Annotated in this window: 43 protein-coding genes, 1 tRNA gene and 2 rRNA genes (1 of these 46 running past the window's edge); 29 read left to right on the top strand and 17 right to left on the bottom strand. The window is 66.6% G+C overall.

Annotated features, from left to right (window positions below; all coding sequences use genetic code 11):
* From J0I99_RS17445 to J0I99_RS17430, 4 genes are all read left to right on the top strand, one after another.
* Nucleotides 1–336, top strand: a 23S ribosomal RNA gene (locus J0I99_RS17445); the annotation flags it as partial.
* A 103-nt stretch (nucleotides 337–439) separates the two neighbouring features.
* A 5S ribosomal RNA gene (rrf, locus tag J0I99_RS17440) occupies nucleotides 440–555 on the top strand.
* A 154-nt stretch (nucleotides 556–709) separates the two neighbouring features.
* Nucleotides 710–2,665 carry a tetratricopeptide repeat protein gene (locus J0I99_RS17435; protein WP_291398793.1) on the top strand — a complete coding sequence of 652 codons (1,956 nt, stop codon included), beginning with the start codon at nucleotides 710–712 and terminating at the stop codon, nucleotides 2,663–2,665.
* Nucleotides 2,666–2,836: 171 nt separating this feature from the next.
* Nucleotides 2,837–3,793 (top strand): alpha/beta hydrolase, encoded by a 957-nt coding sequence (locus J0I99_RS17430; protein ID WP_291398792.1) that lies wholly within the window; start codon nucleotides 2,837–2,839, stop codon nucleotides 3,791–3,793.
* A gap of 16 nt (nucleotides 3,794–3,809) precedes the next feature.
* Here J0I99_RS17430 and J0I99_RS17425 read toward each other — a convergent pair whose 3' ends face one another.
* The 3 genes from J0I99_RS17425 to J0I99_RS17415 form a co-directional block, all read right to left on the bottom strand.
* Nucleotides 3,810–4,655: a hypothetical protein gene (locus J0I99_RS17425; protein WP_291398791.1), complete on the bottom strand. Its 846-nt coding sequence runs from the start codon at nucleotides 4,653–4,655 to the stop codon at nucleotides 3,810–3,812.
* Between the two features lie 198 nt (nucleotides 4,656–4,853).
* A complete protein-coding gene (bfr, locus tag J0I99_RS17420) occupies nucleotides 4,854–5,339 on the bottom strand; it encodes a bacterioferritin (protein WP_291394237.1) in 486 nt (161 codons plus the stop codon).
* Entirely contained in the window at nucleotides 5,305–5,598 is a 294-nt protein-coding gene (locus J0I99_RS17415) for a (2Fe-2S)-binding protein (protein ID WP_291398790.1), read from the bottom strand. Before J0I99_RS17415 ends, bfr begins: the two co-directional genes overlap by 35 nt.
* Before the next feature lie 169 nt (nucleotides 5,599–5,767).
* On the opposite strand from J0I99_RS17415, the gene J0I99_RS17410 reads away from it, so the two are divergent.
* Both J0I99_RS17410 and J0I99_RS17405 read left to right on the top strand, forming a co-directional pair.
* The gene (locus tag J0I99_RS17410) at nucleotides 5,768–6,613 is read left to right on the top strand and encodes an alpha/beta hydrolase (RefSeq protein WP_291398789.1); all 846 of its coding nucleotides are present in this window, start codon (nucleotides 5,768–5,770) and stop codon (nucleotides 6,611–6,613) included.
* Between the two features lie 4 nt (nucleotides 6,614–6,617).
* The gene (locus J0I99_RS17405) at nucleotides 6,618–7,880 is read left to right on the top strand and encodes an SEL1-like repeat protein (RefSeq protein ID WP_291398788.1); all 1,263 of its coding nucleotides are present in this window, start codon (nucleotides 6,618–6,620) and stop codon (nucleotides 7,878–7,880) included.
* A gap of 14 nt (nucleotides 7,881–7,894) precedes the next feature.
* On the opposite strand, the gene J0I99_RS17400 is transcribed toward J0I99_RS17405, so the two are convergent.
* From J0I99_RS17400 to J0I99_RS17390, 3 genes are all read right to left on the bottom strand, one after another.
* Nucleotides 7,895–8,581 carry a DUF599 domain-containing protein gene (locus J0I99_RS17400; RefSeq protein WP_291394233.1) on the bottom strand — a complete coding sequence of 229 codons (687 nt, stop codon included), beginning with the start codon at nucleotides 8,579–8,581 and terminating at the stop codon, nucleotides 7,895–7,897.
* Between the two features lie 60 nt (nucleotides 8,582–8,641).
* A complete protein-coding gene (locus tag J0I99_RS17395) occupies nucleotides 8,642–8,842 on the bottom strand; it encodes a hypothetical protein (protein WP_291398787.1) in 201 nt (66 codons plus the stop codon).
* Nucleotides 8,843–9,229: 387 nt separating this feature from the next.
* Nucleotides 9,230–10,273 carry an aldo/keto reductase gene (locus J0I99_RS17390; RefSeq protein ID WP_291398786.1) on the bottom strand — a complete coding sequence of 348 codons (1,044 nt, stop codon included), beginning with the start codon at nucleotides 10,271–10,273 and terminating at the stop codon, nucleotides 9,230–9,232.
* Between the two features lie 125 nt (nucleotides 10,274–10,398).
* Here J0I99_RS17390 and J0I99_RS17385 point away from each other — a divergent pair, with 125 nt between their 5' ends.
* Nucleotides 10,399–11,217 carry a hypothetical protein gene (locus J0I99_RS17385; RefSeq protein ID WP_291398785.1) on the top strand — a complete coding sequence of 273 codons (819 nt, stop codon included), beginning with the start codon at nucleotides 10,399–10,401 and terminating at the stop codon, nucleotides 11,215–11,217.
* A 137-nt stretch (nucleotides 11,218–11,354) separates the two neighbouring features.
* A tRNA-Met gene (locus tag J0I99_RS17380) sits at nucleotides 11,355–11,431 on the top strand.
* Nucleotides 11,432–11,502: 71 nt separating this feature from the next.
* Here the strand turns inward: J0I99_RS17380 and J0I99_RS17375 are convergent.
* Genes J0I99_RS17375 through J0I99_RS17365 form a run of 3 tightly spaced genes read right to left on the bottom strand, consistent with a single transcriptional unit; the run spans nucleotide 11,503 to nucleotide 14,482 of the window.
* Nucleotides 11,503–12,180, bottom strand: a complete 678-nt coding sequence (locus tag J0I99_RS17375; RefSeq protein ID WP_291398784.1) for a putative N-acetylmannosamine-6-phosphate 2-epimerase — start codon at nucleotides 12,178–12,180, stop codon at nucleotides 11,503–11,505.
* Nucleotides 12,177–13,739 (bottom strand): DUF4127 family protein, encoded by a 1,563-nt coding sequence (locus J0I99_RS17370; RefSeq protein WP_291398783.1) that lies wholly within the window; start codon nucleotides 13,737–13,739, stop codon nucleotides 12,177–12,179. The genes J0I99_RS17375 and J0I99_RS17370 overlap by 4 nt, the downstream gene beginning before the upstream one ends.
* On the bottom strand, nucleotides 13,736–14,482 hold the full coding sequence (locus J0I99_RS17365; RefSeq protein WP_291398782.1) for a GntR family transcriptional regulator: 747 nt from the start codon (nucleotides 14,480–14,482) through the stop codon (nucleotides 13,736–13,738). Before J0I99_RS17365 ends, J0I99_RS17370 begins: the two co-directional genes overlap by 4 nt.
* Nucleotides 14,483–14,658: 176 nt before the next feature.
* On the opposite strand from J0I99_RS17365, the gene J0I99_RS17360 reads away from it, so the two are divergent.
* From J0I99_RS17360 to J0I99_RS17345, 4 genes are read left to right on the top strand one after another with little or no spacing between them, the layout of a single operon-like run.
* On the top strand, nucleotides 14,659–15,918 hold the full coding sequence (locus J0I99_RS17360; protein ID WP_291390011.1) for an ABC transporter substrate-binding protein: 1,260 nt from the start codon (nucleotides 14,659–14,661) through the stop codon (nucleotides 15,916–15,918).
* A gap of 5 nt (nucleotides 15,919–15,923) precedes the next feature.
* The gene (locus tag J0I99_RS17355) at nucleotides 15,924–16,853 is read left to right on the top strand and encodes a carbohydrate ABC transporter permease (RefSeq protein WP_291398781.1); all 930 of its coding nucleotides are present in this window, start codon (nucleotides 15,924–15,926) and stop codon (nucleotides 16,851–16,853) included.
* Nucleotides 16,840–17,718: a carbohydrate ABC transporter permease gene (locus J0I99_RS17350; RefSeq protein WP_291398780.1), complete on the top strand. Its 879-nt coding sequence runs from the start codon at nucleotides 16,840–16,842 to the stop codon at nucleotides 17,716–17,718. Before J0I99_RS17355 ends, J0I99_RS17350 begins: the two co-directional genes overlap by 14 nt.
* The gene (locus J0I99_RS17345; RefSeq protein WP_291398779.1) at nucleotides 17,715–18,626 is read left to right on the top strand and encodes an ROK family protein; all 912 of its coding nucleotides are present in this window, start codon (nucleotides 17,715–17,717) and stop codon (nucleotides 18,624–18,626) included. Before J0I99_RS17350 ends, J0I99_RS17345 begins: the two co-directional genes overlap by 4 nt.
* 245 nt (nucleotides 18,627–18,871) lie before the next feature.
* On the opposite strand, the gene J0I99_RS17340 is transcribed toward J0I99_RS17345, so the two are convergent.
* Nucleotides 18,872–19,525, bottom strand: a complete 654-nt coding sequence (locus tag J0I99_RS17340) for a GntR family transcriptional regulator (protein ID WP_291391180.1) — start codon at nucleotides 19,523–19,525, stop codon at nucleotides 18,872–18,874.
* Between the two features lie 257 nt (nucleotides 19,526–19,782).
* On the opposite strand from J0I99_RS17340, the gene J0I99_RS17335 reads away from it, so the two are divergent.
* From J0I99_RS17335 to J0I99_RS17290, 10 genes are all read left to right on the top strand, one after another.
* Nucleotides 19,783–20,898: an ABC transporter ATP-binding protein gene (locus tag J0I99_RS17335; RefSeq protein WP_291398778.1), complete on the top strand. Its 1,116-nt coding sequence runs from the start codon at nucleotides 19,783–19,785 to the stop codon at nucleotides 20,896–20,898.
* A 39-nt stretch (nucleotides 20,899–20,937) separates the two neighbouring features.
* Nucleotides 20,938–22,194 (top strand): extracellular solute-binding protein, encoded by a 1,257-nt coding sequence (locus J0I99_RS17330; protein WP_291398777.1) that lies wholly within the window; start codon nucleotides 20,938–20,940, stop codon nucleotides 22,192–22,194.
* Between the two features lie 54 nt (nucleotides 22,195–22,248).
* A complete protein-coding gene (locus J0I99_RS17325; RefSeq protein WP_291398776.1) occupies nucleotides 22,249–23,184 on the top strand; it encodes a carbohydrate ABC transporter permease in 936 nt (311 codons plus the stop codon).
* Between the two features lie 7 nt (nucleotides 23,185–23,191).
* Nucleotides 23,192–24,079: a carbohydrate ABC transporter permease gene (locus J0I99_RS17320; RefSeq protein WP_291393708.1), complete on the top strand. Its 888-nt coding sequence runs from the start codon at nucleotides 23,192–23,194 to the stop codon at nucleotides 24,077–24,079.
* 42 nt (nucleotides 24,080–24,121) lie between these two features.
* Nucleotides 24,122–25,276 (top strand): enolase C-terminal domain-like protein, encoded by a 1,155-nt coding sequence (locus J0I99_RS17315; RefSeq protein ID WP_291398775.1) that lies wholly within the window; start codon nucleotides 24,122–24,124, stop codon nucleotides 25,274–25,276.
* Nucleotides 25,277–25,322: 46 nt separating this feature from the next.
* Entirely contained in the window at nucleotides 25,323–26,576 is a 1,254-nt protein-coding gene (locus J0I99_RS17310) for an extracellular solute-binding protein (protein ID WP_291393713.1), read from the top strand.
* Between the two features lie 208 nt (nucleotides 26,577–26,784).
* Nucleotides 26,785–27,738, top strand: a complete 954-nt coding sequence (locus tag J0I99_RS17305) for a carbohydrate ABC transporter permease (protein WP_291398774.1) — start codon at nucleotides 26,785–26,787, stop codon at nucleotides 27,736–27,738.
* A gap of 1 nt (nucleotide 27,739) precedes the next feature.
* The gene (locus J0I99_RS17300; protein ID WP_291393717.1) at nucleotides 27,740–28,585 is read left to right on the top strand and encodes a carbohydrate ABC transporter permease; all 846 of its coding nucleotides are present in this window, start codon (nucleotides 27,740–27,742) and stop codon (nucleotides 28,583–28,585) included.
* Between the two features lie 6 nt (nucleotides 28,586–28,591).
* Complete coding sequence (locus J0I99_RS17295; RefSeq protein ID WP_291393720.1) at nucleotides 28,592–29,668, top strand: ABC transporter ATP-binding protein; 1,077 nt, start codon at nucleotides 28,592–28,594, stop codon at nucleotides 29,666–29,668.
* Between the two features lie 6 nt (nucleotides 29,669–29,674).
* Nucleotides 29,675–31,576 carry a hypothetical protein gene (locus tag J0I99_RS17290; protein WP_291398773.1) on the top strand — a complete coding sequence of 634 codons (1,902 nt, stop codon included), beginning with the start codon at nucleotides 29,675–29,677 and terminating at the stop codon, nucleotides 31,574–31,576.
* Between the two features lie 127 nt (nucleotides 31,577–31,703).
* Here J0I99_RS17290 and J0I99_RS17285 read toward each other — a convergent pair whose 3' ends face one another.
* The 6 genes from J0I99_RS17285 to J0I99_RS17260 all read right to left on the bottom strand — a co-directional run bounded on the left by J0I99_RS17285 (nucleotide 31,704) and on the right by J0I99_RS17260 (nucleotide 36,930).
* The gene (locus J0I99_RS17285; RefSeq protein WP_291398772.1) at nucleotides 31,704–32,147 is read right to left on the bottom strand and encodes a MaoC/PaaZ C-terminal domain-containing protein; all 444 of its coding nucleotides are present in this window, start codon (nucleotides 32,145–32,147) and stop codon (nucleotides 31,704–31,706) included.
* Nucleotides 32,147–33,241, bottom strand: coding sequence for an extracellular solute-binding protein (locus J0I99_RS17280; protein ID WP_291398798.1), 1,095 nt, complete (start codon nucleotides 33,239–33,241; stop codon nucleotides 32,147–32,149). Before J0I99_RS17280 ends, J0I99_RS17285 begins: the two co-directional genes overlap by 1 nt.
* Before the next feature lie 17 nt (nucleotides 33,242–33,258).
* Nucleotides 33,259–34,407: a CaiB/BaiF CoA-transferase family protein gene (locus tag J0I99_RS17275; protein ID WP_291398771.1), complete on the bottom strand. Its 1,149-nt coding sequence runs from the start codon at nucleotides 34,405–34,407 to the stop codon at nucleotides 33,259–33,261.
* Nucleotides 34,404–34,961: a MaoC family dehydratase gene (locus J0I99_RS17270; protein ID WP_291392519.1), complete on the bottom strand. Its 558-nt coding sequence runs from the start codon at nucleotides 34,959–34,961 to the stop codon at nucleotides 34,404–34,406. The genes J0I99_RS17275 and J0I99_RS17270 overlap by 4 nt, the downstream gene beginning before the upstream one ends.
* Nucleotides 34,958–36,022, bottom strand: coding sequence for a Gfo/Idh/MocA family oxidoreductase (locus J0I99_RS17265; RefSeq protein ID WP_291398770.1), 1,065 nt, complete (start codon nucleotides 36,020–36,022; stop codon nucleotides 34,958–34,960). Before J0I99_RS17265 ends, J0I99_RS17270 begins: the two co-directional genes overlap by 4 nt.
* A gap of 83 nt (nucleotides 36,023–36,105) precedes the next feature.
* Nucleotides 36,106–36,930: an amidohydrolase gene (locus J0I99_RS17260; RefSeq protein WP_291398769.1), complete on the bottom strand. Its 825-nt coding sequence runs from the start codon at nucleotides 36,928–36,930 to the stop codon at nucleotides 36,106–36,108.
* A 279-nt stretch (nucleotides 36,931–37,209) separates the two neighbouring features.
* Here J0I99_RS17260 and J0I99_RS17255 point away from each other — a divergent pair, with 279 nt between their 5' ends.
* From J0I99_RS17255 to xth, 7 genes are all read left to right on the top strand, one after another.
* Nucleotides 37,210–39,087, top strand: a complete 1,878-nt coding sequence (locus tag J0I99_RS17255; protein ID WP_291398768.1) for an autotransporter assembly complex family protein — start codon at nucleotides 37,210–37,212, stop codon at nucleotides 39,085–39,087.
* Nucleotides 39,084–43,004: a translocation/assembly module TamB domain-containing protein gene (locus tag J0I99_RS17250; protein WP_291398767.1), complete on the top strand. Its 3,921-nt coding sequence runs from the start codon at nucleotides 39,084–39,086 to the stop codon at nucleotides 43,002–43,004. Before J0I99_RS17255 ends, J0I99_RS17250 begins: the two co-directional genes overlap by 4 nt.
* Nucleotides 43,005–43,090: 86 nt before the next feature.
* Nucleotides 43,091–45,562 (top strand): DNA ligase D, encoded by a 2,472-nt coding sequence (gene ligD / locus J0I99_RS17245; protein WP_291398797.1) that lies wholly within the window; start codon nucleotides 43,091–43,093, stop codon nucleotides 45,560–45,562.
* 9 nt (nucleotides 45,563–45,571) lie between these two features.
* On the top strand, nucleotides 45,572–46,474 hold the full coding sequence (locus J0I99_RS17240) for a Ku protein (protein WP_291398766.1): 903 nt from the start codon (nucleotides 45,572–45,574) through the stop codon (nucleotides 46,472–46,474).
* A gap of 182 nt (nucleotides 46,475–46,656) precedes the next feature.
* On the top strand, nucleotides 46,657–47,736 hold the full coding sequence (locus J0I99_RS17235; RefSeq protein WP_291398765.1) for a tetratricopeptide repeat protein: 1,080 nt from the start codon (nucleotides 46,657–46,659) through the stop codon (nucleotides 47,734–47,736).
* 184 nt (nucleotides 47,737–47,920) lie between these two features.
* A complete protein-coding gene (locus tag J0I99_RS17230) occupies nucleotides 47,921–48,562 on the top strand; it encodes an alpha/beta family hydrolase (protein ID WP_291398796.1) in 642 nt (213 codons plus the stop codon).
* A 4-nt stretch (nucleotides 48,563–48,566) separates the two neighbouring features.
* Nucleotides 48,567–49,340 carry an exodeoxyribonuclease III gene (xth, locus tag J0I99_RS17225; protein WP_291398764.1) on the top strand — a complete coding sequence of 258 codons (774 nt, stop codon included), beginning with the start codon at nucleotides 48,567–48,569 and terminating at the stop codon, nucleotides 49,338–49,340.
* Here xth and pip read toward each other — a convergent pair.
* Nucleotides 49,337–49,693, bottom strand: the 3' portion of a protein-coding gene (pip, locus tag J0I99_RS17220; RefSeq protein ID WP_291398763.1) for a prolyl aminopeptidase. Its footprint extends 588 nt past the window's final position; 357 of the gene's 945 nt are visible here — the last part of the coding sequence; its start codon lies beyond the right edge, outside the window — the gene reads right to left on this strand; its stop codon occupies nucleotides 49,337–49,339. The genes xth and pip overlap by 4 nt on opposite strands.

The raw sequence follows: 49,693 nt of genomic DNA, 5'->3' as shown, positions 1-49,693 counted from the left end.
TGTTCGCCATTTAAAGTGGTACGTGAGCTGGGTTCAGAACGTCGTGAGACAGTTCGGTCCCTATCTGCCGTGGGTGTAGGAATGTTGAGAAGAGCTGACCCTAGTACGAGAGGACCGGGTTGGACGAATCTCTGGTGGACCTGTTGTCGTGCCAACGGCATTGCAGGGTAGCTATATTCGGACGGGATAACTGCTGAAAGCATCTAAGCAGGAAGCCTCCTTCAAAACGAGCATTCCCTTGAGAGCCGTGGAAGACCACCACGTTGATAGGCCGGATGTGGAAGCGCAGCGATGTGTGAAGCTGACCGGTACTAATAGCTCGATTGTCTTGATCGTTCTCATTAGTCCATGCCCGCAAGCAATTGCGGCAAGGACGCTACGATCGGTACCCAGATCAAAGTTCAAAAAAGCCAGAATTCACCCGCATGTTTTTCGCCGATCCGGTGGTAATTGCGAGGGTCCCAGAACCCGATCCCATCCCGAACTCGAACGTTAAAACCCTTTGCGCCGATGGTACTAGGTCTTAAGGCCTGGGAGAGTAGGTCGCTGCCGGGTCTGCCAAAAACATGTGGTCTCATACGAAACCGAAACAACAAACCCCGCAGGCGCAAGCCGGCGGGGTTTTGCGTTTTGGACTTCGCGAACCCCCGGCTGGTGTCGGGCCGACGGTTCGGGCAAGACTTCGCCCGCAACAACCAGGGGACCGACCGTGACGACCGCCGCCGCCGCCTTCGAGCAAGCCTTCGCCGCCCACCAGCAGGGTCGTCTCGATGCGGCAGCGGCCGGCTACGAGGCAGTCATTGGCCTGGAGCCCGGGCATGGCGAAGCATTGCACATGCTGGGCGTGGTGCGCATGCAGCAGGGCGATCCGGTCGAGGGGGCCCGGCTGATCGGCCAGGCGGTCCGCCTGCGTCCCGACGATGCCCGCGCCCGCTCGAACCTGGCGTCGGCCCTGGTGGCCGCCTCCCGCTTCGACGAAGCGATCGAGGTGGCACGACGGGCCACCGAGCTGGCGCCCGCTTCGGTCGATGCATGGGGCAATCTCGGCACGGCGCTGAGCCGGCGCGACCGCTACCCCGAGGCCATCGAGCCGTTTCGACGGGCCCTCGCCCTGCAGCCGGGGCGAGCCGGGTTGCATAGCGGCCTCGGCCATGCGCTCGGCATGGTGGGTCGGTACGAGGAAGCCCTGGAGAGCCATCGCAAGGCGATCGAGCTGGCGCCCGGCAAGGCCGGCTATCGCAACAACATGGCGCTGACCCTGCGCAGCGCCGGTCTCACCGCGGAGGCAGAGGCCATGCTTCGTGCCATCGTCGAGGATGGCAATACCGACCCCGACTACTTCGCCGCGCTGGCCAGCCTGTTGCGCAAGCAGGGCAAGATCGTCGAGGCGATCTCGGCGATGGAACAGGCCAACGCGTCCGCGATGAATCCGGAACTGGCCGGTCGCCTTGCTTTCCTGCGCAACTATGTCGACAGCACCACGATCGAGAGCCAGCTTGAGCAGGCACGCCAGCATGCCCGGGCAGCGACGGCCGGCATCCAGCGGTTTGCGGCCGCTGACGCAGACCGCGATCCCTCCCGTCGGCTCAGGGTCGGTCTCGTCTCGAGCGATCTGCGCCAGCATGCCGTCGCCCTGTTCCTGCTGGGCGTGCTGCGCGAGCTCGATCCGGCGCAGGTCGAGCTCTTCGCCTATTCCGGCACGGATACCGGCGACCCGGTCAACCAGGCGTTCCAGGCCCTGATCCGCAACTGGCGCGGCACCAGTTCACTCACGGACCGGGAACTGGCGGAGCAGGTCCGGCGCGACCGGATCGACATCCTCATCGATCTGTCCGGCCCCACCGCGGGCGGACGCCTCAAGGCATTTGCCTACAAGCCGGCGCCGGTTGCTTTGATCTGGCTGGGCTATTCCGGAACGAGCGGGCACGAGGCGATCGACTATATCCTCGGCGACGCCATCGTGCTTCCCGACCGAGTTGTGCAGTCGGTCGAGCAGCCCTGGCGGCTGCCCGACGCCTATCTCTGCTTCAGCCCGACCCAGGCGCCGCCCCCGGTCGGCCCGCTGCCGGCACGCGCCAACGGCTACGTCACGTTCGGCTCGTTCAACAATCTCAACAAGCTCAGTTCCGCCACGCTGGACGCCTGGGCGGCGGTACTCGATGCCGTTCCGGACAGCAGGCTGCAGATCAAGGCGCACCAGGGGGTGGTCGGCCCGCAGCCGGCGATTGACGGGTTGGTGCAGCGCGGCGTGGCGGCGGATCGGATCGCGACGCTGGAGTGGGTGGATGGATGGTGCCGCCACCTGCCGCTGTACGACCGCTTCGATATCGGGCTCGATCCGTTCCCCTACAACGGGACGACCACGACGTGCGAGTCGCTGCTGATGGGCGTGCCGGTGGTGACGCTCAAGGGCGACCGGTTCATCTCGCGCGTCGGGGCGTCGCTGATGCACACCGTGGGGCTCGACGACTGGATCGCCGAAACCGTCGGGGACTATGTGGCCCTGGCCGTAAAGCGGGCCGCCGACCTCGAACAGCTGGCGCAGGTGCGCACCGGCCTGCGTACGCGGCTGCAGGCCTCGCCGCTTGGCGACACGCGACGCTTTGCCCGCAACTTCGAGGCGGCGCTGCGCCAGATGTGGATACGGCACTGCACCACTGCCTGAGAACCACAAGCCGGCGCGAGGCTTCCGTTCACCGATCCGCGATCAGCGCCGTTGGTCACAAAATCTTCAGGTTCGTCGGCGATCAGTCCGCCGTCTGCTAAACTGATGGACGGCACTCCCCGCATGACAAAGCCTCTCCACTCCGCCCTGCGGTTGGTCGCAATTTTGCTGATGATCGTCGCGAGCGCGCTCCCGGCCTTCGCGCAGGTGACGATCTTCTCCCCGTTCAACATCGCAGAGGCGATGGACCCGGGGGTCAAGAAGGCCGCCGACATCCCCTATGCCGATGGCCAGCGCAAGAAGCTCGACATCTACAGGCCCAAGCACATGTCCGGTCCGGCTCCGGTGGTGATGTTCATCTATGGCGGCAGCTGGCGGGCCGGAGACAAGTTCGAATACGAGTTCGCAGGCCGGGCGCTTGCCGCCTCGGGGTTCGTCACGGTCATCGCCGACTATCGGCTGTGGCCGGACGTCAAGTATCCCGATTTTCTCGAGGATTGCGCGCAGGCCATGCGCTGGATCCAGGACAATATCGCGAGCTACGGCGGCGATCCGAAGCGCTTCTTCGTCGCGGGCCACTCCGCCGGCGCCTACAACGCCATCATGCTCGGGCTCGATTCCTCGTTCCGCCGCGACTACGGCGTCACCATGCCGATCCGCGCCATTGCCGGGATCTCGGGGCCGTACAATTTCTACCCGTTCGAGTACGATCAGGTGCGCGACACGTTCGGCGCGGCGCCAAATCCGGAAGGCACGCAGCCGATCAACCTCGTGACTGCCGATGCGCCGCCGATCCTGCTGGCGAGCGGCACCACCGACCCGATCGTACGCATGCAGAACTCGCAGGACCTGGCGAGGAAGCTGCGCGAGAAGGGCGTATGGGTCACCGAGAAGTACTATGACGGCTTCGGCCACCTCGAGCCGGTCATCGCCCTGGGCGCCATGATGCGTTTCCGCATGCCGGTGCTGCACGACATCGTCGAGTTCTTCCAGACCTTCGGTGCCTTCCCGTCGGGCACCCCGCGCCCGGTGTTCACGCCCGATCCACCGGAAACGGAGATGACCGCGGTCATCCGGAAGATGGACGAAGTGCTGGCCCCCATCGATGGCGGGCGGCGGAACGAGTAGTCCCGACCGCCGCTAGCTACACGTTGACGCTCTGCATCCGGGCGGCGAAGGCCTCGCCGAAATCCGCCATGCCGTCGGCCACGATCCGGCCAACGGCATAGGCGGCGATGGCGTAGAACTTCTGCGCCGCCGGCGTCCTGAGAAAGCCGATGTAGCGGTCGAGTTCGTCGTCGCTGAGGTCGCGATAGGCGTAGGCCATCATGGCCCGTTGCGTCTTGCCGATATTGGTGAGCAGATCCGGCATCATCGCCTTCACCTGCGTATCGATCTCCTCCCACGGCACCGCGATCTGTCCGTGCTGGTGCGAGACCGACAGGCCGAGCAGCAATGCGCGCAGCGACTGGCCCACCATGGCGGCCGAGATCTCGGCCGAAACAAGCTCCATCAACTGGTCGATCTGGGTCGAGCGGATCACCGGGGCTGCGGCCAGGATGGCTTCGCCCCGCGAGATCGCCTGGGTTTGCGCGGCAGGGCCGAGCAGGGCGGCGCCGCGCTCAAGGCCCGTCATCCGCTGACCGAACCCGGAGCGGAAGAACGCCGCGAGCGTCTGCTGCTCGTCGAACGAAAACTTGCCTTCGAGCGCACGGGCCAGGCGTTCGTGGAGGGTGCGGGAATCGAAGACGGAGTTGGCGGTCGCTTCCCAGTGCTTGAGGAAGATCGCGTCGTTGGAGATCTCCTCGGTGCGCGCCGTGGCGGCGATGGTGGCCGCGAACTGGCTGAACACGACATCGAGCGCCGTGGCGCGCATCAGTTCGGCAACGGCGGTCTCTTCGCCCTGCGCGATGGCGGGACGGACCGCGGCGTCGGGCAGCGCGATCGGCACCGCTATCAGGGCCAGCACTGCCAGCGATCGGATCAGCATCGGCTGTCTCCCTTCCGGGCCGCCTCCAGCCTAGCGCAGGCCCGGTTGCGCCGCCACCACGCAAGTGGGTTGTGCGCCCAGCACCGCTGCGATCCAGGCCTTGGTGGGAGCGGGAGACCGGATGCCCCGGCACCGCCGGCTACCGGCCCGGCATTGCGGCGACGCGCGAAAGGTCCCGGGGACCTGCCGTTCGATCGCCTATTCGGCCTTGTCGGCGCTGTCCGAATTGAGCTGGCCGTACTTCTCGGCCCCGATCGTGTTGAGCAGCTGCAGCTGGCTCTCGAGGAAGTCGATGTGGCCCTCTTCGTCGGCCAGCAGCTCCTCGAACAGGTTCTTGGAGACGTAATCGCCGAGCGACTCGCAGAGCTCGCGCGAGGCCTTGTAGGCCTTGCGCGCGTCGTACTCGCCGGCAAGATCGCACTCGAGCACTTCCTTGATGGTCTGGCCGATGCGGAGCGGGGCGACCCGCTGCAGGTTGGGATGGCCTTCGAGGAAGATGATGCGCTCGATCAGCTTGTCGGCGTGATGCATCTCCTCGATCGACTCGGCGCGCTCCTTGGCGGCAAGCTTGGTGTAGCCCCAGTCCATCAGGATGCGGAAATGCACCCAGTACTGGTTCACGGCGCCGAGTTCCAGGAACAGCGCTTCGTTAAGCCGCTCGATGACCTGTGCTTCGCCCTTCATTCCGACCTCCCCGGCGCTTGCGACGCATGGCCGACAGCCGCGCATGAACCGGATGCGGCTCGGCAGGCGGCTTGTCGGACATCTTGAGATGGTACTCTTCGGTCACGGTCAGAATAATGTCCACCACATTCGGGACGCAGCCGGCGCATTTGCAGCGCTTGTTCAACTCGCGGTAGACCATGGCTGGCACGATGATCCGCCACGGATCCTCCTGCAGCAGGCCGCGGACAATCTGCTTGATGTCCCTGTCGGTGATCACGTTGCACTGGCAGACGAGCATGGGCAGGCGGAGGTTGTGTGGCAATCGTCGGCATGAAGCCTCGCGAATACCTGATTGTCAACGTCAGATATTGCCATGCCGACCTTCGGCGCGAAACCATTGCAGCCCCCTGCCGTATCTGAGCAGGTATCGCAAAGAGCTCTGTTTCATGTCCCTTTCTCTCGTCGGCCTGCTGAACGCCGTCACGCCCAAGTCCCCGCGCTCGCGCCGCATCGTTTCGGCCGCTCCGTTCGGCAACCGGGCCCGCCTGAAGCTCGATATGTATGCGCCCTCGCTCGGCGGCGGCCCGTGGCCGATGGTGGTGTTCTTCTACGGCGGCGCCTGGAACGAGGGTGACCGGCGCGACTATGCCTTTGTCGGCCGCTGGCTCGCGGCGCAGGGTTACGTGGTCGCCGTGCCGGACTACGGGATCATCCCCGAAGTCGAGTATCCAACCTTCCTCGAGGACTGCGCGGCGGCGGTGCGCTGGACCATGGCCAATGCGAAAGGCCACGGCGGCGATGCGGCCCGGCTGGGGGTGATGGGCCACTCCGCAGGAGCCTACAACGCGGTGATGATGGCACTCGAGCCCGGTTATGGCGTGGCGCGTGACATCCGCGCCGTCGTCGGGCTCTCGGGCCCCTACGACTTCTACCCCTTCGACGTGCCGATCAGCATCCGCACCTTCCGGGAAGCGACCGATCCGCTCTCGACCCAGCCGGTCAATCTGGTGACGCCCGAGGCCCCTCCGATGCTGCTTGCCAGCGGCGACGACGACACGGTGGTCGGGCCGCACAATACGGCCGGGCTCGCCAGCGCCCTGCGCCGCCATGCGGTCGCCGTCGAGGAGTTGCATTATCCCGGGTTCAGGCATCCTGCCACGCTGCTCGAGCTGGGCACGCCACTTGGCCGTCGCTCCTCGCTTGCCGGCCATGTGCTCGCCTTCCTCGATCGCTCCCTCGGGGCTGGCGCAGCGAGCCCGAACCGATATGATCGGGTAAGCGACGGGGAGTAGCGGCATGTGGTTGCGGTTCGGGGTGCTGGGCGCGGGTCTGTTCGCACTGGCGGCGCCGGCACTGGCGACGGAGACGTTCGACGCCTGCGCCGCCGCGGCGGCGAGCCAGTATGAGGCGGGCTACGAGGCAATCGGTCTCAACAGCGACGCCATGGATGCGGCGCATGCCATAGCAGTCTGTACCACCGCGCTCGCCGCCAGTCCCGATGCCGCGCCGCTCCAGGCCTGGCTCGGGCGCGCCTACGCGACGACCGGCGACGCCGCTACGGCGGCCACCTATCTCGAGCCGTCCGCCGTCGCCGGCAACGCGCTGGCGCAGACGCTGTTGGGCGACATGCTCATCGTCGGCGACGGCGTGCCGCAGGACATGGTGCGGGGCGCCGACCTGCTGAAGCTTGCCGCCGATGCCGGCTTCGCCCCGGCCGAGGATAGCCTCGGCCTCAGCTATGACTATGCCGAAGGGGTAGAGCAGAACCAGGTCGAGGCGGCGCGACTCTATCGACGGGCGGCCGAGAAGGGTGTGGCGCGTGCCATGGCCAACCTCGGCTCGATGTATGCCGAAGGGCTGGGGCTCGACCGCGACATCGTCGCGGCGGCGGCCTGGTATCAGCGCGCCGCCGACAAGGGCGATCCGCGCGCGCAGTTCAACCTGGGCGAGCTCTACGAAACGGGCGCACTCGGCGAGGTCGACCATGAGCGCGCGGCAACGCTTTTTCGTGCCGCTGCCGGGCAGGGCAATGCGATGGCCGCGAACGCGCTCGGCCATCTCACCCAGCATGGCTCGGTCACCACGCCCGATCCAGCGGCGGCGCTGGCGCTCTACCGGCAGGCCGCCGACCAGGGCTTGGCGCAGGCACAGCTCAACCTGGGGCTGCTGTACGAGGACGGGATCGGCGTCCCGCGGGACCTGGCGCTGGCCCGGCAGTACTACCGACAGGCCAGCGAGAGCGGCAACTCCGATGCCTCGGCCAGGCTCGGGCTCGTCTACCTGCGCTCAGGCGAAGCGGATTACGGCAAGGCGGTGCAGTTCACCCAGCGCGCCGCCGATGCCGGCAATCCGGTCGGCCTCGACACCCTCGGCCACCTCTTCGAACATGGCTATGGCGTCGCTCGGAACCCCGACAAGGCGCTGGACTCCTACCATCAGGCTGCCGATCTCGGCTATCGGCCCGCCGCCGACAACCTCGCCCGGCTCGAGGCCACGCTGAGCGCGCCGCTCGATGGCGCCGGGGTCAGGACCTACCCCAGGAGCAAGATCGCGAACTAGGGCCGGGTCCGGCCTCAGCCGCGCTCCTGCTCGCGCCGGCTCGCCAGGACCGCGACCGAAGCGGCGACCCGATGCGCACTCGAGAAGAACTCGCGGTGGATGAGGAAGGCGACGGTGACAAGGCTCGTGACGATCGACAGCCATTCGGTCGCGAACCAGAACACCATGGGCACGGCGAAGTAGTAGGCCCGGATGCCGTTGTTGAAGTTCTTGGCGGCCAGCGTGTTTAGATGCGCGATCGCGTCGATCTCGTCACGCGTCGTGTGCTGCGACTGTTCGATCGCGCCGAGCAGGATGCAGAAATGGTTGAACTGGCGCAGCGCCAGGGTGAACGAAAAGAAGCTGAGCACGAAGATGGCAAGCGTCACGAACAGGTGGATCTGCACGTCCTGCGTCGAGTAGCCGGCGTGGATGCCGACGATGTCGAGCGTCCCCATCAGCGCCGTCAGGTTGCCGAAGGCGGTGAACACCGCCAGCACCAGCAGCACCGAGGTCGAGGCGAGAAAGCTCACCGAGCCCATCAGGTTGCCGGCAAGGATCGCGTCCATTGGCGTCTCGCGGTTGACCGCGTTCGCCACCCAGCGTCGGCGCTGCATCGACATGATCACCGACAGCGAGGGACGCTGCTTCTCGAGCAGGGGCACGCCATAGTTGTAGGCGAACCAGCACACGAGTGGAAAAAGCGTGGCGACCAGGGTCATCGGACCGGAGCCCTCGGCGAATCGGATGCTCCCTTATAGCGCGACCCCGGTCCGGTTGCCCTAGAGGAAGGGCGGAGCGAGCAGCTCGGCGAACCGCATCGTCTCGGCCGGGTCGGTCTGCCGCGGACGCCGGTCGTCGGGCTCGGCCTTCTTCCGCGGGCCCGGGGTCAACCGCAGCTCCGGCCCGAAGAACGGCTTCTGCCGATCGTCACCCTCGGCGAAGTCTTCGCGTGGGCTGAGGATACCGATGAAATGAAGCATCTTGCATCTCCTCGAGTTGATCGACCCCGCCACCGACAGGGGGTGGCGGCGGGGTCGCATCGCGGCCGGGGAGGGAGGGAGGAGGAACCCCGGCGCATGTCGACAGAGTGCCAAACCCCATCGATCGGGTCGAGAATTGCGGTGCCATATTGGCGCGCCGAGGGGGAAGGGTATTTTGCCTGTGACGGTGGAGCTAGAATGCGGCGGGGCGTTCGCAAAAAGGCGGGAGTTTCACTCTCTAGCCTTGCCGAAACTCACGGAGTCATTCCCGCGAAAGCGGGAATCTCTGTTTTTGGTGCGTGAGGCGACATCGCAAACCGAGGTCCCCGCTTTCGCGGGGATGACCCGGTGGAGGTGGGCGCAAGGAGGGTGTCTCGTTCGACCCGCCTAGAGCGTCCGTGCGTAGCGCATGAAGATCTGCTGGATGCCCTCCAGCACTTCGGGGCTCAGCGTCACATCGGCCGCACCAATGTCGGCCTTGAGCTGCTCCATCGTCGTCGCGCCGATGATCACCGAGGTCATGAACGGCTTGGTCAGGCAGAAGGCGATGGCCATCTGGTTGACGTCGAGGCCGTGCTTTCTGGCGAGCTCGATATAGGCCCGGATCGCCGGCTCGGTGTACGGGTTGGAGCGGTAGTTGCCGCGGGGCTTGGACACATCGCCGCGCGATCCGGGAGGGATCGCCCCATCGAGGTACTTGCCGCTGATCGCGCCCGCCGCGAGCGGGGAGTAGGCGAGCAGGCCGACATCCTCGTGGTAGGCGAGTTCGGCGAGATCCAGGTCGTAGTAGCGGCGCAGGAAGTTGTACTCGTTCTGGATGGTCTGCACGCGCGGCAGCCCCAGTTCCATCGAGAGCTTCAGGTACTGCATGGTGCCCCAGGCCGTCTCGTTGGAGAGGCCGAAGTAGCGGATCTTGCCTTCCTTGACGAGCTCGCCCATCACCTGCAGCACCTCGAGCAGGTTGGGCAGCGCCGCGTCGCGATCCTGCTTGTAGGGGTCGTAGTCCCACGAGCCTTCCCAGTGATAGTGCCCGCGGCGCGGCCAGTGGATCTGGTACAGGTCGATCCAGTCGGTCCTCAGCCGCCGGAGGCTCCCCTCTACTGCCTCGCGCACGCTCGGCCCGTCGATGCCGCGACCGCCGCGAACCCACGGCCGGCCGCCGCCGGCGACCTTGCTGGCGAGCACGATCTGGTCGCGCCTGCCGGTCCTTGCGAACCAGCTGCCGATGATCTCCTCGGTCTTGCCGTAGGTCGAGGCATCGGGCGGCACGGCGTACATTTCGGCCGTGTCGAAGAAGTTGATGCCCTGCGTGATGGCATAGTCCATCTGCTCATGGCCTTCGGCTTCGGTGTTCTGTTTGCCCCAGGTCATCGTGCCCAGGCAGATCTCCGAAACCAGCACATCGGTGCGGCCGAGCTTGTTCATCTTCATTGGTGGTCTATCCCCTAGTGTGCGGCGCGTGACCGTATGGGGCTCACGACATTGAGACAATCCCCGAGGTTGCGCCGCGCGGGCCAATCGGTGAAATTGCGCGCTCAACACGGAAGGGACTATCGTTGCGCAAGCTGTTGCCGCTGCTCGTCATTGCCGGAGTGCTCGAGCTCCTGGCCCCAGCCGCAAGCCTGGCGCAGGATCAGCCCGACAAGGCCGCGATCGCCGCGATGGACCTCAAGGCACTGGGCGGTCTGGTCGGCGCGATCACCGCCAGCGTGGGGCAGGATACGCTGAAGCTGCAGCCAGCGGCGAAGGCTGGCGACTGCCTCGAGCTGACGCGCGCGGCCAACTCCCTGGCCCTCGGCTACCGGATGCTGGCCGATGCCGACGAGGCGCTCAGGAGCAAGCCTGCCAAGGAGGCGCTGCCGGTCAAGTCGATGGTGGTGCAGGCGAGGGTCATCACCTTCGCCTCGCGGGTCCGGGCCGAGGAGTGGCTGACCCGCCGCTGCGCTGCGTTCATTGTGCCAGCCGACAAGGCGGGCGATCCGCGCTACGGCAAGCCGGCAAAGGTGCAGACGGCCGAGTACACCCAGGCGGTGATCGAGGCGCGACAGGTGGCCGAGGCCAACCTTGCGGCGGCGGTGTCGGCCGGCATTTCGAGGAGCTGTCCGGCGACGTTCGCCGCACTCGACTCGATCCAGCTCCTCGTCCCCTACCTCGAGAAGCTGGTCAAGGACGTTGCCAAGCGCCCCGAGGCGCTGGGGCCGCGCGCCAGCCGGCGCGGCCTCGAGGTGGCGAAGCTGCAGCTGGTCAACGCCGGCAACAAGCTCTATCGCGAGATCGGCATCGGCTGCACCAGGACCTCCCCGCCGCCGAAGGCGACGGAGGGCGCCGCGCCGCCCGCGACCGATCCGGCTCCGGTTCCTGCCCCGGCCAACTGAGGCCGGCCACGCGGTCAAAAAACTGTCACGGCCCGCGCTTTTTGCCTTGAGGTCCGAGGGATCACCCCCTATATACGCCCTGCGCCGCGGTGATGGCCGCATGCAAAGGGCGCGATCAATCAAGGGATTGAATCTGACGCGGGGTGGAGCAGCCCGGTAGCTCGTCAGGCTCATAACCTGAAGGTCACAGGTTCAAATCCTGTCCCCGCAACCAATCCCGATTGACGAAAGCCCCGCGAAAGCGGGGCTTTTTGCTTTTTGCGGCGGTGGTTTGCTCCGGACCGGTCAGGCCGGGATCGCCGCGACCAGCCGGCTGGTGATGATGTCGGGGGCGGTGATGGCCGAGCCGCAGACCACGGCATGGGCGCCGGCGGCGAAGGAGGCGGCGACGTGCTCTGGCGTCCAGATGCCGCCTTCGACGATCACCGGCACATCGAGTTCGGCGAGCAGCCGTCGGACCAGGTCCAGCGGCGGGCGGGCGGCGCCTTCGGTCTGGGATGTATGCCCGACCATGGTGGTGGCGACGATGTCGGCGCCCTCGGTCACGGCCCGCTGCGCCTCGTCGAACGTGGCGATGTCGGCCATCACGAGGCGGCCGCGGCGATGCGCGGCAGCAGCGATCTGGGCGAAGCTCTCACCCGGGCGGGTGCCGGTGGTTGCCTGGATGGCGACGATGTCCGCCCCGGCGTCGGACAGCGCCTCCGCGTCGGCGATGCTGGTGGTGATGTAGTTGTCGAAGCCCTCGCGGCGATCCTTGGCGATGCCGATGATCGGCAGTTCGGTGCGACCGCGCAGCAGCCGGACGACGTCCGTGCCATCGACGCGAAAGCCGCCGGCGCCGCCCAGTTCGGCGGCCTCGGCCAGCAGCGCGAGAATCTCGGGCCGGCGCAGCGGGCTCCTGGGGTTCATGGCCTGGGAGGAGACGACGAGCTGCCGCTTCAGGCGGTCGAGGATCGGGCTCATGCGAGATCTCCCACGATGGTGAAGTCGATCTCGAAGCTGCGATGCCAGGGGAAGGTCACATTGGTGATGCCGAGGTCGAGCCGTCCGGTCAAACGCTTCAGCGACGCATCGAGGTCGTCGGCGACCGCAGCTTCGGCCCGCGCCTCCTCGCCCCGGTCGCGGAAGCTATAGACGCCGGCATTGTAGGGGTTCCGCGCCAGCGTCATGTAGGCATAGTCCTCGATCAGGCGATGCAGCAGCATGCGTTGCGCGGCTCCCGCATCCAGCGTTCCCGCCGCGCGCCCGATCTGGATCGCGGCGGCGGCGGCAACCACCGAGCCGAGCGCGTTGCCGGCGGTGTTCCAGCCGCCATAGGCGACGATGTCGAGCAGGATGCCGCGGCGGTGCAGTTCTTCCACCAGCAGCGGGTCGGCGCCGTTCGAATAGCGCAGGTCGGCCAGCGCCACGTCACGGCCGGCGGCGAGCAGGGTGGCGATGAGATCGGCGGTCTTGACGGCCTCGGCAGTATCCGCCACGTCGAAGGCGGAGCCCTTGGCGTCGTGCTGGCCGGAACGGTCGATCACCATGCCGCAATGGTCGCGCCGCTTCGGATCGGGCGCATGCACGACCAGCACCATGGCGCCCGGATCGTTCACGACGAGCGATCCGCTGGCGCGGATCTGGCGCTCCACGGCCTCGCGCATGGGGCTGTTTTCGTACTTGGCGATGCGCTCCATCCCCGGCGGATCGGCGCATTCGACGGTGAAGCGCGGGGTGACGCCGAAATGCGCGGCGAGCTGGCGGGCGACGAGGACCGCGGCGACCTCGTCGGCGCCCGGATACATCAGCACCTCGCCGGCGATCGGCAAGACCCTGGTCCACTGCCTGAGCCAGACCTGCTCCACCGAGCCGGCGGAGTGCTCGGCGGTGTCGTCGGCGGTGATCAGCAGCGGGTCGAGGACGCCTTCCGAGGCCAGTGCGATGGCCTCTAGGTTGACATGGTGGTTGCGCAGCCGCCGGCGCTCGAAATCGGCGACGATGTCGCCGGGCAGGTCGGCGCGGAGCGCGGCCAGCGCTTCGGCGTTGCCGCCGAACTCGCCGGCGCCGAGGGTCTCGAGCAGGTCGCGGTGGTGCAGGGCGCCGAGCTTGTGCAGCTCCATGCCGTGCTGCGCCCAGTAGTCCGGTTCTTCCTGCGGGTTGTAGGAGTTGGAGGCGCGCATCACCAGCGACACGGCGCAAAGCGGCAGGTCGGGGTGGTCGGCATGCAGCCGGCGCAGCACATCCAGCCGGGTCAGGGCGGTGAGCGTCGTATCGGCGGTCGTGCGGGCGGCGATCAGGCCGCCGTAGCAGAGCATGTCGAGCGAGGCGATGACTGCATCGGTCGACGCCGCCGTGTTCCCGAGCCAGCGCCCGAGCGCGTCGGCATCGCCCGGCCGGCGCAGGTTCGGCAGCAGCTCGGCCGGCGGCAGGACGAGCGTCGCGCCGGCAATGGCGGCGATGCCGGCCGGCAGCCCCATATTGACCGGGCGTTCATCGAGCGGAAGGAAGGCGAGGGAGAGGGCGCGCGGGGCGGACGTCAATTGGCGGTGTCTCTGGTCGTACGGTAGATGATGAAGTCATAGGAGTAGCGGTCGGCGCGATAGACGCTTTCGGCATATTCGATGCGCTGGTTCCGGGCATCGTAGGCGACGCGCTGGACCTTGAAGGCCGGCGAGAATTCGGGGACGCCGAGCAATTTGGCGAGCGGCGGATCGAGCACGGTGGCGTGGATCGACTGTTCCGCCTTCTCGACCTTCAGGTGATAGGTCTCGGTCAGCAGCTGGTAGAGCGAGCCCTCGATGGCGCGCGCGGCGAGCCCGGGCGCGATCTTGGCCGGGATATAGGTGTGCTCGATGCACATCGGCTCGCCGTCGGCGGTGCGGACGCGGAAGAGGTGCGCCACGTGCTCGCGCGGGCTGAGCGCCAGGCGCGCCCCGATCTCGGCACCCGCCGGGATTTCCTCCACCTGGGTTTCGAGCGAGCCGGGCACCAGGCCGCGGGCGCGCATGTCCTGGGTGAACGAGGTCAGCTCCACCGACTTCGCGATGCGCGGTTCCGACACGAACGTGCCGGCGCCCTGGGTGCGGTACACGCGGCCCTCGTAGCCGAGCTGGTCGAGCGCGCGTCGCACCGTCAGGCGCGTGACGCCGAAGCTCTCGGCGAGTTCGCGCTCGGTCGGCAGCTTCTCGTGCGGCTTCAGCTCGCCGTCGATGAGGCCAAGCAGGTAGGCCCGCAGCTGGGCGCCCTTGCCGCCGGCGCGACCGTTTCCGGTAGTCTGTGCCATGGGGGCTCCTCTTGCTCGTGCGCATTCAATCACAGCCGGCCCCCGGTTCGCAAGCTATGGTGTACTCCAATCCTGCACATGACGGTGTATTCTTGGTCAGATAAGGCGCCGTGTTGACGTGCTTCAAAAAATTGGGCTACACCATTTGACGGCATTGAGCCAAGGGAGATTTGCAGATGGAGCGGAAAGCTCAGGGCAGGGCGGCACGTGCCGCGATGGCAACCGCGTTCGGCGTGGTGATGACGTTCGGTGGAGCGCTTGCGGCTCAGGCGCAGGACAAGGCCGAGATTACCTTCTCGTACCTGTGGGGCGGTGCCGAAGGCGCAGCGCTCGAGCAGATCATCGCGGACTTCAATGCCAGCCAGGACAAGATCGTGGTCAAGGGCGTGTCGAGCCCGGACATGACCAAGCAGCTGGCCTCGATGTCGAGCGCCAAGGGTGCGTTCGACGTCTCCGACAACTTCGCGTCCAACATCGCGTCGTGGTCGAACCAGGGTATCCTCCTGCCGCTCGACGAGTTCGGCATCGATACCTCGGACTTCCCCGAGAGCATCATGAAGCAGCTGATCGTCGACGGCACGCTCTATTCGGTGCCGATCGCGACGCACAATTTCCAGCTCGTCTACAACAAGAAGCTGCTCGATGAAGCCGGCGTCACCCCGCCGACCTCGATGGCCGAGCTTGCCGACGCCATCAAGAAGCTGACCAAGGTCGACGCCGAAGGCAACGTCACCCAGCTCGGCCTCGGCCTCACCGACATCTCGGCCGGCCTCAAGACCCTCGGCTACGCCTTCGGCGGCGACTGGAACCGCGACGGAAAGCCGACCCCGACCGACCCGAACTTCGTCAAGGGCGTGCAGTTCTACTACGACAATGTGGTCGCGCCGGTGACCCCCGCGGCCTATAACAAGTTCGTCGCTGGCTTCGGCCCCTACATGTCGGACCAGGATTCGTTCAAGCAGGGCAAGATCGCCATGGTGTTCGAGGGCGAATGGCGCGCCAAGTTCAATACCGAAGCCGGTATGGACTGGGGCGTGGTGCCGGTTCCGGGCGAGACCCCCGAGCTCAACGGCTCGACCTGGGCAGACGTGTCGACGATCTTCATCCCGACCAACACCCAGAACAAGGAAGCCGCCGCCGAGTTCGTGAAGTACCTCATCAGCCCGTCGGCGATGGAGAAGTTCAGCCACGTGCTGGCCAACCTGCCGGGCCGCCTGTCGCTGGTCGACAGCGCCACCTACGATGACATCCCGAACTTCAAGGTCTGGCTCGACGCGCTGAAGAACCCCAACACCCACGGCCTGCCGCCGGCCCTCTACATGGCCGAGTACAATGCCGACCTCGCCTCGGCGTTCGACTCGGTGCTGCAGGGCAGCGCCACTCCGGAAGCGGCTCTGCAGGCTGTTGCCGACCGTACTGGCTCCTACCAGCAGTAAGCCCTGTGGCTGACACCCGTTCTTCAAAGAGCGAACCCAATGGCCGGGCCCTTTTCAAGGGCCTGGCCTTCGCCTCTCCGTTCATCATCGGCTTCCTGGTGCTCTATGCCTGGCCGATCCTCGCCTCGGGCTACTACAGCCTGACCGATTTCAGCCTGTTCAAGGCACCCCGCTGGGTCGGCCTCGCCAACTACGAGCGCATGATCGCGGACGCGAAATTCTGGAAGAGCCTCTACAATACGCTCTTCTTCACCTTTGTCGGCGTGCCGGTCGATATCGCCATCTCGATCTTCGGCGCCCACGTCCTCAACCAGAAGCTCAGGGGCCAGCCGCTCTGGCGCGCGCTGGTCTACCTGCCCTCGATCGTTCCCGCCGTGGCCGCCGGTTTCCTCTGGCGCTGGCTGCTCAACGCGCAGTACGGCTTCGTCAACGAGATCCTGCGCTGGTTCCATCTTCCGCAGCCCAACTGGCTGCTCGATGCGAGCTGGGGCGGCATCTCGGTCATCGTCCTCATGCTGTGGACGGTCGGCGGCACCATGCTGATCTACCTCGCGGCCCTCAAGAACGTGCCGCAGGAACTCTACGAGGCGGCCGAACTCGACGGCGCGGGGCCCCTCCGCCGCTTCTGGCACATCACCTGGCCGATGATCTCGCCGGTGACCCTGTTCCAGGTCATCGTGCTGCTGATCGCCTTCCTCCAGGTCTTCACCCAGCCCTTCGTGCTGTCCAAGGACCCAGGCCTCGGCACCCAGACCGCCACCGGACCGGGCGACTCGATGCTGAGCTACTCGATCTACCTGTTCCAGAACGGCTTCACCTTCCTCAAGATGGGCTACGCCTCGGCCATGGCCTGGGTGCTGCTGTTCGTCACCCTCGGCATAACCCTGCTGATCCTGTGGTCGGCCAAGAAGTGGGTGTTCTATGACAACCGCTGAACTCTCGGGGGCCACGCTCGGCGAGCGCGTGCCCGTCGGTGGCCGTTTCGGCTGGCTGATGACGATCTACCGCTACGCGCTCGTGATCCTGCTCGCGGCGGTGTTCGTCTTCCCGTTCGTCGTGATGCTGACGACGGCGTTCAAGGTTTCCGACGAAATCTTCATGGCGCCGCCGGAACTGTTGCCGCGCACCTGGACGCTGGAGCACTTCTATAATGCGCTGACGCAGATCCCGTTCTTCCGGTTTTTGACCAACACCATCGTCATCGCCGGCCTCAGCGTCCTCGGCACCGTGCTGGTCTCGCCGCTCGTCGCCTACTCGCTGGCCAAGCTCCGCTGGCGCGGCCGGAACCTGCTGTTCATCATGGTGCTCGCCACCATGATGCTGCCGCCGCAGGTGACGCTCATTCCCATCTACATGATGTGGAACAAGGTCGGCGCCACCGGCACCATCCTGCCGCTGATCATCCCGGCCTTCCTCGGCACGCCGTTCTTCATCTTCCTGATCCGGCAGTTCCTGCTGAGCGTGCCGGATGAGCTGATCGAGGCGGCCAAGGTCGACGGCGCGTCGGAATTCCGCATCTACTGGTCGATCGTGCTGCCTATTGCCCGCCCCGCCCTCATCACCTCGGCGGTGTTCCAGTTCGTCTGGGCGTGGACCGATTTCCTCTATCCGCTGATCTACCTCAACGACGAGGAGAGCTACACGCTGTCGATCGGGCTCTACTCCTTCCTCGGCCAGCATGGCGTGCAGTGGGGGCCACTGATGGCGGCCTGCGTCCTGTTCACGCTGCCGGCCTTCCTGATCTTCCTCGTGTTCCAGCGCTACTTCATCGGTGGCATCGCCACGGGCGCGCTGAAGTGAGCGAAGTCGCCCTCGCGGTCGATATCGGCGGCACCAAGATCCTCGTGGGCCTGGTCGCCGCCGACGGCACGATCCTCCGCAGCGAGCAGGCGGCGACGCCGGCGCGCGAAGGTCCGGATGCCATCATCGCGACCGTCGTGGCGCTGGCGGAAAAGCTGCGGCGGGCGGATGTCACCCGCTGCGGCGTCGGCACCGCCGGCGTCGTGGGCGAAGACGGCGAGATCACCTCCGCCACCGACCATCTGTCGCGCTGGGCCGGCACGCCGCTACGCCGGCGGCTGGCCGAAGCGCTCGGCCTGCCCGTCACGGTGCTCAACGACGTGCAGGCGGTCGGGCTTTGCGAGGCGCTGCTCGGCGCCGCCAGGGGGCACCGCTCGGCGCTGATGCTGGCGCTGGGAACCGGGGTCGGCGGCGCTATCGCCCGCAACGGCGTGGTCGAGCGCGGCGCACATGGCATTGCCGGCAGCGTCGGGCATCACCTGTCTCCGGTCCGGCGCGGCCGCCGCTGCCCCTGCGGCGGCGTCGACCATCTCGAGGCCTATGCCAGCGGGACGGCGATGCAGGAGGCGTATCGCGAGCGCACCGGCCATGCGCTCGGCCTACGCGAAATCGCGGTGCTGGCGCAGGCCGATGACGCGGACGCGAGGGCCGTCATCGCCGAGGCGGCCGAGGTGCTTGGCGCCGTCATCGGCAGCGCCAACAATGTCATCGATGCCGAGATCGTCGTGGTCGGCGGCGGCGTGCTCGCGCTCGGCGACATGCTGCTCGCGCCGGCCCGGGACGCCGCGAAGCGCGAAGCGCTCGGCGCCAGCAGGACGGTGCAGATCGTCCCGGCCCGCTATGGGCCGACGGCCTGCCTGATCGGCGCAGGTCTCGCGGCGCTGCAGTCGGGTCCGGCAGGGGGCTAGAGGCGCACAGGACCGGCGACCGTGGCCGGGGCCATGGCGGGCTGACAGGCTAGAGCATTTCATTGTCTGCCTGAAACGATGCCGCTTTCCCACCGGCTGTCATCCCTGCGAAAGCAGGGATCCAACTCTGAGCTGGCGCGGGCGGTGGCTTGGGTCCCTGCTTTCGCAGGGATGACAGCCTGTGTGTGGGGGCAGCGGAGTGCCTTACGGCGATGACTGCGGCTGAATTCGGCCCGTGAAACGCACTAGGCCGCGAAGGTGCGATGCGTGGACGCCCGGAAATGCGCCTCGAGCGCCGCCACCGCGCCCTCGACATCCCGCCGTTCTAGGCACTCGATCACCTTCAGGTGCTCCTCGATGGTCTGCAGCAGGGCGCCGCGGAAGCCGGGGCGGCGATGGACCTGCTGGGCCATGCGGATGTTCTCCTGCAGGCGCTGGTGCGTATCGAGGATGGCGCGGTTGCCGAGCGCCTCGACGATCTCGCGATGCATGCGGTTGTCGAGGGCGAGGAAGCGGATCTGCTGGTCCTCGAACGGACCGCCATCGGTGAGGTTGCGGCGGCATTCCTCGTGGCTCTGGCGCATGTTGGCGAGCCATTCCTCGGTGACGGTGTCGCCGAAGCTGCGCAGCGCAAATTCCTCGATCATGATGCGGAACTGGTAGTTTTCGCGGATGAAGGCGACCTCGGGATAGATGATCCGGATGCCGGTGCGCGGCTTGATCTCCACGAGGCCGAATTCCTCGAGCAGCACCAGCGTCTCGCGCAGCGGCGACAGCGACAGCCCGAGCAGGTCGCACAGTTCGTTCTGCGTCACCACCATGCCGGCCCGCAGCGTGCCGGACTGCATCGCCTCCCGGAAACGCCGGTAACCTTCATTGTCTTGGCGGACGTCGGACATCTTTACCTGTGAAGCAGTCGATTGGGAGTTTCGCACTTTAGTCTATCAATTCGTCGTTCGGAAATCTCAGCCGGTTCGGCACAAACACAGGATTCTCCGGGGCTTGGGTTGGGGACCTGCGAGTCCCTGATCGCGGTTGTCGGCGTCTCGTGGGTCTCTCGTACTTGACCTGAGATATCATTGCTGTCCATTAATATCTCAATGGGGAGGATTGCAATGCAGTCGCTGGGGCAACGCCACGCGACCGGGAGCCGTTAGTGGCTGCGGTCGAGCTCAGGAATGTCAGCAAGTCGTTCGGGTCGGTTAGCGTCATCGAGGGCGTGGACCTGACCATCGAGAAGGGCGAGTTCGTCGTCTTCGTCGGCGCCTCCGGCTCGGGCAAGTCGACGCTGCTGCGCATGATCGCCGGCCTCGAGACCGTCAGCGATGGCGATATCCTGATCGACGGCAAGGACGTGACCTTCGACGAGCCGTCCGAGCGCGGCATCGCCATGGTGTTCCAGAGCTACGCGCTCTACCCGCACATGAACGTCTACGACAACATCGCCTTCAACCTTCGCCTCGCCCGTTTCGACAAGGCCGAGATCGACAGGCGGGTGAAGGAAGCGGCGCGCATCCTGCGCCTCGAGCCGCTGCTTTCGCGCGCGCCGGCGCAGCTGTCGGGCGGGCAGCGGCAGCGCGTCGCCATCGGGCGCGCCATCGTGCGCAACCCCAAGGTGTTCCTGTTCGACGAGCCGCTCAGCAATCTCGATGCGGCGCTGCGGGTGCAGATGCGGCTCGAGATCGAGCGGCTGCACCGCGAACTCGGCACCACCATGATCTATGTCACGCACGACCAGGTCGAGGCGATGACGCTGGCCGACCGGATCGTCGCGCTCGACGGTGGCACGATCCAGCAGGTCGGCGCGCCGCTCGAGCTCTATGCGCGGCCCAGCAACCTGTTCGTTGCCGGCTTTATCGGCTCGCCGAGGATGAACCTGCTGCCGGGCAAGGTGCTGGGCGCCACCGATGGCCGCGCCACCGTCGGCTTCGATGCCAGTGCCGGCACCAGCATTGATGTGGCGGCGCGCCACGTTGCCGCCGGCGACGCGGTGACGCTTGGCGTGCGACCGGAAGCGCTTGAAGTGATGGCTTCCGGTGCGGGCGTGCCGGCCGGGATGGCCGCGCTGCCAGCGCGGATCGAGTCGGTCGAGCGCCTGGGCAACATCACCTACGCCTATCTCGATGGCGGCACGCCCGAGGTCATCACCGTGCAGGTGATGGGCGATGCGCCGCTCGAGCCGGGCCACGACGTCCAGGTCGGGATCCGGCCGGAGACGCTGCACGTGTTCGACGCCCGGGGCGCCGCATTGGGGCCCGGGGCGACTAACTAGCGCCGGGCGACACGCACCGGGGCATCAAGGAGGGAGAGTATGCATTTCAAGACTCTGGCCGCGCTCGGCGGTCTCGCGCTCGGCGCCATGGCCGGTCCGGCAATGGCGCAGGTGACGCTCAACGTGTGGTCCGACACGCCGCGTCTCGCCATGTTCGATCTCTACGACAAGACGCACGACAACGTGACGCTCAACGTCACCACCGTCGCGCCGGCCGATCTCATCGCCAAGATCCAGCTGGCGCTGCAGGCCAAGTCCGAGATCCCCGACGTGATCTTCATGTCCGATATCGGCTACACGGCGCAGCTTTCGACCCGGCGGTCGAACTACCTGATGGACCTGACCGACAAGGTGCCGCAGGCGCTGCAGGACGAGTTCTACCCCAACGGCAACTCGCCCTGCCACGTGAACGGCAAGCTCTTGTGCATGCGCAACGACCTCGCGCACATGATCGTCTGGTACGACAAGCCGGCGATGGAAGCCCTGGGCAAGGCCGTGCCGACGACCTGGGAAGAATTCCAGAAGCTCGGCGAGGAACTCGCGCCGCAGGGACTGAGCCTCGGCACGGGCGTCGAGGCCTTCCCGCTCTATGCCATGCTCGTCTCCGACGGCTGCGACATGGTGATGCCGGTCGAGGGCAAGGAAGATACGGTCAAGATCGACCTCACCACGGACAAGTGCCTCAAGCCCGCACGCATGGTCGATGCCATGCTCAAGAACGGCAGCCTGACCAAGGTCGGGCCGTTCGAGCCGGACTTCGTGGCGCTCGCCAAGGGCGGCAAGATCCCGCTGATGATCGGGCCGACCTGGTTCGGCGAATACGTGATCAAGCCGACCTACGAATGGCCGGCCGGCAAGCTCGCCGCGGCGCTGCCGCTCAAGTGGGACGACCAGAGCCAGCCGCTCACCTGGAGCTGGGGCGGCGGCACCTATGGCGCCTGGAAAGATACGGCGCATCCGGCCGAGGCGGTCGATCTCGTGACCTGGATGTCGACCGATGTCGCCAACCAGACCAACGCGGTGACGCTGCCGGGCCACCGGCCGTCGGCCGAAGCCTGGGGCGCTCGTCTCGCCAGTGACGCCTACTACGCCGATCCGAACGTGTTCCAGGTCGAGGCCGAGGCGGCGCAGTACAGCCATCCCGGCTATGTCAGCCTGCGCTTCTCGGTCAGCGACGCGATCGCCAAGGTGGTGGTGCAGCCGCTCGCCAGCGGCGGCACGGTCGAGGGGGCGCTGCCGGCGCTCCAGACCGAACTCACCAACCTCGCCAAGCTCAACGGCTACCAGGTCGAGTAAGCGACAACGGGTGCGGGGACCTTCCCCGCACCCACTCAACGCGACGGGGCGGCAATGAGCGCGACGACCATGGGAGCAGCGACGACGGCGACAGCCGCTGACCGCGCCAAGCGGGCCCGGCGCAAGGCGGTGCGCGATACGCGCATGAGCTACCTGCTGCTCGCGCCTTATCTCGTGCTGCTGGTCATGTTCGGCATCTTCCCGATTGCCTACGCCTTCGGCCTCAGCTTCTTCGACACCATCGAAATGGTGTTCTGGGGCTTCACCAACTACCAGTTCGTGTTCGACGATTTCCGCGTGCCGGCCAGCGTCGTCAATGTGCTGGCCTTCGTCGGCATCTGGGTGACGATGACGATGATCGGCGTCGCGGCCCTGTCGCTGATGCTCGACAGCATCAACCGCAAGACCGCCAACACGCTGCGCACGATCTATTTCCTGCCCGGAGCGGTGACGTCCTCGGCCATCGTGGTGCTGTGGCTGTTCGTGCTCGACCCCTCGGTCAGTCCCTTCCAGCCGGTGCTGCACACGCTGGGCTGGGCGACGCGCGCCGACGTGATCGCCAGCGTCGGGCTCGCCGGCATCTTCGCCATCATGGCCTATTTCTCGGCCTCGGGCGGCTGGATCGTGGTGTTCGGCGGGGCGCTGTCGAGCCTGCCCACCGAGGTCATGGAGGCGGCCCGCATCGATGGCGCCAACCGCTTCCAGCTCGCCACGCGCATCAAGCTGCCGATGATCTGGCGCTCGCTGGTGCTGATGGGAATCCTCAGCTTTGCCGGCGGCCTGCAGCTGTTCGTCGAGCCGCAGCTGATGGGGCTGGCCGGGCCGCAGTTCGCGCAGAACGACTGGTCGCTCAACCAGATGGCGTTCCAGTACGCCTTCCGGATGGGCGATTTCGGCGCCTCGGCGGCGCTCTCCACCCTGCTGGTGGGCGCCTCGATCGTCATCGCGCTGGTGATCGTGTTCGCCACCAGGTTCTACAAGATCGATTGAGGGCGAGATGAGCACCAGACAGGCCCCGATGCGCCTCAACCTCGGCCGGTTCGTCGTCTTCGCGATCCTCGCCTTCGCGGTGTGCTTCTACGGCATCCCGCTGCTCTGGCTGTTCCTTGCCGGCACGCGCTCCGAGGCGTCGCTGCTCACCGATCCGCCGTTCGCGCTGGGGACCTGGGAGGCGTTCAGCCGGACGTGGACCAACCTCACCACCTACAACAACTTCCAGATCATCACCTGGGCCACCAATTCGCTGATCTACTCCGTGGGTGGAGTGCTGCTGTCGCTGGTGGCCTCCATCCCCGGCGGCTACGCCCTGGCGCAGTCGGAGTTTCCGGGGCGGAAGCTGATCCTGACGCTGACGCTGATCGCGATGATCACGCCGAGCACGGCAGTCGTGCTGCCCATCTTCCTCGAGATGAACCTGCTGGGCCTGAACAACACCTATGCCGGCCTGATCCTCGCCTCGGGCTTCTTCCCGTTCGGCGTCTACCTCACCTACGTCTACTTCTCGACCTCGCTGCCCAAGGGCGTGATGGATTCGGCGCGGGTCGACGGGGCCAACCGGTTCGAGCTCTTCACCCGTATCGCGCTGCCGCTGGCGCGGCCGATCATCGCGCTGGTGGCGTTCTTCAGCTTCCTCGCGATCTGGTCGAACTACTTCCTCGCCTTCGTGCTGCTCAGCGACGACAAGCTCTACAACCTGCCGGTGGGGCTCACGGCGCTGGTCTCGGGATCGGGCGCGCTCAGCAATCTTCCGTCCAACGATGTGCCGATCAAGAAGCCCGAGGTGGTGCTGGCCGCCATTCTCGTCGTGCTGCCGGTGCTGCTGATCTTCATGGCCGCGCAGCGCTTCGTGCGCTCCGGCATGCTGTCGGGTGCGGAAAAGGGTTAGCGGCGCAATGGCCGCAAAAGTTCTGTTTCGAGGAGAATATGAATGAAGATTACGGGGTTCACGGGCTGGCTGGTGGAGGCAGAGCCCGGGCCGAAGTTCATCTGGCGCGACGGGCTGCCCGGCTCGCACGGCGACATCCCGCGCGGCTCCAGGCCGCACAACGCGATCATCCGGATGGAGACCGATGCCGGGCTCTTCGGCGCCATCGAAGTCAATCGCGGCGAGGCGGTGCTCGACCTGGTGCGCCGGCGCTACCACGAGTTCATCGGCGAGAATCCGTTGCTGACCGAGCGGCTTTGGCGGCTGATCTGGGAGATCGACCGGGTCGAGGAAATCCACATGCGCTCGCTCGGCATGCTCGACATCCTCGCCTGGGACGTGAAGTCCCAGCACGCCAGGATGCCGATCTACCAGATGCTGGGCGGCGACGATCGCGTCGTGCCGGCCTATGCCTCGACGGTCACCTGGCCGACGATGGACGAGTACGAGCGCTACATCAAGATGAGCCGCGACGTCGGCTTCAAGGCGTTCAAGCTGCACGCCTGGGGCGGGCCGGTGAAGCGCGACATCGAGCTGTGCAAGAACCTCAGGAAATGGGTCGGGCCCGATGCCGACCTGATGTTCGACGGCTCGGCCGGCTGGGACTACGTCAACGCGCTCGAGTTCGGCAAGGCCATCCAGGACCTGGGGTTCCTCTGGTACGAGGAGCCGATGCGCGAGTTCCATCTCGGCGCCTATACCAAGCTGTGCGAAAAGCTCGATATCCCGATTCTTGCCGCCGAAACCTCGGACGGCGTGCATGGCAACATGGCCACCTGGATCGAGGCCAGGGCGCTCGACATGACGCGCGTCTCGTCCTTCTACAAGGGCGGCTTCACCGGCTCGATGAAGGTGGCGCACCTCAGCGAAAGCCACGGCATGCGGGCTCAGGTGCACGGCATGGGGCTTGAGAACGCGCAGATCTGCGCCGCCATCTCGAACAACGACTACTACGAGCAGCTCGTGATGAACGAGGAGCAGATCAAGGGCCTCGACAAGCTGGGGCCGCTGTCGATCGTCGACGGCAACCTCACGGTCAGCGACGAACCGGGGCTCGGCTACCACTTCGACTTCAAGAAGCTCGACGAGACGGCGATCGGCAAGATCGAGGTCAGGGAGCGGATCAATCCGCCCGCGACCCTGGTGCCGTGGCACTGATGTTTCAGATCACGATGGTGAGCCATCAAACTGGGAGGAGACGTAGATGACGAGCAGGTTCGACCGACGTTCCGTATTGAAGATGGGCGGGGGCCTCCTGGCCGCCTCGGCCCTGCTGCCCAGGGCCGCGTTCGCGCAGTCGACGGCGATCAACTACTGGCACACGTTCACCAGCCAGTCGGAGTTCGCCGGCCTCGATGAGGTGATGAAGCTGTTCGCGGCCGCGCACCCCGAAGTGGCGGTGACGCAGGAGAACATCCCGAACCCCGAGTTCATGGCCAAGGTCACCGCTGCCGTCGTGTCGGGCAGCCGTCCGGACGTGACCATGGTCTCGTCCGAGCGCTTCGCCGACCTGCTGGCCATGGGGGCGCTCAACGACCTGACCGACAAGATCGCGGCCTGGGACCGGCGCAGCGACTTCGACGACGTGCGCTTCGCCTCGATTTCCAAGGACGGCAAGGTCTATGGCGTGCCGGCCTTCACGTTCGTCGACTGGATGTACTACCGCAAGGACTGGTTCGACGAGGCCGGGCTTGCCCCGCCGACCACCTATGCCGAGTTCCGTGACGCGGCGATCAAGCTGACCGATCCGGCCAAGGGCCGCTTCGGCTTCGGCATGCGCGGCGGCGCCGGCGGCCAGGCCTATGTCATCAACGTCATGGAAGGCTTCGGCGCCAAGCTGATGCACGAGGACGGCTCGATCAGCCTCGACCGCGACAAGGCGATCGAAGCGGTCGACTGGTGGTCCGGCCTGCTCGTCAAGGACGGCGTCGTGCCGCCGAGCGCACCCAACGACGGTTTCCGCCAGATCATGGAAGCCTTCCAGACCGGCCAGACGGCGATGCTGTGGCATCACACCGGCTCGTTCCAGGACAATGCCAAGCTGCTCAAGGCCGGCGTCGAGTTCGCCACGGCGGCCATTCCGGCCGGTCCGGTCAACCGCGTGTCGCGGCTCGGCTACGCCTACAATACCGCCACCAAGCCCGAGACGATCGACGCCAGCTGGGAGTGGATCAAGTTCTGGGGCGAGCCCGATGCGGCCGTCGCCTTCCTCGAGAAGACCGGCTACTTCCCGGCCTCGACCAAGGCGGCGCAGGACGAGCGCATCTCCGGCAACCCGCTCTACAAGCCAGCCGCCGACACCCTGGGCTTCGGCATCCCGTCGCCGAGCTTCCCCGGCTTTGCCGGCTGGTCGGAGAGCGTCGTGCTCCCCGCCTTCCAGCGCGTGCTGATCAAGGAAGCGACACCCGAGCAGGCAGTCGACGAAATGATCGACGGGCTGAACCAGGCCATCGCCTGATCCGGCGTACCGGCGGCCGGAACCATCCGGCCGCCGTCTTTCTCAGCCTCGGGCGTGAACGGAAGGTCGTTCCAACTCGGTGTCATCCCTGCGAAGGCAGGGATCCAAGCCGCAGCCCGCGCTGGTGGAGAGATGGATCCCTGCTTTCGCAGGGATGACAGCGGTGGAGGTAGAGCCACCGAGACCACCACGAATTAGGAGCAAACGCATGGCTGAGGCAAGGATCACCTACCCGCCGCCGCGTACGGCGTGGGACCGCTACAACCCCATCCGGCTGATCGGCGAAGTGAGCGAGACGCGGTACTGGATGTACCTGCTGCTGCTGCCGAGCGCGCTGCTGATCTGCGCCGTGGTGATCTATCCGACGCTCTACGGCATGCAGATGAGCTTTCGCGAGATGCGGCTCAACCGGCCGGACCTGGGCACCGACTGGGTCGGGCTGAAGCACTATGCCCGCATGCTGGCCGACCCGATCTTCTGGGTCTCGTTGCGCAATACCGCGGTGTGGGTGACCTCGGCCATCGCGCTCGAATTCCTCATCGGCCTTGTCGCCGCGCTGGCGCTCAACCGCAACCTGCCGGGCTCCAAGGTGCTGGCGGTGCTGATCCTGCTGCCCTATTTCCTGCCCAACGTGGTCGCCGGCCACATGTGGGCGCTGATGCTCGATCCGCGGCTCGGCGTGATCAACGACGTCCTCGTCCACCTCGGCTGGCTCGCAGGCTACAAGGCCTGGTTCGCCGATCCCTCGACCGCCATGGCGGCGGCGATCGTGGTCGAGGCCTGGCACAGCTTCCCGTTCTTCACGCTGTTGATTCTGGCGGGGCTCAAGGGCATCCCGATCGACCTGTACAAGGCGGCCGACATCGACGGGGCCGGGCCGTTCGCGCAACTGCGGCTGATCACCCTGCCCATGCTGCGCACGGTCATCGCCGCGGCGGTGATCCTGCGCGTCATCGGCCTCGTCAACTCGCCGGACCTCCTGCTGATCCTGACCAGCGGCGGGCCCGGCCGCTCCACCCAGGTGCTAAGCCTTTACGCCTTCCAGACCGCCTACAAGGACTTCAACTTCGGCTATGCCGGCGCGCTCTCGGTGGTGATGTTCATCCTGCTGATGGGGTTCGCCTGGGCCTATGTCCGGCTCTCCAAAGTGAACGAGGACTAGCATGGCCCAGACGCGCTCGCGCTCCAGGCTCCTCTGGGACATCGTCAGCTATGTCGTCTTGATCGGCCTCGCCATCGCCTGCATCGGGCCGATCGTCTGGACCTTCCTCACCTCGCTCAAATACGAGGCGGACATCGTCACCAAGACTATGCACTACATCCCGCCGCGCATCACCTTCGACAACTACGTCAAGCTGTGGAACCAGTCGGGCTATCCCGTGCTGGTGATCAACAGCCTGATCGTCACCTCGGTGACGGTGCTGATCTGCCTGCTCACCGGCACCATCGCCGCCTATGCGTTCAGCCGCTTCCAGTTCAGGGGCCGCACGCAGTTGATGCTGGGCTATCTCGTCGTCCGCATGTTCCCGGCCGTGCTGATGATCATCCCGTTGTTCATCGTCATGCGGCAGGTGGGCCTGCTCGATTCCACCTTCGGCCTCGCCGTCGCCTACACCAGCTTCCTGCTGCCGCTGTTCGTGTGGATGCTGAAGGGCTTCTTCGATGCGGCGCCCAAGGAGCTCGAAAGCGCGGCGCGCATCGACGGCACGACCCGGATCGGGGCCATGTTCATGGTGGTGATCCCGATCGCGCGCAACGGCCTGCTCGCCACCTGCGTGTTCGTCGCCATCGCGGCGTGGAACGAGTTCCTGTTCGCGCTGATGCTGACCACCAGCCAGGGCTCACGCACCTGGCCGGTCGGCCTGCAGCTGATGGTCGGCGAGTTCCAGCTGCCCTGGGGCATGCTGGCGGCCGGCGGCATGATTTCCATCCTTCCCGTCATCGTGCTGTTCGCCATCGTGCAGCGGGCGATGGTCGCCGGCCTCACCGCCGGCGCAGTCAAAGGTTAGGCGCCCATGGCCACGCTCTCGATCAACTCCATCCGCAAGAGCTTCGGCGCCGTCGAGGTGCTGAACAACATCGACATCCAGCTCGAGGATGGCGGCTTCCTGGTCCTGCTCGGACCGTCCGGCTGCGGCAAGTCCACGCTGCTGTCGATCATCGCCGGGCTCGAGACCAGTTCGGGCGGCGACATCGTGATCGGTGACCGCAACGTCAACGACGTGCATCCCAAGGATCGCAACATCGCCATGGTGTTCCAGAGCTATGCGCTCTACCCGACCATGTCGGTGCGCCGGAACATCGGCTTCGGGCTGGAGATGCGGAAGGTCGACGCGCGGGAGCGCGAGGCGGCCGTCGACCGTGCGGCCGACCTGTTGCAGATCGGGCACCTGCTCGATCGCAAGCCCGGCCAGCTCTCCGGCGGGCAGCGCCAGCGCGTCGCCATGGGCCGCGCCATCGTGCGCAATCCGGAATTGTTCCTGTTCGACGAGCCGCTCTCCAACCTCGATGCCAAGCTGCGCGTCGAGATGCGTACCGAGATCAAGCGGCTGCATGACCGGCTCGGCACCACCACCGTCTATGTCACGCACGACCAGGTCGAGGCGCTGACCCTCGGCACGCAGGTCGCCGTGATGAAAGCCGGGGTGATCCAGCAGCTCGCCGATCCCGAGACGATCTATACGAAGCCGGCCAACATGTTCGTCGCCGGCTTCATCGGTTCGCCGACGATGAACTTCCTGCGCGGCACGCTCGAGGCCGGCGCGGGCGGGCTGCAGCTTCGCCATGCCGGTGGGACGCTGGCGATGCCGGGGCTCGAGCAGGATGCTTCCACCCATCTGGGGCGCGAGGTCGTCGCCGGCATCCGGCCTGAATCGCTGCATGGCGGCGAGGCGGCGGCCGCGCTCACCGGCATCGTCGATGTGGTCGAGCCGACCGGCCCCGACACGATGGTGGTGGTCAAGGTCGGCGAGCAGCTCCTCACCGCGCGCCTCGGGCCCAAGCACCGCCCGAGGCCGGGCGAGACGCTGAGGCTCGGCGTCGATGCCGCCTCGATCAACCTGTTCGACCCCGAGACCGAAAACCGGATCTGACCCAGAATGCTGGAAACCGCCCCGCAACTGCCGCTCATCGAGGCGACCGACATCGCACCCATCCCCGAATGGGCCCTGCTGCAACGGCAGATCTTCGCCGTGCTCGACAAGGCGGCGATCGAGTTCGCCGACCGCTATACCCGCGCCGACGGCACGCTCATCTGGCGCGACCGCTGGCCGGGCATGGATGGTTCGGACGACCCCTATGAGGGGTTCATGAACATGCCGCTGTTCTACGCGCTGGGCGGCAGCGAAGAGGTCTACCGGCGCTCGCGCACCATCTGGGACGGCATCACCTGGCAGTGGACCGAATACGGGCAGATCCACCGCGAGTACGACGCCTATTACGACTGGATGCACCACGGCGAGAGCAACCTGTTCTTCTACTTCTTCGGCCTCGCCGATCCATCCGTGCCCAAGGACCGGCAACGGGCCCGGCGCTTCGCCGGCTTCTACAATGGCGAGGACAGGGAAGCACTGAACTGGGACGCCGAGCGCAAGCTGATCCGCTCGCCGATCACCGGCAGCCGCGGTCCGCGCCACCACCAGACCGCCGAGGACTGGTCGACGCATCGCGAGATTCTCGACAACTACCTGCCGCCGTTCGAGGACCTGCCCGGCATCGACCGCTACGGCATGCAGACGCCATGGTCGGACGATGCGGTCTACGCCGAGATCCTGAAGCGCATCAACGAGCGGCAGTCGCGTGGGGACGTGCCGCTCAACCTCGGCGCGACCTCGCTGATGACGCATGCCTATGCCTATACCGGCGACGAGAAATACCGCGCCTGGGTGCTCGATTACCTCGCGGCATGGGAAGACCGCACCCGAAAGAACAATGGAATTCTACCGGACAATGTCGGTCTTTCGGGGGATGTTGGCCAGTATAATGACGGGAAGTGGTGGGGAGGCTATTACGGCTGGCGCTGGCCGCACGGCTCGTTCTCGCTGCTCGAGCCGCTGTCGATCGCCGGCATGAATGCGGCCCTGCTCACCGGCGAGATGAGGCATCTCGACCTCCTCCGTTCCCAGCTCGACATGCTCTGGGGACTCAGGAAAACCGAGGCAGGCCAGGAGCTTGTCCCCAACCGGCACTATGACGAAGGCTGGCGCGACTACCGCCACCCGCACCCGATGTTCGGCGTCTACCTGTGGAATGTCTCCATGGAAGAGGAGGACGCGCAGCGCGCCGAGCGCGGCTGGGCCTCCGACATCTTCGATACGGTGAACCCGGCCTATTCGAGCTACGGCCAGAACACGGCCGGCGGCCACATGGGCTTCAACGGCAACACCGCGCAGTGGTTCAGCTTCATGCGGGGGCGCGATCCCGGCTATCCGGTGGCGCTGCTCACGGCCAACCTCAAGACGATCAGCGAGCAGATCGCCAACTACCGTCGCGACGAAAACGACCCCGAGACGATGGACCATTACCGGGAGTCGATGACCATCCACATGTGGCAGCAACTCACCCCGATGATCATCGAGGGGCTGACGCAGCTGACCCTGGGCGGGCCGATGCACGTCTATCACGGCGGGTTGCAGCTGGCGCGATTCCGCTATTTCGACGCCATCGCACGGCGCCCGGGATTGCCGCCGGGCGTCGCCGCGCTGGTGGACGGGCTTACGCACGATGGCGCGACGCTGACGCTGGTGAACACCGACGCCTCGGCTGCGGCCGAGGTGGTGATCCAGGGCGGCGTGTTCGGCGAGCACGACATCACGTCGGTGACGCTGGGCGAGGGTGCGCCGCTGCCGACCAGCGGGCGCTGGCTGACCGTGCGGCTGGCCCCCGGCGCAACGGCGCGTCTGACGCTGCGCATGCAGCGCTTCGTCCGCCCCCCGAGCTATGACACGCCGTGGGTGCGTGCCGCCGACGGTCCGGCGCCGTTGCTTGGGCGGGACCTTTAGCGGGCTTTGCTGCCCCTCACCCTGACCCTCTCCCCAAAGGGGCGAGGGGACGCACTTTGCGCGGGCAGCGCCACATCGCCCCCTCGCCCCTTTGGGGAGAGGGCTGGGGTGAGGGGCGCCAAGCCCACTACCCCCGCCGCTGCGCCAGGTAGATGTGCTGGCAGGCCAGCACCGTCTCGCCGCGCTGGTTGATCACCCGCACCTCCTCGGTGACGCGGCCATACTTGGGCCGCTTGGGATCATCATCCAATGCGCCGATGGTCAGCTCGGTGTGGATCGTGTCGCCGATGAACAGCGGCTTGGGGAAGCGCAGGCGCTCATAGCCATAGGTGAAGGCGAGCGGGTTGATCTCGGTGGCGGTGAGTCCGATGCCGATGGCGAAGGTCATCGTCCCATGCGCGATGCGCTGGCCGAACTCCGAGCCCTTCATGAACTCGGCGTCCATGTGGTGCGGGAAGAAGTCCCCGGTGTGGCCGGCATGGACGACGAAGTCGGTCTCTGTGATGGTGCGGCCCGTGGTCCTGCGGACCTCGCCGACGACGTAGTCCTCGAAGTGGCGCGGCCGCTCCATCAGAAGCTCTCCCGGAACATGCGGTCGATATCGGCAAGGATGGCTGCAGCCGGCTCGCGGTTGATCATGCCGGCGTTGAGGCGTTTGCTGGCCGCGTCCTGGAAGGCCATGTAGCCATGGTGGCGCGGGCGGACGTGAGCGCCTTCGAGGGTTTTTCGCGTGTCGCGATAGAAGTTGCCGGCGGCGGCGTTGACGGCATCATCCTCCCAGGCGGCGGCATGGCCGGGCTGGCCGCCGGATAGGGCATAGAGCGACTTCTGCACCTCGGCCGAGGCAACCCAATAGGCGTAGTCGATTGCGGCCTCACGGTGCTGCGAGAAGGCCGAAACCGCAATGCCGGTCCCGCCGAGGGCCGAACCTTTCGCGCCCGGCAGCGGGATATTGGCGAAGGTGAGCTGATGCGGGCGAAAGCCGGCCACGGCATAGCTGACATAGCCATAGCCCAATGGCATCAGCGCGACCTTGGCGTCATTGCGCGCCATCGCCTCCGACGCCGCGATCGGGTCCATGGCGAAGTTCGAAGGCTCGATATGGGCCGCAACCTCGGCGATCATCTCGATGGCGCGGATGCCTGCTGCCGCATCGACCAGCGGGCCGTTCTCGACCGAGCAGGGATGTCCCATGTTCGCGGTGAGGGTGAAGAAGCTCATCATCGAGTGTGGGGCGAGCAGGGGGAGGGTGACGTGACCTGCCCTGGCGAGGGCAACGACCCCGTCCCAGTCCTTCGGCGCCTCGACGAGGTCGGCGCGAAACGCCATCACCTGCGTTGCCGCATCGATGGGAAGGGCCCATTGGTGGCCGGCATAGGTGTAGCTGGGGTAGGAGCGGCCGACCGAGCCCCTGGCCAGCGCCTCGCGCTCGGCTTCGCGGCCCGGCACGTCGAGCGGCGCCAGGCAGCCTTCCGAGACCACCTGGCCGACATGTGGGTGGTCGATGACGATCAGGTCGTACTGGCGGGCCAGTTCCTCCACCGGGAAGGATTCGAAATCCTGCAGGCTGCGCTTGTCCCACTCGATCAGGACGCCGGTCTTCTCCGCCCAGGCCTTCGCCGTTGCCACCATCGGGTCGTAGCCACGCGGATGGCTCCAGGTCATGCCCTTGAGGCTGGTGGTCACAGCTCGAACTCCTTGCGGATGGCGGCGCTCTGTTCGCCGATCTGCGGGGCGGCGCGGTGGGTCCTGTTACGCTTGCCATCGATGCGCAGCGGCGAGCGGGTGGTGAGGATGGAGACCCCGTCGTCCCGGGTGACGGTCTGCAGCATGTCGAGCGCCCTGAAGCCCTCGCTCTCGAGCAGCTCCGGCCATTCCAGCACCTTGGCGCACCAGATGTCGGCCGGCTCGAGGATGGCCAGCCATTCGGCGACGGTGCGCGTCGCAAGCCGCTCGGCGATGATCCGCTTGATTGCATCGCGTTCCGTGAACCAGCTCTTGGGGTCGGCCGCGTACGGGGCCAGCGCCGGCAGCTCCAGCAGGTCGCAAAGCTTGCCCAGCGGCGTCATGGCGAGCGCCAGCCAGCCGTCCGCCGTGGCGTACACGCCATAGGGCGCCGAGAGATAGGCGTGGGCGGAGCGGAACTCCGAACGCCTTGGCTTCCGCCGTCCGTCGTTGAGATGCGTGGTCAGCACCTCGAACTGGAAGTCGATGAGCGCTTCGAGCAGGCTGGTCTCGACATGAGCGCCCTTGCCGGTGCGGCCCTTCTGGACGAGGGCGGCGAGAATGCCCTGCGCCACCGCGGCGCCGGCCAGCATGTCGGCGATGGCGAGCCCGAAGGGCACCGGCCCCTGGTCTTCGTCGCCGTTGAGCCACATCACCCCGGAGCGGGCCTGCGCCAGCAGGTCCTGGCCCGGGCGCTGTACCCACGGGCCGTCCTCGCCATAACCCGTTATGGAGGCATAGACGATGCCGGGGTTGATGGCCTTCACGCTGTCGTAGTCGAGCCCCAGCCGCTCGATCACGCCGGGGCGGAAGTTCTGCAGCATCACGTCGGCCTTGCCGAGGAGCTTCTTCAGTGCCCCGATGTCGGCCGGGTCCTTGAGGTCGAGCGCGAGGCTCTCCTTGGAGCGATTGATGGCGTGGAAGATCGTCGAGTCCCCGCCGATCTCGGTGTCGCTGAGATAGAGCCGGCGGCTCAAATCACCGCCGTCGGGCCGCTCGATCTTGATGACGCGGGCGCCCAGGTCCTGCAGGCGCAGCGAGGCATAGGGGCCACTGAGGAACTGGCAGAGGTCGACAACCAGGATGCCGTCCAGCGGGAGGGTCATTTCTCGGTGATCTTCTCGGTCTTGCCTTCGAACGCGGTCGGGTCGCGGTATTTCACCGTCTGCAGGTGCTCGCAGTAGAGTACCAGTTCGCCCTCGCCCTTGAACACTTCGTAGCTGGCGCGGATCAGGCCCAGCTCCTTGTATTTCGGGCGTTTTTCCATGTTGGTACGGATGGTGTAGATGGTGTCGCCGATGAAGGTCGGCTTGATGAAGCGCAGCTTGTCGTAGCCGTAGCTGAAGGCATTGACGCAGTTGGTGGCGACCAGCCCGAGCCCGGCCGAAAACACGAACGCGCCGGCGACGAGGCGACGGCCGAACTGGCCCTCGGTGGTGGCGAAGATCTCGTCGGCGACATAGGGGTGCATGTCGGTGACCAGCGCATTGAACTGCATGCTCTCCCCCTCCGAAATGGTGCGGCGGAGCGAGCGGATGCGATGCCCGACCTCGAAGTCCTCGTAGAACCAGTTCTCGGCATTCCACACCGGCAGGCGCGCATGCTCGACTGGCATGGTGGCCGGGTTGGTCGAATGGATGCCGACGGTCGGCGTGCTCATGGATGCGCCTTGATTGGGGTGGCGGGCTGTGCCGCGGATTCGAATGCAGCCTCGGCGAGCGCCATCGTGTGCCAGGCATCCTCGACCGAGGTGGCGAGCGCGCTGTCCTCGCCGGCGGCGTAGCGCTGCAGGTTGCTCATCGTGCCGATGAAGGCGTGCGGGAACCACTTTCCCTCGAGCGGCACCTGCGTCCAGTCTTCCCCTTTGCGGGTGATCCAGAGTTCGTCGGGCTCCCCTTCAGGATAGTTCAGCAGCAATCCGAGCTTCACCATCGCCGCCCCTTCGGTGCCCTCGAACCGGAAGCTCGCATCCTGGAAGCGGCGGCCGAAATCGTGGTTGTGGTTGATCGAGAAGGTGACGCGCTGGTCGGGCGCGAAATCGAAGATCGCCGAGGTGCGGGTCTGGGCCAGGTCGGTCGAGGGATGACCCAGTGTGCGGGCGTGGACGCCGCTCGGGTTGCCCAAGATGGCGCGGATGGTGTCGAGATAGTGGATCGAGTGCACGGCGATCTCGACGCGCGGCATGCCCTTCAAGAACGGGAACAGGTGCCAGGGCGTGACCAGGTTGAGATGCACCTCGACGTCGACCAGTCGCCCAAGCCAGCCGCGTTCGACCGCATCGGCGACGGCCAGCATCATGGGCGAGAAGCGGAGCTGGAAGTTCACCGCCGCGGTGAGCCGCTTCTTCCGGCAGAGCTCGAGGATCGCGGTGGCCTCCGCGAGGTCCCGGCCCATCGGCTTCTGCAGCAGCACCGCCGCCCCGTCCGGGAGCCGGGGCAGAACGTCGAGATGGGCGCCGGGGGGCAGGGCAAGGTCATAGACGGCGCCCCGCGTGGCAATGGCCTCGTCGAGGGTTGCGAAGGCGTGCGTGCCCCACCTCGCCGCGACGGTTCGGGCACGTTCCGCATCGAGATCGAACACACCCGCGACCGGCAGACCGGCGAGCCGATAGGCGGGCAGGTGGGCGTCGTTGACGATGCCGCCGGCCCCGATGATGACGATCGGCTCTGGCAGGGACGGCCGGGGCCAGCTCTGGCGCAGCGCCGTGACGTCGATGCTCAAAGCTGCCTCCTCGACTGCCTTAGGCGGTTATTCTTATATGAATTCTTCTTTCACATATAGATCACGAACGCAACGCCGCTGGATCAGATGCGGTAGAGGCGCTCGGCATTGCGGTGAAACAGCCTGGCCTGCTCGTCAGCGCTGGCGCCGCCGACGATCTGCCTGAGCGCGGTGACCCAGCGGGTGAGGTCGGCGGTCAGCGTCAGGACGGGATAGTCGGAGCCGAACACGACGCGGTCCCAGCCGAAACTGTCGATGATGTGCTCGACGAAGGGGCGCAGGTCGTCGACCGTCCAGTCCGGGCCGGCATAGGCGACGATGCCGGAGACCTTGGCCGCAACGTTGGGCAGCGCCGCGAGCCTTCTGATATCGTCGCGCCAGGGGTCGAGCGCCTTGCCGGCCACATCCGGGACGCCGCAGTGATCCAGGATGAACTGGGTGTCGGGACATCTGGCGACGAGGTCGTGGCCAATGCGGAGCTGATTGGCGCGCACGCAGAGATCGAAGGCGAGGTTGTGCCGGCCGAGTAGGCGCAGGTTCTGCGCAAACATCGTCGACTGGCTCAACTCGTCGGGCGAGGTGTGGAGGATGCGGCGGAAGGCCTTCACGCCCGGGATGGCGGCGATGCGCTCGAGATAGGCGGGGAAGTCCGGGCTCTCGGGACGGCAGGCGGCGATGGCGCCGACGATCCTGGGATGTGCGCCGAGCACGAAGCGCGTCTCGGCCTCCATGTCCTCCTCGGCGACGTCGACCTCCATGTGGAGCGCCGATTCGACGCCGAGCCTTTCGGCCTCCGCGAAATAGGCGTCGGCATGCCAATCCCGGTTGAGGGGGCCGGCATCGGCGAGCCAGGGGTAGCGGAAGCGGTCCATGTAGACCAGGTGCAGGTGGGTATCGACGATGCGCATGTTGTCCCCTCAATCTTAACCTGTAGCCGACCATAGTGAGATGCTGCAGAAGCGGCCATTACGCGTTCGTCGACAGCCAGTTAGGCTGGTTCGTGAACGGAGCGCCCTATTGTCGCCGCATAGTCGCCGCCCTTTGCCGGTTGGTTTGTGCAGTGCGACGAACGGGTGCGGCGGGTCGGCCGTCCTGACCATCGAGCAGACGCCCCGGCCACGGGCGGATGGGCAGGCGGCAGCCGAGCAGGGGTAGCGGGACTGTCAGTGCGGCGGCTAGGTTCAGCTTTGGCCATTCTCGGTCTCCTGCTCCTTTCGGGCTCGGGGGCATCGGCGTTCGAGCTCTTCGGCTTCAAGCTGTTCGAGGACCAGAGCGAGATCGACGCCGATGCGGTGATCGGCGATCCCCAATCCTATTCGGCCACACTCGAGACCTCGGCGACCGGCGACATCGAGTCGGCGATCCGCAACGCCTCGGCCTTGCTGAAGGATCAGGCGACGCCGGCATCTGGCGCGGCGGGGCTGATCGCCAAGGCGCGCAGCGACTACCGGCGCATCCTCGCCGCGCTCTACAACCAGGGCTACTTCGGCGGCACGATCAGCATCCTCGTCGGCGGCAAGGAGGCGGCGAACCTGCCCCCGGATACGTCGCTGCCCGATCCGGTGGCGGTGGTGCTCAGGGTCAACCCCGGCCCGCTGTTCCGCTTCGGCAGCGTGCGCCTTGCACCGGCAGCGCCCCCGGCTTCGGACGAGGGCGACCGGGTCGATACGCCCGACAGCGTCGGTTTCGGGGCCGGGCTCGTCGCCAGGGCGACGGTGATCAACAAGGCCGAGCAACTGGCGCTCGAGGCCTGGCGTCAGCAGGGCTATGCCGAGGCGGCGGTGGCAAGGAGCGATGTCGTCGCCGATCACGCCACGAATACCGTGGATGTGACCATCACTATCGCGCCGGGACGGCGCGCCACCGTCGGCGAAGTCAGTGTCAGCGGCACCGCGCGCATGGACCCCGAGTTCGTGGCCCGGATGACCGATCTGCACGCGGGCGACGAGTACGATCCCGACGACATCAAGCGGGCCGAAAAGCGCCTGGCGCGGCTCGATGTGTTCCGCGCTATGCGGGTCGAGGCCGCCGGCGCCATCGGCAGCGACGGCGTGCTGCCGTTCGACGTGGTGGTCGAGGAGCAGCCGGAGCGGCGCTTCGGCATCGGCGCGACCTATTCGACCATCGACGGGCTGGGGCTCGAAGGTTTCCACCTGTGGCGCAACCTGTTCGGGCGGGCGGAGCGGCTGCGGCTCGACGCCAAGGTCGCGGGGATCAACTGGCCGGTGAACTCGTCCGAGTTCGACTACGCGTTCGGCGGGACTTTCACCAAGCCGGGCTTTCTCAATCCGGACAATGATCTCGTCGCGGCGATCGCGGCGGAACGCACGGTGCTGCCAGCCTATACCGAAACCTCGGCCTCGGCCCGGGTGGGGATGACGCAGTACCTCAACGACCAGCTGACGCTGGACGGCTCGCTCTATTACGAGCGCTCGCTGTTCGAGGACGACTACGGTGAGCGCAACTTCTCGCTGGCGGGCCTGACCGGCGGGCTGATCTGGGACGCGCGCGACGACGCGACCGATCCGGCCGCAGGCTTCTATGTCAACGTGACGGCCGAGCCGTTCTACGAGTTCTACTATGGCAATGCCGCGTTCCGGACGACGGCCGAAGTGCGCGGGTACCTCAGGCTGCTGGGCGACGACAAGCTGGTGCTCGCCGGGCGCGCCAAGGTCGGCGCGCTGGTCGGGCCGCCGATCGACGAGACGCCGCCCGACCGGCTGTTCTTTGCCGGCGGCGGCGGATCGGTGCGCGGCTATGCGTACAGAGGCATCGGAGTCGAGCAGCCGGACGGCACCGTCACCGGCGGGCGCTACCTCGTCGAGGGCTCGCTCGAGGCCCGCTACAGGGTCACCAGCGACATCGGCGTCGTCGCGTTCATCGATGGCGGCTATGTGGCGGCGGACACCTTCCCCGGCCTCGACCAGTTGCGGGTCGGGGTGGGGGCGGGCCTGCGCTACTATACCGGGCTCGGACCGCTCAGGCTCGACGTCGCCGTGCCGCTCAACAAGCGCAGGGGCGACCCCGACTACGGCATCTACCTCGGCATAGGACAGGCATTTTGAGACGGTTGCTCGGCATCCTGATGATGATCGGCCTCGGCCTGATGGCCGCGATCCCGCTCGTCGCGCAGGACCGGCAGCAGATGACGCCGGAACAGCAGAAGGACTGGTTCGTCGGCTTCGTCGAGGGCCAGCTGTCGACGCCGGAACGGCAGATCCGCATCTCGAACATCGACGGCGTGCTGTCCTCGACCGCGTCGATCCGCGAAGTGACGATCTCGGACAAGGAGGGCGTCTGGCTCAGGATCAACAATGCGGCGATCGACTGGGACCAGGGCGCCCTGTTCGGCGGGCGGTTGCTGGTCCGCTCGCTGACGGCCGAGAGCATCGAGTACGTCCGCAACGCCCTCCCCAGCGGCGATCCGAAGCTGCCGGCGCCGGAAGCTGCGCCCTTGGCGATCCCCGAATTCCCGGTGGCGATCCAGCTCGACAAGCTGAGCGTGCCGAGGGTGACGTTCGGCGAGAGCGTGTTCGGGCTCGGCTCGGCAATCTCGGTTGATGGCAGCCTGCGGCTCGAAGCCGGCTCACTCGACACGGCGCTCAATATCGTCCGGCTCGACGGGCCGGGCGGCAAGCTCGACGTGGCCGTGGCCTACAAGAAGGCGGAGAACAGCGTCGACATCGGGGTGACTCTCACCGAGCCGCCGAACGGCATCCTTGCCAACCTGCTCAACATCGAGGGCAGGCCCGAGGTGGCGCTGGCACTGAAGGGGTCCGGGCCGGTCAACGATCTCAGGACCACGATGACGCTCGATGCCGGCGGCAAGCGCGCGCTGGAAGGCGTGGCGACGCTGGCGCAAGCGGCCGAGGGGCTGCAGATCCAGGCTGATCTGGGTGGTCCGATCGCCGGCCTGATGTCGCCAGCCTACCGGCCGTTCTTCGGCGCCAGCACTTCCCTCAGTGCCACGGCGCTGGTGCGATCGGCCGGCGGGGTGGATATTTCGGTGCTGAAGCTCACGGGCGGACAGCTTTCGCTGGATGGTTCCGCAGCGACCACGGCGGACGGGTTCCTCAGCAAGCTGCAACTGTCGGCAGCCATTGCCGATCCGGCCGGCGCGGCGGTGCTGCTGCCGGTACCTGGGGCGGCGACCTCGATCGGCGCGGCGATGCTGAAGGTCGAGTACGGCACGACCAACGGCGACGGCTGGACGGCCAACCTCGTGGCGCGGGACTTCGTCAACGGCGGGCTCAAGGCGTCCGAAGTCACGCTCAAGGGCAGCGGCGTCGCGGCCAATCTCGAGGATCCGGCGACGCGGCGCGTGACCTTCAACGCCGATGGCGCGGTGAGCGGGATCGTGTCCGACGACAAGGACGTCCAGGCGGCGCTGGGCAGCAGCGCGGGGCTCGGCCTCGCGGGGTTATGGAAGGCCGGCGAGCCGGTGCAGCTGGCCGAGTTCAAGCTGGTCGGCAAGGCGCTGACGCTGGCGCTGAACGGCACGGTCGACAACTACAGGTTCGACGGCAAGGTCGGCATCGAGACCAGTTCGATCGCGCCGTTCTCGGGCATTGCCGGGCGCGAACTCGATGGCGCGCTGAAGCTGGATGCGACCGGGACGATCAGCCCGCTGATCGGCGGGTTCAACCTCAGTCTCGACGGCACGGCTGACGGCCTCGCGCTGTCCGAACCGGCGCTCGACCGGTTGCTCGCGGGCACGGTCAAGCTCGGTGGGCGCGTTGCGCGCACCGAGAAGGGGCTCGAGGCCGAAGGCTTCAGGCTCGGCAACGATCGCGTGCAGATTGCGGCGGACGGGACGTTCGCGACCGGCGCGGCGGATTTCCGCTTCACCGCCGACCTGGGCGACCTGGCGCTGGTCTCCGACCAGGCCAAGGGGACGCTGTCGCTCGTCGGTACAGCCAAGGGGCAGGGCGCCATCGTGCTCGACGTCGCCGCCAAGGTTCCGAACGGCCGGCTCGCCGGCAAGGTTCTCAACAACGCCGCGTTCGGCTTCACCGGCACGCTGGCCGAGAACGGCACGCTCAGCGGCGCCCTCAATGGCGACGCTTTCCTCGACAAGTTCCGGGTGACGCTGGCGGGCGATGTCGCCACCGATGCGGATACCCGCCGGCTGAGCGGGCTGCGCTTCACTGCCGGCCCGACCGAGATCACCGGCGACCTGGTGCAGGACGCCAAGGGGCTGCTGACGGGCAAGCTCAACCTCGCCTCGACCGACATTTCCACCGCCGCGGCGCTGCTGCTGGTCGATGCCACGGGCAGCGCCAATGCGGCGATCACGCTCACGCCCGCGGGCGGCAAGCAGAATGCCGAGGTCACCGGTTCGGTTCGCAATGTCCGCTTTGCCGAGGTGCGGGCCGCCTCGGCCGACATCAAGGCTCAAGTGACCGACCTCTTCGGCGACCTCGCCATCGACGGCACGGTCGATGGCCGCACCATCACCGCCGGCGAACTCTCGATCGCGACGCTCACCGGCACCGCCACCCAGCGCGGCCGGCAGACGGTGTTCGACCTCAATGCCAATGCCTCGGGTTTCGGGCTATCGTCGCTGCAGGTGGCGGCGCGCGGCAACATTGCCGGGCAAGTGGTGACGCTCGAAAGCGCCAGTGCCGACGGCGGCAACGGGCTGCGTGTCACGGCGAGCGGGCGCGTACCGCTCAGTGGGTCGGGCCTCAACGTCTCGGTGCGGGGTTCGGCCCCGCTCGCCTTTGCCAACCAGTTCGTCGCCGATCGCGGCGGGCAGTTCAGCGGCACCGCCAACCTCGATGCAAGCGTCAGCGGCAGCCTCGCGAGCCCGCAATTCTCGGGCACCGTCTCGACCAGTGGTTCGGGCTATATCGACCCAGCGCTGAACCTCAGGCTCGTCAATATCACCGGCCGCGCCAGCCTCGGCGGCGAGACGGTGCGGATCGAGAGCCTCTCCGCCGCGCTCGCGACGGGCGGCTCGATCTCGGCCACGGGTTCGGTCGGGCTCGGCGCCGGCACTCCCGTCGATGTCGCGCTGCGGCTCAACTCGGCGCGCTACGCCGACGGCACGCTGTTCGTCGCCACCGCTTCGGGCGATCTCGCGCTGCGTGGCCGCCTCGATCGCAACCCGGTGCTTTCGGGGAAAGTGATGATCGAGAAGGCCGACATCACCATCCCCGACAGTTTCGGCGGCGCGGTTGCGCTGGTCGATGTGCGCAACATCAACACACCCGCGCCGGTCAAGGCGACGCTGAAGCGCGCGGCGGTGACGCCGTCGGGCGCGCCAATGCCGCAGCGGCGGCCCTCCGTGGTGCAGCTCGACGTCAATGTGGATGCGCCCAACCAGATCTTCGTGCGCGGGCGCGGGCTCGATGCGGAAGTAGGCGGCTCCGTGCGGTTGACGGGATCGATCAACGATATCCAGCCGGTCGGTGGCTTCCAGCTCAATCGCGGGCGACTGGCGATCCTCGGGCAGCGGGTCACGTTCGAGGAGGGCAGTGTGACGCTGGTCGGCAATCTCGACCCTTTCCTCGATTTCACGGCGCGTACCGAAGGCGACGGCATCACGGTGTTCGTCAAGGTCACGGGCCGCGTATCGGATCTCGCTGTCACGTTCACCTCGAACCCGCCATTGCCGCAGGACGAGGTGTTGTCGCGGCTGCTGTTCAAGCGCTCGATGGGCGAGCTGACGCCGATCCAGCTGGCCAAGCTCGCGGGTGCTGCGGCCGAACTCGCCGGCGGCGGCAGTTCGCTGGTCGACTCGCTCCGGGCGCGGGTGGGGCTCGACGAGCTCGACATCGTCACCAACGAGGAAGGCGGCCTCGCCGTGCAGGCGGGGACCTACCTGCAGGACAACATCTATCTCGGTGTGCAGGCCGGGGCCGACGGCAACTCGCGGGTGACGGTGAACCTCGATATCACCAAGGACCTCAAGGCCAAGGTGTCGACCGGAACGGACGGGGAGTCGAGCGTCGGCGTGTTCTACGAAAGCGATTACTGAACGGATCAACAGGGTCCGTTCATCTGCGTGGCAAGGCAGCGGCCAAATCGGGGTTGCCGCCGCATTCGGTGGACCCTAGCGTTTCGATCATGGCCGACAAGCTCAGCAGTTACCGCCGGAAGCGCGACTTCTCCAGGACATCTGAGCCCGCGGGCGCGACCGGCGCCGGTGGCGGAACGCGCTTCGTGGTGCACAAGCACTCGGCCACCGCCGACCACTATGACCTCAGGCTCGAGCACGGCGGCGTGCTGCTCAGCTGGGCCGTCCCCAAGGGCCCCTCGCTCAATCCCGCCGACAAGCGGCTCGCCGTGCACACCGAGGATCATCCACTCGAATATGTCGACTTCGAGGGCGTGATCCCCGAGGGCGAGTATGGCGGCGGGCCGATGATCGTCTGGGATACCGGCGATTGGGCCCCGATGGAGGACGTCGACGCCGGCCTCAGGAAGGGCGGCTTCAAGTTCCGGCTGTGGGGCGAAAAGCTGAAGGGCGGCTGGATGTTGACCCGGCTCAAGGGCCGCCCCGGCGACGAGGGCAAGGACAACTGGCTGCTGTTCAAGGAGCACGACCAGGCGGTCGACACCGAGACCGATATCCTCACCGCCCGTCCGGAGAGCGTGAAATCCGGGCTGACAACGGAGCAACTGCTCGAAGCGAACAAGCCCAAGCCCGTGGTGGCATTGAAGCCGGGCAAGCTCGCGGGGGCGGTGAAGGCCCCGCCGCCGGGCCAGATCGAGCCGCAGCTCGCGACCGCGGCGCAGAAGCCGCCCGCGGAGACGAAGGCGGCAAGCTGGGTGCACGAGATCAAGTTCGACGGCTACCGCACCATCGCCCATGTCATCGACGGCAAGGTGCAGCTCATCACCCGCAGCGGCATCGACTGGACCAGGCGCTATGGCGACCTGCCCCGGGAGTTCGCCGAGCTGCCGGTCAAGCAGGCGATCATCGACGGCGAGATCGTGGTGCTGGACGACAAGGGGATATCGCGCTTCGCCGCGCTGCAGGATGCACTGTCGGAGGGGGCGGGGAGCAAGCTCCACTTTTACGCCTTCGACCTGCTCTACCTGGACGGCTACGACCTGCGGGGAGTCGAGCTGGTCGAGCGCAAGCGAATGCTGGCGCAGGTGCTGGGCGGGCATGTCAGTGGCCGCTCGGCGATCCAGTTCAGCGACCATGTCGAGGGTGACGGCGAGGCCCTCTACGAACGGGCATCGGAACTGGGGCTGGAGGGCATCGTCTCGAAGCGGGCCAACGCCGGATATCAATCCGGGCGCACCACGACCTGGATGAAGATCAAGGCGCTCAATACCGGCGACTTCATCATAGCCGGTTATACCGTGTCGGACCGGGCCGAAGGTCTGGCTTCGCTGGCGCTGGCGGAATGGATCGGCGACGAGCTGCAATATCGCGGCAAGGTCGGCACCGGCTTCGGCTCCGCCATGCTCGGGCAGCTGCTGCGGCGGCTGGAGCCGCTGCAGGACCCGACGCTGAAGCTCGACGGCGCGCCGAAAGACATCATCTGGGTGCAGCCGGTGTTGCGTTGCCACGTGCATTTCGCCAACCGCACCACCGACGGCATGCTGCGGCACGCGGTGTTCAAGGGCCTCCACGGCGAGGCCGAACTCACCGCCTCGGCGGCGCCGCGCAAGCGGCTCATCACCGATGCCGACCTCGCCTCGATCTCGATCACCAACCCGACGCGGCGGCTGCTCGGCAAGAGCGGGCCGACCAAGCTCGATATCGCCGTCTACTACGCCGCGGTGGGCGACTTCATGCTGCCGCACCTGTTCAACCGGCCGGTGTCGCTGTTCCGCTGCCCGACCGGGCTGGTGAAGGACTGCTTCTTTCAGCGCCATGCCTTCAAGGGCATGCCGCCCTCGATCAACGTGTTCGAGACGCAGAACTCCGACGAGGAGGACAAGACCTACCTCACGGTCGAGGACGCCAAGGGCTATCTCGCGCTGGCGCAGTTCGGCGTGATCGAGTTTCACGCCTGGGGCTGCCACCTCACCCATCTCGAAAAGCCCGACCGGGTGACCTTCGACCTCGATCCCGGCGAGGGGATCGAATGGCGCGAGGTGGTGGAAGCTGCGGTGCATTTGAAGGCCGAGCTCGAGGCGCTCGGGCTCGTGCCCTTCGTCAAGACCTCGGGCGGCAAGGGCATCCACCTCGTCGTGCCGATCAAGCCGAAACTCACCTGGAAGCAGGTGCACGCGGCGACCGGTGACATCGCCGCAGCGCTGGCGAAGACCGCGCCCGATACTTTCGTGACGGTTATCGGCGCCGCCAACCGCAAGCGGCGCATCCTTATCGACATCCATCGAAATGCGCGTTCCGCGACGGCGGTATCACCCTATTCGCTGCGTGCCCGGACCGGCATGCCGGCCTCGACGCCGCTCGACTGGCGGGACCTCGAGAGCATCGACGCTCCAGTCGATCTGAACTATTCTACCCTTCCGGGATTGTTAACCACGACAGGCGATCCGTGGGCCGAGATTAACGAGTTCGCTCGTGATCTGCCTGCACTGTCGAAGGCTGGACGAAGTACGCGCGCGTAGGAGGCGAGGGTGGCACCGAGAGCAAGTTGGAAGGGCTATATCAAGCTGAGCCTGGTGAGCTGCCCGGTGAAGATGTTTCCGGCAACGACGACGTCCGAGCGCATCACTTTCAACCAGCTGCACAAGGACACGCACAACCGGATCAACATGAAGCCGGTGGACCCCGAGCTGGGGCTCGTGGAGCGTTCCGATCTCGTCAAGGGCTACGAATACGAGGACAAGCAGTACGTCATCATCGAGGACAGTGACCTCGAGGCGGTGCGGATCGAGTCCAGCCACACCATGAACATCGAGGCCTTCGTCGACGAGGACGAGGTCGACGTCATCTACCAGGATGCGCCGTACTACCTCGCGCCCGACGGTGCGATGGCCGAGGAGACCTTCATCGTCCTGCGCGAGGCGATGCGCCGTTCGGGCAAGCTCGCCGTGGCGCGCTTGGTGATGTCGAGCCGGGAGCGGGTGATCACCATCGGCGCGCGCGAGACGGGTATGTTCGTCACGACGCTGCGCAACCCCAATGAGGTGCGCGGCACGGCCGAATATTTCGGCAACATCCCGGTCGGCAAGCCCGACGAGGAAATGCTGCAACTCGCCGAAAAGCTGATCGAGCAGAAGGTCAAGAAGTTCGATCCAAAGGACTACGAGGATCGCTACGAGGCCGCGCTGATGGCGATGATCCGCGAGAAGCTCAAGGGCCACAAGCCGATCATCGCGCAGGCGCCGGAGCGCGGCAACGTCGTCAACCTCATGGATGCGCTGAAGGCGAGCCTGAGCCAGAGCAAGCCCGCCGCGCCGAGCAAGGCCAAGGCAGAGCCGGCTGCGAAGCCCGCGGCGAAGAAGCCGACGCTGAAGGAAGCGGTGGAGGCTTCGAAGGCGGTCGCGGGGAAGACGGCGGCTCGGAAGAAGGCTTAGGCTCTCAATCTGCTGCGCGTGACTGCCCCTCACCCCGGCCCTCTCCCCATAGGGGAGAGGTGGCGATCGGCGCACCGGCTGTGCCAAACGCGTCCCCTCGCCCCTCTGGGGAGAGGGCTAGGGTGAGGGGCGCCAAGCGAGCGGGCCTAGCGGATCAACTCGCCAATCTGTAGAATCGCCTGATGCGGAAAGCGGACAGCACCATCGGTATCGTGGGGGCGCTCAGTGCGTTTCCACGACGGCTGGCGGCGCGCGCCCTCGCCGCCAAGGGCAGCCGGCTCAGGCGCGGCAATACGCGCCACACCAGCACGATCGTCCTGGGCCGGACGCTGCTCGACAAGCTCTCAGACGCCGAGATCGAGGCCAAGGTCGATGCGCTGCGCGATGCAGGGGCAACGCTCACCAGTGAAAACGGCTTCCTGCGCCTCCTCGGCCTGCTGTCGGCGCCTGAGCAATCGAACCTCGGCCGGCAATCGCTGCTCGACCAGTCGCGGCTCGATGTGCGCGCCTTTGATCTCATGGCGCTGTTCGACGCATTCGAGCATGACGCCGAGCCGTTCTCGTTCCGCGACCTGATCCTTTCCCGCAAATATGCCGGGCTGCTGGCGGGCGGCGCCACCTGGGGGGCGATTGCGCGTTCCGTGCACCGTTCCGGGCCGGTGCAGTCGCTGACGGCGATGTCGCTGCATCCGGGCGGGCCGACGCGTATCCATGCGCTGATCGGCGACGAGAAGGCCGAACTCGACGGGCAGCGGCTGTTGCCGCTGGCGCCGGTCGAGGACGAGTCTGAGGAGTATTTCGCGCTGGCCGAGGCGGCGGAGGCGAACGGGTTGTTCGCCGAGGCGGCGGTGCTCTATGGCCACTGCCTCGCGATCGACCCCAGCGACTCCGTGGCCGCCTATAACCGTGGCAATTGCCTCAGGGCGATCCACGACAATTCCGATGCCGCGGCCTCGTACATGCAGGCGATCAAGCGCGATCCGGAGTTTGTCGAGGCGTGGTTCAACTATGCCGGCCTGTTGCGCGAAGAGGGCAAGGTCGTGCCGGCGCGGGAGCACCTGAACCGGGCGATCGAGATCGACCCCGACTATGCCGACGCGGTCTACAACCTCGCGACGCTCGAATACGATGCTGGCCAGCTGGCCGAGGCGCGGCGCTGGTGGGCGCGCTATCTCGAGCTCGACCAGAATTCGGAATGGGCGCGCACGGCGGCCCGGGGTATCGCCTATGCCGACGCCCAGCTGCGGCGATCGGCGGGCTGATGGCGAGCGCACCCACCGCAAGCGACGTTGTTGCCATTCTCCACGGAGTCATTCCCGCGAAAGCGGGAACCTCTGTTTTGGTGCAGCCCGCACCGCCGCAAACGGAGATCCCCGCTTTCGCGGGGATGACCCGGTGGGTAGGAGTGACATCGAGGGTCGTGGCGGCGGTGGAGCGCAGAACCTGATGGCGACGAGCTTCCTCTTCGATGGTCCCGAGGATGCGCGCGTCACCATCATGCTGGCGCATGGCGCCGGGGCGCCGATGGACTCGGCGTCGATGAACGCCACCACCAAGGCGCTGGCGGCGGCCGGGTTCCGCGTCGCGCGGTTCGAGTTCGCCTACATGGCCGCGCGGCGCAGTGGTGTGCGCAAGCCGCCACCGAAGGCCGAGACGGTGATGGTGGAATATGTCGCCGCCATCGACGATCTCGGCCCAACCGACGGGCCGCTGGTCATCGGCGGCAAGTCGATGGGTGGGCGGGTGGCCAGCATGATCGCCGATGCCGAGTTCGAGGCGGGGCGCATCGCCGGGCTGCTCTGCCTCGGCTATCCCTTCCATCCGCCGGGGCGGCCGACGCAGCTCCGCACCAAGCACTTGATCGGGCTCAAGTGCCCGGCGCTGATCTGCCAGGGGACGCGCGACGAGTTCGGCGTGCGCGACGAGGTCGCGACCTACGGACTGTCGCCGAAAATCGAGGTGAAGTGGCTCGATGACGGCGACCATGACCTCAAGCCCCGCAAGGCGATCTCGGGCTTCTCGACGGCGGACCACCTGAAGACGGTGGCCGACAGCGTCACCGCCTGGGTCGGGCGCATCGCGCCGTAACCCCTTGAAGATCGCCACCTTCAACATCAACAACGTCAATCGCCGGTTGGACAACCTGCTGGAATGGCTCGACGAAGCCAAACCGGACGTCGTCTGCCTGCAGGAGCTCAAGGCGCGCGACATCCAGTTCCCGCAGACGGCCCTCGCCAATGCCGGCTATGGCGCGGTGTGGCGGGGCGAGCCGAGCTGGAACGGCGTCGCCATCCTCGCCCGAGGAGCCGAGCCGGTGCTGACCGCGGACGAGTTGCCGGGCGATCCTGAGGACCGGCAGGCCCGCTACATCGAGGCGGCCGTGAACGGGGTGGTGATCGCCTGCCTCTATGCGCCGAACGGAAATCCGCAGCCGGGACCGAAGTTCGACTACAAGCTGGCATGGGGCGAACGGCTGCTCGCGCACGCGGCGGAACTGCTGGACAGCGGGCTGCCCGTGGTGATCGCCGGCGATTTCAACATCGTGCCCGAGCCACGCGATATCTACGTCACCACGTCCTACAAGGACAACGCGCTGGTGCAGCCGGCACCACGGGCGCAGTTTGCAGGGCTGCTCGAGCAGGGCTGGACCGACGCGCTGCGCAAGCTCCATCCCGACGCGACGCTCTATACGTTCTGGGACTACATGCGGAACCGCTGGGAGCGCGACGCCGGGCTGCGGCTCGACCACTTCCTCATTTCCCGGAAGCTGGTGAAGCAGCTCAGGTCCGGCGGCGTCGACAGGCAGGTGCGCGGCCGCGAGGGGGCAAGCGACCACGCCCCAGTGTGGATCGAGCTCGATGTCTAGGTGAGTTCCGCTATCGCGGCCTTCACCGCATCGGTGATGCCCGGATCGCCAAGCAGGTGCCCGGCGGACGGCACGGTGACGACCTTCGCATCCGGCCACTGCGCGGCGAGCGAGGCCGAGACGCGCGGTGGGCACAGCAGGTCGTACTGGCCCTGGACGATCACGCCGGGGATGCCGGCAAGGCGATGGGCGTTGGCCAGCAGTTGGTCGGGGGCGAGGAAGCAGTCGTTCGAGAAGTAATGCGCCTCCATGTAGGCGGAAGGCGGCGTGCGGGCGGCTGGGTCGTTCACCGTCGCCAAATCGAGCCGCGTGCCTTCCGGCCTGATGCTGGCGAGGGTCTCCTCCGTGGCCGC

Source organism: Devosia sp. (assembly GCF_017307495.1).
Classification (GTDB): domain Bacteria; phylum Pseudomonadota; class Alphaproteobacteria; order Rhizobiales; family Devosiaceae; genus Devosia_A.
This window is presented reverse-complemented; position numbering and strand designations above follow the sequence as displayed.

Excerpts from the sequence above, each read along its gene's own strand:
- J0I99_RS17430 (WP_291398792.1), top strand. The coding sequence starts at position 2,837 with ATGATCGTCGCGAGCGCGCTCCCGGCCTTCGCGCAGGTGACGATCTTC.
- J0I99_RS17425 (WP_291398791.1), bottom strand. The coding sequence starts at position 4,655 with ATGCTGATCCGATCGCTGGCAGTGCTGGCCCTGATAGCGGTGCCGATC.
- bfr (WP_291394237.1), bottom strand. The coding sequence starts at position 5,339 with ATGAAGGGCGAAGCACAGGTCATCGAGCGGCTTAACGAAGCGCTGTTC.
- J0I99_RS17410 (WP_291398789.1), top strand. The coding sequence starts at position 5,768 with ATGTCCCTTTCTCTCGTCGGCCTGCTGAACGCCGTCACGCCCAAGTCC.
- J0I99_RS17405 (WP_291398788.1), top strand. The coding sequence starts at position 6,618 with ATGTGGTTGCGGTTCGGGGTGCTGGGCGCGGGTCTGTTCGCACTGGCG.
- J0I99_RS17400 (WP_291394233.1), bottom strand. The coding sequence starts at position 8,581 with ATGACCCTGGTCGCCACGCTTTTTCCACTCGTGTGCTGGTTCGCCTAC.
- J0I99_RS17395 (WP_291398787.1), bottom strand. The coding sequence starts at position 8,842 with ATGCTTCATTTCATCGGTATCCTCAGCCCACGCGAAGACTTCGCCGAG.
- J0I99_RS17390 (WP_291398786.1), bottom strand. The coding sequence starts at position 10,273 with ATGAAGATGAACAAGCTCGGCCGCACCGATGTGCTGGTTTCGGAGATC.
- J0I99_RS17375 (WP_291398784.1), bottom strand. The coding sequence starts at position 12,180 with ATGAGCCCGATCCTCGACCGCCTGAAGCGGCAGCTCGTCGTCTCCTCC.
- J0I99_RS17365 (WP_291398782.1), bottom strand. The coding sequence starts at position 14,482 with ATGGCACAGACTACCGGAAACGGTCGCGCCGGCGGCAAGGGCGCCCAG.
- J0I99_RS17360 (WP_291390011.1), top strand. The coding sequence starts at position 14,659 with ATGGAGCGGAAAGCTCAGGGCAGGGCGGCACGTGCCGCGATGGCAACC.
- J0I99_RS17350 (WP_291398780.1), top strand. The coding sequence starts at position 16,840 with ATGACAACCGCTGAACTCTCGGGGGCCACGCTCGGCGAGCGCGTGCCC.
- J0I99_RS17340 (WP_291391180.1), bottom strand. The coding sequence starts at position 19,525 with ATGTCCGACGTCCGCCAAGACAATGAAGGTTACCGGCGTTTCCGGGAG.
- J0I99_RS17330 (WP_291398777.1), top strand. The coding sequence starts at position 20,938 with ATGCATTTCAAGACTCTGGCCGCGCTCGGCGGTCTCGCGCTCGGCGCC.
- J0I99_RS17325 (WP_291398776.1), top strand. The coding sequence starts at position 22,249 with ATGAGCGCGACGACCATGGGAGCAGCGACGACGGCGACAGCCGCTGAC.
- J0I99_RS17320 (WP_291393708.1), top strand. The coding sequence starts at position 23,192 with ATGAGCACCAGACAGGCCCCGATGCGCCTCAACCTCGGCCGGTTCGTC.
- J0I99_RS17315 (WP_291398775.1), top strand. The coding sequence starts at position 24,122 with ATGAAGATTACGGGGTTCACGGGCTGGCTGGTGGAGGCAGAGCCCGGG.
- J0I99_RS17310 (WP_291393713.1), top strand. The coding sequence starts at position 25,323 with ATGACGAGCAGGTTCGACCGACGTTCCGTATTGAAGATGGGCGGGGGC.
- J0I99_RS17305 (WP_291398774.1), top strand. The coding sequence starts at position 26,785 with ATGGCTGAGGCAAGGATCACCTACCCGCCGCCGCGTACGGCGTGGGAC.
- J0I99_RS17300 (WP_291393717.1), top strand. The coding sequence starts at position 27,740 with ATGGCCCAGACGCGCTCGCGCTCCAGGCTCCTCTGGGACATCGTCAGC.
- J0I99_RS17295 (WP_291393720.1), top strand. The coding sequence starts at position 28,592 with ATGGCCACGCTCTCGATCAACTCCATCCGCAAGAGCTTCGGCGCCGTC.
- J0I99_RS17290 (WP_291398773.1), top strand. The coding sequence starts at position 29,675 with ATGCTGGAAACCGCCCCGCAACTGCCGCTCATCGAGGCGACCGACATC.
- J0I99_RS17285 (WP_291398772.1), bottom strand. The coding sequence starts at position 32,147 with ATGGAGCGGCCGCGCCACTTCGAGGACTACGTCGTCGGCGAGGTCCGC.
- J0I99_RS17280 (WP_291398798.1), bottom strand. The coding sequence starts at position 33,241 with ATGACCTGGAGCCATCCGCGTGGCTACGACCCGATGGTGGCAACGGCG.
- J0I99_RS17275 (WP_291398771.1), bottom strand. The coding sequence starts at position 34,407 with ATGACCCTCCCGCTGGACGGCATCCTGGTTGTCGACCTCTGCCAGTTC.
- J0I99_RS17270 (WP_291392519.1), bottom strand. The coding sequence starts at position 34,961 with ATGAGCACGCCGACCGTCGGCATCCATTCGACCAACCCGGCCACCATG.
- J0I99_RS17260 (WP_291398769.1), bottom strand. The coding sequence starts at position 36,930 with ATGCGCATCGTCGATACCCACCTGCACCTGGTCTACATGGACCGCTTC.
- J0I99_RS17235 (WP_291398765.1), top strand. The coding sequence starts at position 46,657 with ATGCGGAAAGCGGACAGCACCATCGGTATCGTGGGGGCGCTCAGTGCG.
- J0I99_RS17230 (WP_291398796.1), top strand. The coding sequence starts at position 47,921 with ATGGCGACGAGCTTCCTCTTCGATGGTCCCGAGGATGCGCGCGTCACC.